This window comes from Arthrobacter sp. AOP36-C1-22, from assembly GCF_052377515.1.
GTDB lineage: Bacteria > Actinomycetota > Actinomycetes > Actinomycetales > Micrococcaceae > Arthrobacter_H.
In genome coordinates this window covers 1-56299 of record NZ_JBQSWW010000013.1, presented here as the reverse complement: position 1 = coordinate 56299, position 56299 = coordinate 1, and the positions used below count along the sequence as shown (strand labels likewise).

Annotated in this window: 54 protein-coding genes, 1 tRNA gene and 2 pseudogenes (1 of these 57 cut by a window edge); 35 read left to right on the top strand and 22 right to left on the bottom strand. The window is 64.4% G+C overall.

Annotated elements, in window-relative coordinates; translation table 11 throughout:
• Together ACT3S6_RS09150 and ACT3S6_RS09145 are read left to right on the top strand one after the other, a co-directional pair.
• A protein-coding gene (locus ACT3S6_RS09150; protein WP_443410343.1) for a 3-oxoacyl-ACP reductase crosses the window boundary here: on the top strand, positions 1-1292 show its 3' portion. Its footprint begins 46 nt before the window's first position; the window shows 1292 of its 1338 coding nt (coding positions 47-1338); the start codon falls outside the window, past its left edge; it ends in the stop codon at positions 1290-1292.
• Positions 1289-2164 carry a MaoC family dehydratase gene (locus tag ACT3S6_RS09145; protein WP_444554680.1) on the top strand — a complete coding sequence of 292 codons (876 nt, stop codon included), beginning with the start codon at positions 1289-1291 and terminating at the stop codon, positions 2162-2164. Before ACT3S6_RS09150 ends, ACT3S6_RS09145 begins: the two co-directional genes overlap by 4 nt.
• On the opposite strand, the gene ACT3S6_RS09140 is transcribed toward ACT3S6_RS09145, so the two are convergent.
• The 6 genes and pseudogenes from ACT3S6_RS09140 to ACT3S6_RS09115 all read right to left on the bottom strand — a co-directional run bounded on the left by ACT3S6_RS09140 (position 2161) and on the right by ACT3S6_RS09115 (position 7437).
• Positions 2161-3153, bottom strand: a complete 993-nt coding sequence (locus ACT3S6_RS09140; protein ID WP_443389983.1) for an IS481 family transposase — start codon at positions 3151-3153, stop codon at positions 2161-2163. The genes ACT3S6_RS09145 and ACT3S6_RS09140 overlap by 4 nt on opposite strands.
• A gap of 247 nt (positions 3154-3400) precedes the next feature.
• A complete protein-coding gene (locus ACT3S6_RS09135) occupies positions 3401-3967 on the bottom strand; it encodes an HdeD family acid-resistance protein (RefSeq protein WP_087001072.1) in 567 nt (188 codons plus the stop codon).
• A 138-nt stretch (positions 3968-4105) separates the two neighbouring features.
• Positions 4106-5383 (bottom strand): glycosyltransferase, encoded by a 1278-nt coding sequence (locus ACT3S6_RS09130; RefSeq protein WP_444554679.1) that lies wholly within the window; start codon positions 5381-5383, stop codon positions 4106-4108.
• A 74-nt stretch (positions 5384-5457) separates the two neighbouring features.
• Positions 5458-6057 (bottom strand): hypothetical protein, encoded by a 600-nt coding sequence (locus ACT3S6_RS09125; RefSeq protein ID WP_444554706.1) that lies wholly within the window; start codon positions 6055-6057, stop codon positions 5458-5460.
• Between the two features lie 300 nt (positions 6058-6357).
• Positions 6358-6855 (bottom strand): annotated as a pseudogene (locus ACT3S6_RS09120) (M23 family metallopeptidase); the annotation flags it as partial.
• A 497-nt stretch (positions 6856-7352) separates the two neighbouring features.
• Positions 7353-7437: transfer RNA gene (locus ACT3S6_RS09115), tRNA-Leu, on the bottom strand.
• 159 nt (positions 7438-7596) lie between these two features.
• Between ACT3S6_RS09115 and ACT3S6_RS09110 the strand changes: the two genes are divergently transcribed.
• Positions 7597-8925: a M20/M25/M40 family metallo-hydrolase gene (locus ACT3S6_RS09110; protein WP_444554678.1), complete on the top strand. Its 1329-nt coding sequence runs from the start codon at positions 7597-7599 to the stop codon at positions 8923-8925.
• A gap of 75 nt (positions 8926-9000) precedes the next feature.
• Here ACT3S6_RS09110 and ACT3S6_RS09105 read toward each other — a convergent pair whose 3' ends face one another.
• The gene (locus tag ACT3S6_RS09105) at positions 9001-9246 is read right to left on the bottom strand and encodes a DUF5703 family protein (protein ID WP_428844172.1); all 246 of its coding nucleotides are present in this window, start codon (positions 9244-9246) and stop codon (positions 9001-9003) included.
• 41 nt (positions 9247-9287) lie between these two features.
• On the opposite strand from ACT3S6_RS09105, the gene ACT3S6_RS09100 reads away from it, so the two are divergent.
• The 3 genes from ACT3S6_RS09100 to mshC all read left to right on the top strand — a co-directional run bounded on the left by ACT3S6_RS09100 (position 9288) and on the right by mshC (position 11782).
• Positions 9288-9584: a hypothetical protein gene (locus tag ACT3S6_RS09100; protein WP_443348479.1), complete on the top strand. Its 297-nt coding sequence runs from the start codon at positions 9288-9290 to the stop codon at positions 9582-9584.
• Between the two features lie 73 nt (positions 9585-9657).
• Positions 9658-10482 carry an undecaprenyl-diphosphate phosphatase gene (locus ACT3S6_RS09095; RefSeq protein ID WP_087001083.1) on the top strand — a complete coding sequence of 275 codons (825 nt, stop codon included), beginning with the start codon at positions 9658-9660 and terminating at the stop codon, positions 10480-10482.
• Positions 10483-10522: 40 nt separating this feature from the next.
• Positions 10523-11782 (top strand): cysteine--1-D-myo-inosityl 2-amino-2-deoxy-alpha-D-glucopyranoside ligase, encoded by a 1260-nt coding sequence (gene mshC / locus ACT3S6_RS09090; protein ID WP_441379978.1) that lies wholly within the window; start codon positions 10523-10525, stop codon positions 11780-11782.
• A gap of 48 nt (positions 11783-11830) precedes the next feature.
• On the opposite strand, the gene ACT3S6_RS09085 is transcribed toward mshC, so the two are convergent.
• Positions 11831-12694 (bottom strand): PAC2 family protein, encoded by an 864-nt coding sequence (locus ACT3S6_RS09085; protein ID WP_241895172.1) that lies wholly within the window; start codon positions 12692-12694, stop codon positions 11831-11833.
• A gap of 99 nt (positions 12695-12793) precedes the next feature.
• Here ACT3S6_RS09085 and ACT3S6_RS09080 point away from each other — a divergent pair, with 99 nt between their 5' ends.
• The 18 genes from ACT3S6_RS09080 to ACT3S6_RS08995 all read left to right on the top strand — a co-directional run bounded on the left by ACT3S6_RS09080 (position 12794) and on the right by ACT3S6_RS08995 (position 33335).
• Positions 12794-13525: an HAD family hydrolase gene (locus ACT3S6_RS09080; RefSeq protein WP_441379979.1), complete on the top strand. Its 732-nt coding sequence runs from the start codon at positions 12794-12796 to the stop codon at positions 13523-13525.
• On the top strand, positions 13522-14700 hold the full coding sequence (locus ACT3S6_RS09075) for a site-2 protease family protein (RefSeq protein ID WP_443348483.1): 1179 nt from the start codon (positions 13522-13524) through the stop codon (positions 14698-14700). Before ACT3S6_RS09080 ends, ACT3S6_RS09075 begins: the two co-directional genes overlap by 4 nt.
• A gap of 29 nt (positions 14701-14729) precedes the next feature.
• Positions 14730-15824, top strand: a complete 1095-nt coding sequence (locus ACT3S6_RS09070) for a tRNA (adenine-N1)-methyltransferase (RefSeq protein WP_443348521.1) — start codon at positions 14730-14732, stop codon at positions 15822-15824.
• Between the two features lie 114 nt (positions 15825-15938).
• On the top strand, positions 15939-17711 hold the full coding sequence (arc, locus tag ACT3S6_RS09065) for a proteasome ATPase (protein ID WP_087001090.1): 1773 nt from the start codon (positions 15939-15941) through the stop codon (positions 17709-17711).
• The gene (gene dop, locus ACT3S6_RS09060; protein WP_443348484.1) at positions 17708-19315 is read left to right on the top strand and encodes a depupylase/deamidase Dop; all 1608 of its coding nucleotides are present in this window, start codon (positions 17708-17710) and stop codon (positions 19313-19315) included. Before arc ends, dop begins: the two co-directional genes overlap by 4 nt.
• Before the next feature lie 101 nt (positions 19316-19416).
• Complete coding sequence (locus tag ACT3S6_RS09055) at positions 19417-19614, top strand: ubiquitin-like protein Pup (protein WP_087001094.1); 198 nt, start codon at positions 19417-19419, stop codon at positions 19612-19614.
• A gap of 2 nt (positions 19615-19616) precedes the next feature.
• Positions 19617-20396: a proteasome subunit beta gene (prcB, locus tag ACT3S6_RS09050; protein WP_444554677.1), complete on the top strand. Its 780-nt coding sequence runs from the start codon at positions 19617-19619 to the stop codon at positions 20394-20396.
• On the top strand, positions 20396-21115 hold the full coding sequence (prcA, locus tag ACT3S6_RS09045) for a proteasome subunit alpha (protein ID WP_443348487.1): 720 nt from the start codon (positions 20396-20398) through the stop codon (positions 21113-21115). The genes prcB and prcA overlap by 1 nt, the downstream gene beginning before the upstream one ends.
• 1 nt (position 21116) lies before the next feature.
• Positions 21117-22490: a Pup--protein ligase gene (gene pafA, locus ACT3S6_RS09040; RefSeq protein ID WP_443348490.1), complete on the top strand. Its 1374-nt coding sequence runs from the start codon at positions 21117-21119 to the stop codon at positions 22488-22490.
• Between the two features lie 114 nt (positions 22491-22604).
• Complete coding sequence (locus tag ACT3S6_RS09035) at positions 22605-23564, top strand: FKBP-type peptidyl-prolyl cis-trans isomerase (protein ID WP_443348492.1); 960 nt, start codon at positions 22605-22607, stop codon at positions 23562-23564.
• Between the two features lie 32 nt (positions 23565-23596).
• Positions 23597-23992: an FKBP-type peptidyl-prolyl cis-trans isomerase gene (locus ACT3S6_RS09030; RefSeq protein WP_087001104.1), complete on the top strand. Its 396-nt coding sequence runs from the start codon at positions 23597-23599 to the stop codon at positions 23990-23992.
• Positions 23993-24066: 74 nt separating this feature from the next.
• Positions 24067-26124: a helix-turn-helix transcriptional regulator gene (locus ACT3S6_RS09025; protein WP_443348495.1), complete on the top strand. Its 2058-nt coding sequence runs from the start codon at positions 24067-24069 to the stop codon at positions 26122-26124.
• Positions 26121-26483 carry a hypothetical protein gene (locus tag ACT3S6_RS09020; RefSeq protein ID WP_087001108.1) on the top strand — a complete coding sequence of 121 codons (363 nt, stop codon included), beginning with the start codon at positions 26121-26123 and terminating at the stop codon, positions 26481-26483. Before ACT3S6_RS09025 ends, ACT3S6_RS09020 begins: the two co-directional genes overlap by 4 nt.
• A 25-nt stretch (positions 26484-26508) precedes the next feature.
• Complete coding sequence (gene tatA, locus ACT3S6_RS09015; RefSeq protein WP_087001110.1) at positions 26509-26754, top strand: Sec-independent protein translocase subunit TatA; 246 nt, start codon at positions 26509-26511, stop codon at positions 26752-26754.
• A gap of 48 nt (positions 26755-26802) precedes the next feature.
• Entirely contained in the window at positions 26803-27564 is a 762-nt protein-coding gene (gene tatC / locus ACT3S6_RS09010) for a twin-arginine translocase subunit TatC (RefSeq protein WP_443348524.1), read from the top strand.
• Positions 27565-27615: 51 nt separating this feature from the next.
• On the top strand, positions 27616-30462 hold the full coding sequence (locus tag ACT3S6_RS09005; protein ID WP_444554676.1) for a DEAD/DEAH box helicase: 2847 nt from the start codon (positions 27616-27618) through the stop codon (positions 30460-30462).
• 92 nt (positions 30463-30554) lie between these two features.
• Positions 30555-32171, top strand: coding sequence for an amidohydrolase (locus ACT3S6_RS09000; RefSeq protein WP_444554675.1), 1617 nt, complete (start codon positions 30555-30557; stop codon positions 32169-32171).
• Between the two features lie 432 nt (positions 32172-32603).
• On the top strand, positions 32604-33335 hold the full coding sequence (locus tag ACT3S6_RS08995) for a polyprenol monophosphomannose synthase (RefSeq protein WP_444554674.1): 732 nt from the start codon (positions 32604-32606) through the stop codon (positions 33333-33335).
• A 107-nt stretch (positions 33336-33442) separates the two neighbouring features.
• Here the strand turns inward: ACT3S6_RS08995 and ACT3S6_RS08990 are convergent, their stop codons facing one another.
• The 4 genes from ACT3S6_RS08990 to ACT3S6_RS08975 all read right to left on the bottom strand — a co-directional run bounded on the left by ACT3S6_RS08990 (position 33443) and on the right by ACT3S6_RS08975 (position 36457).
• The gene (locus ACT3S6_RS08990) at positions 33443-33790 is read right to left on the bottom strand and encodes an RNA polymerase-binding protein RbpA (protein ID WP_444554673.1); all 348 of its coding nucleotides are present in this window, start codon (positions 33788-33790) and stop codon (positions 33443-33445) included.
• Positions 33791-33996: 206 nt separating this feature from the next.
• Entirely contained in the window at positions 33997-34923 is a 927-nt protein-coding gene (locus ACT3S6_RS08985) for an SPFH domain-containing protein (RefSeq protein WP_444554672.1), read from the bottom strand.
• A gap of 86 nt (positions 34924-35009) precedes the next feature.
• Positions 35010-35477 (bottom strand): NfeD family protein, encoded by a 468-nt coding sequence (locus tag ACT3S6_RS08980; protein ID WP_444554671.1) that lies wholly within the window; start codon positions 35475-35477, stop codon positions 35010-35012.
• Between the two features lie 122 nt (positions 35478-35599).
• Positions 35600-36457: a putative RNA methyltransferase gene (locus ACT3S6_RS08975; protein WP_444554670.1), complete on the bottom strand. Its 858-nt coding sequence runs from the start codon at positions 36455-36457 to the stop codon at positions 35600-35602.
• 40 nt (positions 36458-36497) lie between these two features.
• Between ACT3S6_RS08975 and ACT3S6_RS08970 the strand changes: the two genes are divergently transcribed.
• Entirely contained in the window at positions 36498-38603 is a 2106-nt protein-coding gene (locus tag ACT3S6_RS08970) for a prolyl oligopeptidase family serine peptidase (RefSeq protein ID WP_444554669.1), read from the top strand.
• Between the two features lie 20 nt (positions 38604-38623).
• Here the strand turns inward: ACT3S6_RS08970 and ACT3S6_RS08965 are convergent, their stop codons facing one another.
• The 3 genes from ACT3S6_RS08965 to ACT3S6_RS08955 all read right to left on the bottom strand — a co-directional run bounded on the left by ACT3S6_RS08965 (position 38624) and on the right by ACT3S6_RS08955 (position 40707).
• Positions 38624-39310: a peptide deformylase gene (locus ACT3S6_RS08965; RefSeq protein ID WP_444554668.1), complete on the bottom strand. Its 687-nt coding sequence runs from the start codon at positions 39308-39310 to the stop codon at positions 38624-38626.
• A complete protein-coding gene (zapE, locus tag ACT3S6_RS08960; RefSeq protein ID WP_444554667.1) occupies positions 39307-40455 on the bottom strand; it encodes a cell division protein ZapE in 1149 nt (382 codons plus the stop codon). Before zapE ends, ACT3S6_RS08965 begins: the two co-directional genes overlap by 4 nt.
• A 66-nt stretch (positions 40456-40521) precedes the next feature.
• Positions 40522-40707: a hypothetical protein gene (locus ACT3S6_RS08955; protein ID WP_444554666.1), complete on the bottom strand. Its 186-nt coding sequence runs from the start codon at positions 40705-40707 to the stop codon at positions 40522-40524.
• Positions 40708-40756: 49 nt separating this feature from the next.
• Between ACT3S6_RS08955 and ACT3S6_RS08950 the strand changes: the two genes are divergently transcribed.
• From ACT3S6_RS08950 to ACT3S6_RS08940, 3 genes are all read left to right on the top strand, one after another.
• Positions 40757-41248, top strand: coding sequence for a GNAT family N-acetyltransferase (locus ACT3S6_RS08950; RefSeq protein ID WP_444554665.1), 492 nt, complete (start codon positions 40757-40759; stop codon positions 41246-41248).
• A gap of 2518 nt (positions 41249-43766) precedes the next feature.
• Positions 43767-44168: a DUF302 domain-containing protein gene (locus tag ACT3S6_RS08945; protein WP_444554664.1), complete on the top strand. Its 402-nt coding sequence runs from the start codon at positions 43767-43769 to the stop codon at positions 44166-44168.
• Positions 44169-44353: 185 nt separating this feature from the next.
• A complete protein-coding gene (locus ACT3S6_RS08940) occupies positions 44354-45598 on the top strand; it encodes an NAD(P)/FAD-dependent oxidoreductase (RefSeq protein ID WP_444554663.1) in 1245 nt (414 codons plus the stop codon).
• Between the two features lie 169 nt (positions 45599-45767).
• Here ACT3S6_RS08940 and ACT3S6_RS08935 read toward each other — a convergent pair whose 3' ends face one another.
• Complete coding sequence (locus ACT3S6_RS08935) at positions 45768-46121, bottom strand: VOC family protein (RefSeq protein WP_444554662.1); 354 nt, start codon at positions 46119-46121, stop codon at positions 45768-45770.
• Between the two features lie 164 nt (positions 46122-46285).
• On the opposite strand from ACT3S6_RS08935, the gene ACT3S6_RS08930 reads away from it, so the two are divergent.
• Positions 46286-46636, top strand: coding sequence for an SdpI family protein (locus tag ACT3S6_RS08930; RefSeq protein ID WP_444554661.1), 351 nt, complete (start codon positions 46286-46288; stop codon positions 46634-46636).
• Here the strand turns inward: ACT3S6_RS08930 and ACT3S6_RS08925 are convergent.
• Both ACT3S6_RS08925 and ACT3S6_RS08920 read right to left on the bottom strand, forming a co-directional pair.
• The gene (locus tag ACT3S6_RS08925) at positions 46629-47225 is read right to left on the bottom strand and encodes a hypothetical protein (RefSeq protein WP_444554660.1); all 597 of its coding nucleotides are present in this window, start codon (positions 47223-47225) and stop codon (positions 46629-46631) included. The genes ACT3S6_RS08930 and ACT3S6_RS08925 overlap by 8 nt on opposite strands.
• Positions 47226-47228: 3 nt before the next feature.
• A complete protein-coding gene (locus ACT3S6_RS08920) occupies positions 47229-47828 on the bottom strand; it encodes a hypothetical protein (RefSeq protein WP_444554659.1) in 600 nt (199 codons plus the stop codon).
• A 92-nt stretch (positions 47829-47920) separates the two neighbouring features.
• On the opposite strand from ACT3S6_RS08920, the gene ACT3S6_RS08915 reads away from it, so the two are divergent.
• Positions 47921-48310 (top strand): DUF3054 domain-containing protein, encoded by a 390-nt coding sequence (locus tag ACT3S6_RS08915; protein WP_444554658.1) that lies wholly within the window; start codon positions 47921-47923, stop codon positions 48308-48310.
• Positions 48311-48369: 59 nt separating this feature from the next.
• Complete coding sequence (locus ACT3S6_RS08910; RefSeq protein ID WP_444554657.1) at positions 48370-48648, top strand: Lrp/AsnC family transcriptional regulator; 279 nt, start codon at positions 48370-48372, stop codon at positions 48646-48648.
• A 65-nt stretch (positions 48649-48713) separates the two neighbouring features.
• On the opposite strand, the gene trpD is transcribed toward ACT3S6_RS08910, so the two are convergent.
• Entirely contained in the window at positions 48714-49730 is a 1017-nt protein-coding gene (trpD, locus tag ACT3S6_RS08905; protein ID WP_444554656.1) for an anthranilate phosphoribosyltransferase, read from the bottom strand.
• Positions 49731-49922: 192 nt separating this feature from the next.
• On the opposite strand from trpD, the gene ctaE reads away from it, so the two are divergent.
• From ctaE to qcrB, 4 genes are all read left to right on the top strand, one after another.
• Positions 49923-50561, top strand: coding sequence for an aa3-type cytochrome oxidase subunit III (gene ctaE / locus ACT3S6_RS08900; protein WP_444554655.1), 639 nt, complete (start codon positions 49923-49925; stop codon positions 50559-50561).
• Positions 50562-50617: 56 nt separating this feature from the next.
• On the top strand, positions 50618-51406 hold the full coding sequence (gene qcrC / locus ACT3S6_RS08895; protein WP_444554654.1) for a cytochrome bc1 complex diheme cytochrome c subunit: 789 nt from the start codon (positions 50618-50620) through the stop codon (positions 51404-51406).
• Between the two features lie 73 nt (positions 51407-51479).
• On the top strand, positions 51480-52523 hold the full coding sequence (gene qcrA / locus ACT3S6_RS08890) for a cytochrome bc1 complex Rieske iron-sulfur subunit (protein ID WP_444554653.1): 1044 nt from the start codon (positions 51480-51482) through the stop codon (positions 52521-52523).
• 2 nt (positions 52524-52525) lie between these two features.
• Complete coding sequence (gene qcrB / locus ACT3S6_RS08885; protein WP_444554652.1) at positions 52526-54193, top strand: cytochrome bc1 complex cytochrome b subunit; 1668 nt, start codon at positions 52526-52528, stop codon at positions 54191-54193.
• 408 nt (positions 54194-54601) lie between these two features.
• On the opposite strand, the gene ACT3S6_RS08880 is transcribed toward qcrB, so the two are convergent.
• The 3 genes and pseudogenes from ACT3S6_RS08880 to ACT3S6_RS08870 form a co-directional block, all read right to left on the bottom strand.
• On the bottom strand, positions 54602-55375 hold the full coding sequence (locus tag ACT3S6_RS08880) for a GntR family transcriptional regulator (RefSeq protein WP_444554651.1): 774 nt from the start codon (positions 55373-55375) through the stop codon (positions 54602-54604).
• A 141-nt stretch (positions 55376-55516) separates the two neighbouring features.
• Positions 55517-55918 (bottom strand): cytochrome c oxidase subunit 4, encoded by a 402-nt coding sequence (locus ACT3S6_RS08875; protein ID WP_444554650.1) that lies wholly within the window; start codon positions 55916-55918, stop codon positions 55517-55519.
• 2 nt (positions 55919-55920) lie between these two features.
• Positions 55921-56299: pseudogene (locus tag ACT3S6_RS08870) on the bottom strand (cytochrome ubiquinol oxidase subunit I); the annotation flags it as partial.

The following is a 56299-nucleotide window of genomic DNA, read 5'->3' as shown; positions in this document are numbered from 1 at the left end:
AGCTAGCCAAGACGCTGGGGCTTCCACGGCCCTCGATCTTGCGCCGCTATCAGCCCGGAAAGCCGCTGGTCCCCGGTCCGGTCGTCGTCCTGGGCGCCGGCTCTGCCGCTCACGACCTGACGGAGACGCTGCTGGGCTGGGGACTCGATGTCCGCCGCCATGCGGGAGGGCCCGAAAAACTCGGTGCGCTGATTCTGGCCTTGGACGCCGTGGAAGCCCCCGGCGATCTTTCGGCCGTCGCCCTGGAGGCAGGATCCGCGTTGCGTAGCCTGCTGCCCGGTGGGCGGGTGGTCTCCATATCGCGTCCCCCCGTCACCGCCGACGAACCGGCACGTTCGGCAGCGCGGATGGGCGTGACCGGCTTAGTGCGATCCTTGGGCCGTGAAATGCGTGGCGGTGCCACCGCCAACGGCATCCTGTTGGCAGAAGGCGTCGGCGCCGCAGCCCCCTCGGCGGCAGCTGCCCTGCACTTCCTGCTCTCCGGACGCAGTGCCTACGTCGATGGACAGTTCATCGCCGTCGAATCCGAACGCGGTGTCCTGCCGGGGGACTGGGACCAGCCGTTGGCCGGAAAAGTCGCCGTGGTCACCGGTGCCGCCCGAGGCATTGGTGCAGCCATCGCCCGGACCCTGCACCGTGACGGTGCCACGATCGTCGCCGTTGACGTCCCCCAGGCCGGGGAATCGCTGGCGGCCGTGGCGAACGACGTCGGTGGGACGGCCTTGCAGCTCGATATCACCCGGGACGATGCCGCAGCAGTGATCATGGAGCACGCCGTGGGGCGCCATGGACACCTGGACATTGTCATTCACAATGCAGGAATCACCCGCGATAAGCTTCTGGCCAACATGGATCCCTCCCGGTGGGACTCGGTCATCGCGGTGAACATCGAATCGCAACTGCGGATGAACGAAGCGTTCCTGGCCGCCGACCTGCCCGGCCTGCGGATCGTGTCGCTGGCCTCCACCAGCGGCATTGCCGGGAACCGCGGCCAGACCAACTATGCCGCCTCGAAGGCCGGCGTGATGGGCATGGTCGCCTCCACGGCGTCGGCGATGGCCGAACGCGATGGGGGCATCAACGCCGTCGCACCCGGTTTCATCGAGACCGAGATGACCGCGAAGATTCCCGTGGCGACCCGGGCCGTGGGGCGGATGCTGTTGCCCTCGCTGATGCAGGGTGGCCAACCGCTCGACGTGGCCGAAGCCATCGGTTTCCTGGCCTCCGACGCCGCCGGGGGGATCAACGGGCAAACCCTCCGGGTCTGCGGACAGTCACTGGTGGGCGCATGAGCCGCCGCCTCGTCCCACTGGGTGCCGTCCCGGCGCTGCCCAGGCTCTATGCCGAGGCGGTGGCGCATCAGGTCCGCAACCAGCTGAGCCGGTCCAAGACCGAACTGGTGCTGCCCGAGGTAGAACACAGCGTCCACGGCGTGGTCGCCGACCAGTCGCGGTTGGAGGCCTACCAGCAGTTGGTCGGAGATACCGTCCGGCCACATCTGCCGAGCGTTTTCATCCACGGGACGGTCTTCCCGGTGGCCATGTCCGTGTTGGCGGCGCGTGAGTTTCCTTTGCCCCTGCTGGGGATGGTCCACCTGTCCAACCAGGTCGAGCATCTGCGCCCGGTGGGTGTCGATGAGGTCCTGGATGTGCGGGCGTGGACCGAGAAGCTGCGCGACCACCAGGCCGGCACTCAGCTGGACGTGGTGTGCGAGGTCAGCGTCGGAACAGAAATCGTTTGGGTGGGCACTTCCACCTACCTGGCCAAGGGCATCTGGGCCGGTCAGCGTCCAGAACGCCGGAGCCAGCGGCCCGAGTTCGTCCCGCCACGGCAAACAGGCGCCTGGCGTCTGGGGCCGGGAACCGGACGTGAATACGCTGCCGTGCTGGGGGACTACAACCCCATCCACCTCGGGGCCCTGCCGGCCAAGGCGCTGGGCATGAAACGCCAGATTGCCCACGGCATGTTCCTTGCCGGTAAGGCGCTGGCCCAGACGGCTCCGCTCGAGGGCGGATACCACTGGGACATCGTGTTCGAAGCCCCCGTCCTACTGCCGTCCACGGTGAGCTTCGGGGTGGCCACAACCGGGAAGCTGCTGAGCTTCGAGGGCTGGAATGCGAAGAAGGGGCGCCGGCATTTCCAAGGAGCCGTGCGCGCCCTCTAGGTGTACTGATCAGGGACGTTAGTTAAACGATTGATGGGTGGCTGGTTCCCGATAGCGGTATGGGGCCTGTGGTGATTATATTCATGAATCCAGGCCGGCAACGCGTCTCGACGGGTGGCCTCGTCGCCGTAGAACTTGGCGTAGGCCCACCCGTCGCTCAAGGTCCGGTGGAACCGTTCGATCTTGCCATTGGTCTGGGGCCGGTAGGGCCTGGTCCTCTTGGGCTTGATCCCCAGCCCCCCGCAGGCATCGCGCCAGGCATGTGAGCGATAGGCGGAACCGTTATCGGATAGCACCCGCTCCACGGTGACGTCCCTGTCCGCGAACCAGGCCACGGCCCTCCCCAGCACGGCGATGGCCGTGACGGCCTTCTCATCATCGTGGATCTCGGCGTAAGCGATGCGGGAGTGGTCATCGATCACGGTATGTACGAACGCGGTACCCATTTTCGGGTTGTAGGTCGCATTGCGGGGCTTGTCCGGGGTCGCCGCACGGTTTTTGTCCCCTGCCTTTCGGCCTACGTATCGGTGCCCTCCACCGTCGGGGATGTTCCCAAACTTGGTGACGTCCACGTGGATCATGGATCCGGGATAAGGATGTTCATAGCGGCGGATCGGCTCGCCGGTGACCCGGTCGATATAACGCAACCGGTTGATGTGGCAGCGGACCAGCACCGCGTGCACGGTCGAGGCAGGTAGTCCCAGCCGGTAGGCGATCTGGACCGGGCCCAATCGTTTTCGCCAGCGCAGGGCAACGATCTTCTTCACCATGGCCTGCCGGGTGCGTGCCGGGCACGTCCTGGGCCGACTGGTTTTGTCGGCCATTGCTGCCGGGCCGTGGACCCGATAGCGCTCTGCCCAGCGTTTGGCCGTAGGCCAGGAGACCATGAACATCTTCGCCGCGGTGGACACGCTCCAGCGATCGTCGACGATGAGCCTGGCAAGTCTCAGACGTGCTTTCGGGGTCAAGGCTGCATTAGCGTGGGACATGAAGGCCTCCTGTTTGTGAAGCGGTTTCTTAGACAGCTCCACTCCACATCAGGGGGCCTTCTTCATCCCATTAATTCATATCGTGTCGTGGCACGAGTTCAACCAACCTACTTGGGCAGTACATCTAGGGAACTGCCGACCCGGCCGGGGTAACCCTGCCGGCGCGGAGCCCCGGGCTCGGAATTCGGACTCGGGCGTGACGGTGGTTTGTTGTCGGTGGAATCCGGCACCAAACCACCGGCCGGGGCTAGGGGCGTCGGGTCGATCGACGGATCTGGAAACCCGCCAGAACGAAGACGATGCCAAAGACGATCACGTAGGCGCCGACCACACCGAGGAATCCGATGATGCCTACCCCCGGGGCGACCACCAGGAGCAGCCCGAAGAGGATGGCCAGGATTCCGGAGACCAACCCCGCCCACCAGTAGGGCGTCGTCCTGCGGGCAGCGATGGCGACGACCACTTGGGTGATGCCCAGCAACAAGGCCCACGCGCCGACGATCAGAGCCACGGCCAACGCCGTCAAGCCGGGGGCGATCAGTGCAAGCAATCCGGCCAGGATCGAGATAATGGCACCGGCCAGGATCCATCCCGAGTGGCGCCGTGCCGTCGGGCCTCGTCGCGCGCTGAACCATTGGGAGCCGGCAGCCACGCCATCGACGATCGCGTAGATGCCAAAGAGGACCACGAAGAACACGACGGTCACCTGCGGCCAGACCAGCACCATGATGCCGAAGACGATGGACACCACACCACGCCACAACATGGCATTGCCCACGGACTGGGACGGGGAAACGGTCGCGCTCTTGGCCACTTCTACCTCTTTTCAATGAAACCTCAGGGCTCCGGAACGGGGGGAACCGTGCCGACCCATCAGATTATCCCAGCAGGAAAAAGATGACGAGGGACTTCTCTCGGGTGGGGCCGGTAGGGCTCCAACGCGCCCGCAGGGTCAGGTGGCTACCTCGGCCGAATCACTAGCAGCCTTGGCGTAGCTGGCCCGGGTCGCTGTTGCCGTATGTACCCAACTGAATCCATGGGACCGCTCCACGGCCGTCTTGCCCATGTGTGCGATCTCAGCACGGTGGGTCGCCGCATGGGTGATGGCCTCGGCCCAGCTCTCGGCCGAGAGATCGGGGACGAGGACCCCGGTGGAACCATCGGCGACACTATGACGCAAACCACCGACGTCATGAGCCAACACCGGGGTGCCGCAGGCCTGAGCCTCCATGGCCACCAAGCCAAATGACTCGCTATAGGAAGGCACGGCCACCACATCGGCGGCCCGAAACCAGGCAGCGAGCTCATGGGCCGGAGAAGGTGGAAGCAGATGGGCGATCTGATGAAGCTGCTCCTCGTCGATCAGCCGCGCCAAGTCCAGGTCCTTCGAACCACTGCGGGAACCGATGATCGCCAGTTCGACCTCGATATCCGGACGGGTACGGGCCAGCAGCCCGAGGGCCCGCAAAAGGACTTGGGGACCCTTGAGTTTCTGGATACGTCCAGCAAAGACCAGACGCAATGGATCGATGGCTGGACCCGGAGTATGTCCTGCTTCGGCGATCCACATCTGCGGGCCTGCGGGATGGAAGGTCGACAAATTCACGCCCGGAACCACGAGGTCGATACGGGTACGTTCGGCACCGTAGTCGTTGACCAACTCATCAGCCTCGGCCCGGCTATTGGCCGTCAGGCGCGTCGCCTGACGGGCCAAGAGGGTCTCTGCCTCAACCCGGCTGTCCGTTTCCTCGGCATCTTGCTGGAGCCGGCGTTTGACCTTGGCCAAGGTGTGCATGGTGTGCACCAAAGGCACCTCCCAACGCTCCGCCAGTTCCAGCCCGACGAGGCCTGACATCCAATAGTGGCTGTGGATGATGTCGAAGGGGCCATAGTCCCCGTCGGCGATCGACGCGGTGATCTCCGACAGGTAGGCCGGCAGGCCCTCCTTGGCCACCGGCCCATCGGGGCCCGCCGGAATATGGTGGACGGTCACCCGCTCGTTCAAGAAAACCGGTGGGGTGTTCCGGGGGCCCCGGGTGAAGATCTCCACGACCAGCCCGGCGGCTGCCATGGCTTGCGCGACCTCACGGACGTACACGTTCATCCCACCGGCATCACCCGAACCCGGCTGATCCAACGGAGAAGTATGGAGGCAGAGCATGGCCACGCGCAGTGGATGCGATGTCGCGGCTGCCGGTGAAGGGGCGGCCGTGTCGGTGGCGTGCGTCATGGAGGTCCTGGAAGAGAGCAATGGAGAGTGGCCGGGCGTTCCCTTGAAGAGTAGTCCGAACCGTCGGCCGGGCACTACTTTTGGCTGTCGTCGGCGTCCTGGGCACTCTCGATCTTCAGAACTGCTGCCTTCACCAGGGCCTCAATATCAGCCGGTGTCGTGTCTTCATCGATCTTCTGCGGGAACCAATCACCGCAGTGGTCGACCACATCGTGGACTGAAAGAGGCGGTTTCAACTCCTCGGCCTGGGGATTTTCGGCAGCGCTAAGGTGCGCGTCCAAGGCCCCTTGAAGGAAGCCCAGCTCGACGTCGTTCAACAGGCGGGACTTACGAGGCTTCGGATGGCCTTCATGAGCCTCGGTCGCCTCAAGGTCCTCGTTGGTGTAGGCGAGGCAGAGCTGGCTGAGGGTCGGCGGAACCGTGGTTCCAGGATGCGGGGTAGGCGTCGGCTTGTCCGGGGTGGGAGTCGGAGTGGGCGTTGGTTGAGGCGGCAGGGTGTTCGACGGTGTGGGTTTTGTCGTGGGTTTCTGAGTCGGCGCCGGGGACCGGACCGGGCCTGCGGGCGGGGTGGTCTTCGGGGGAGCCGCGGTGCTCGGCGCCGCAGCACTCGGCGTGGTGGGCGTCTGCGCAGGTTTCTTGTCCTTTTGCTGGGGAGGCTCGGGATCCTTCGTCACCTGCGACGGTGTGGGTGCCGTGGATGGCGTGGGCCTGGCCGTTGCCATAGGCTTCGGCGTCCTCGGGGCTTTCGGCGCGGGTCCGGCAGCGGTAGGGGTTTTCGATACGGCAGCGGTGGAGGGCTGGGCATTCTGACGTACGGCGGGTGGTGTGGTGGAGCCTGAAGCTGTCGTGGTCGTTGACGGACGGGGCGAGGGAGCCGGGGAGAGGCGGCTTTGGGCGATCTGGCGCAGTTCCTGTCCGGAAACCGGACGTTTCTGACGCGGCAGCAAGGGGAGATACTGTGCCGGGTCGACCCATTTGCCGTTGAGGTAGACCTCAAAGTGCACGTGACAACCCGTGGAGTTCCCCGTCGTGCCGGAGAGAGCCAAAAGGTCACCCTGCTGCACACGCTCACCCTTGCTGGCCACCAGCAACGAATTATGGCTATAGGCGGTTTCGACGCCGCTTCCGTGATCGACGCGGACTCGTTGACCCGAATGTCCGGCCCACGATGATTGGACGACCCGACCAGCCGCCGCCGCCCTGACCGGGGTGCCGCACGCGACACCGTAGTCCTGACCAATATGGATATAGGATCCGGGGCCTGTGGGATTCAAACGCCAGCCGAAGCCACTGGTGATCCGGGTGCTTTCCACCGGTGCGGAGAGGGCCAGGCCACCGGGCAGCAACCCTGTGGGGCCGGTGGTGACGTGGTCTACGCCGCGGCGTGAAGGAATGCCCTCCCCATCGGCAGGACTGCCGTCGGGGCTGACGCTAGAAGTGATTTCCGGCTGGTAGCCCGGGGACCACTCCATGCCGGCACTGCCGGAACCTGCGGTTGGATCCCGCAACGGGGACGTTCCGGCGACCATCGCGAAAACGGGCTGCACGGAACTGCTGGGTTGAGCGTCCGAAGAAGGGGAACTGCTCGGAGGCAGCGCAGCGTTCGGTGCTGGAAGGCTGCCAGCAGCGGGTGCAGTGCCGAGGAGAAGGGCCCCAGCTGTGGCCAGACCCAGCCATTTAACCAGGGAACGCTTGACGGTAGAACGTGGCGGGGCGTGGTGATGCTCTGGCTGGTGCTCGTGCACCCGTGCACCCATGTTTCCCCCGAGTGGTTGGCCCCGTTGCCCACATCGCGACACCCATCTCTCGCGCGGAGCGTGGTGGACCTTAGGCTACCCCTGCGCGTGGGTTTGGACCAGAGGTCCGAGAAGCCCGAGCAAAAGCCCGGATCTAGGAAGTGGCGGGACGGCGACGTCGAGCACCCTGTTCTGGGCATGAAAAAAGCCCCGGAATTCCGGGGCTTATTTCGTGCGCGGAGGGGGACTTGAACCCCCACCCACTATACGTGGACTAGCACCTCAAGCTAGCGCGTCTGCCTATTCCGCCACCCGCGCAGGTGATGCGATGCGACCGGTTCGGAAGACTCGTTGGACTTCCTGCCCGGCGAAAGCAGCGAGTAAGACTCTAACATGTCGGTGGGGCAGTTCCCAATTCAAACCTCTTTGCGTGGGTGACTAGGCTGGGACCACCCGAACAACCCGGAAGGTCAGGTCATGACTGAGCTAGGAAACCACGGTGCTGCAGGCATCACGGCAGCCGACGAAGTCGAAGAAATTTGCCGGACGTTGATCCGTTTCGACACCAGCAACTTCGGCGGCAACGAGGCCCGCCCCGAACGGCCCGCAGCCGAGTATGCCGCCGAGTTGATGACCGGGGGAGGACTTGACCCGAAAATCTATGAATCCTCCCCGGGCCGGGCGAGCGTCGTGGCACGGATGGAAGGCCAAGATTCCTCACTGCCGGCGCTCGTGGTCCACGGCCACCTCGATGTGGTCCCCGCGCAGGCCGAGGACTGGAGCGTGGATCCCTTTGCTGCCGAGGTCAAGGACGGGCTGATCTGGGGCCGTGGAGCCGTGGACATGAAGGATATGGACGCCATGATCCTGGCCGTGCAGCGACAGATGCACCGTGAAGGGGTGAAACCCAAACGCGATATCATCTTCGCCTATTTCGCCGACGAGGAAGCCGGCGGGACGTACGGGGCCGGATGGATGGTCGAGAACCACCCTGAGGTCTTCGCCGGCGCGGGTGAGGCCATCAGCGAAGTGGGCGGCTTCTCCTCAACCGTCGGTGGGCGACGAGCCTATTTCCTGCAGACGGCAGAAAAGGGGCTGCACTGGCTCACGATGCATGCCGGTGGCCGAGCGGGGCATGGTTCGCAGATCAACGACGAAAACGCGGTGACCCGGCTGGCCGGAGCCATCAGCCGCATCGGTGGATACGAGTGGCCGATCGAATACACCAAGACGACACGGGCGCTGATGGAAGGGGTCTCCGAACTCACCGGCATCGAATTCGAGGAACAGAACCCGGGCCCGTTGCTGGAAGCCCTGGGCAATGTTTCCCGATTCGTTGGCGCCACCTTGCAAAACACCTCGAACCCGACGGCCCTGAAATCCGGGTATAAGCACAACGTCATCCCCGGTGCCGCCGAGGCGTTTCTCGATTGTCGGACCCTGCCCGGACGCGATGAATTGCTGTACGAAACCCTGCGAGAACTAGCAGGTGCCGGCGTGGATTTCTCCACCGAGCATTCCGATACGTCCTTGGAGGTCCCCTTCTCGGGGACGTTGGTGGACAATATGGTCGCTTCGATCTCGGCCGAAGACCCGGGGTCGGTGGTGTTGCCGTATATGCTCTCCGGCGGCACCGATAACAAGTCGCTGTCCCGGCTAGGAATCACCGGCTACGGCTTTGCGCCGCTGCAGCTCCCCGACGACCTGGACTTCACCAGCATGTTCCATGGCGTGGACGAACGAGTTCCGGTGGAGGCCTTGAAGTTCGGAACTCGGGTCCTCTCCCGGCTGCTGCGCACCTACTGAGGCGCACCACAACCCAACAGGTGGCCGGGCTGGGATGGGGGCAGGGAACCCGTCCCGGCCCCACAGCGAAGGGGTTCAGCTGGGGAAGGTGTCCAAGGTGCTGGCCACCCGCATCACTCGGCGACGCATCCAATAGCGACGCATGCCGCCCATATAGATCCGCGTGGTGCGGAGTTCCCATTTACCGTATTCGGCGTGCTCGACGATTTCGCGACGGGCATCGGCGATCGACTGGCCGGGACGAACCGTGAGAACCAGGTATTCGAAGCCCGCCGAGTGGTCGGTGGTCTTCCGGGCTGCAGCTGAGGAGTTTTTCATCATCTTCTCTCCATTCTGCTCGCTCTACGGGTAACGTCTAGACCATGAGCACAGATCCGCGTGTTGCGCTTCAGGCACTGGTTGCCTCGTTTGAAGAACATCTCTCCGCCGTGGCCTCACGTCGGGGCGATGACGACCCCGCGGTGGAGAGCGCCGCCTACCGGATGATGGACGCCTTTGAGGAGTACGAAGACTCCCTCTATGACACCTATGGCGAAGTGACCCCCTTGGATGTCTACGACGACAGCGACGATGACGACCTCGACGACGATGACGATGACGACGATATGGATGACTCCGGCGACGGGGAAGACCCAGCGGAGACGGACGACCGTCCCTGATCCAGCGTTCTTCCATGCGGCACGCGCCACATAAGTGGTCCCGGTGCGCCCGGGGTGAAGTAGTGTTTCACGCGTGAATTGGTTTGAAGCGGCCTTTTTGGGCCTGATCCAGGGACTGACCGAGTTCCTTCCTATTTCCTCCAGCGCCCACCTGCGCATCGTGGGGGAATTCCTGCCCAATGCGGCCGACCCGGGGGCCGCCTTCACCGCGATTACCCAGCTCGGCACGGAAACCGCCGTCGTCATGTTTTTCTGGCGTGACATCGTGCGGATCATCGGCGCCTGGTTCAAAGCCATCGTCGGAAAAATCCCGCATAGCGACCCCGATGCCCGGATGGGCTGGCTCATCATCGTCGGTTCCCTGCCCATTGGTGTGCTGGGGCTGCTCTTCCAAGACGATATCGAGACGACCTTCAGATCACTGTGGCTCGTGGCGACCATGCTCGTGGTCTTCGGCGTCTTCCTGGCCATTGCCGACCACTACGGCAAGCAGAAACGTGAGCTGAAGGAACTGTCCGTCAAACACGGCATCTACTTCGGTCTAGCGCAGGCGCTGGCCCTGATCCCCGGCGTCTCCCGCTCGGGCGGAACCATCACCGGCGGTCTCCTCATGGGCTACACCCGTGAAGCAGCGGCCCGCTACTCCTTCCTGCTGGCCATCCCGGCAGTCTTCGCCTCCGGCTTGTTCCAGGCCTTCAAAAGCTTCGGCGAACCCAGCGTCTACTCCGGCGGGGAAACGATCCTGGCCACCGTCATCGCCTTCGCCGTCGGATTTGTGATCATCGGCTGGTTCCTGAAATACGTTTCCACCCACAGCTACAGTGTCTTCGTGTGGTACCGGATCGCCTTGGGTCTGGTGCTGTTCGTCCTCCTGGGTTTCAACGTCATCAACGCCTGATTCCCCCATCCATACCCCGCTTTCGAAAGGCCGATCCTTCGTGCACGCATGGCCCGCGCCCAGTATTCCCACCCTCCAGGGAACCCCTCCACCGTTGCGGATCTTTGACTCCTCGACACGAGAACTCGTGTCCCCTGACACGAAGAAGCAGGCAGGGATGTACGTCTGCGGGATCACACCCTACGACGCCACCCATATGGGGCACGCCGCCACCTATGTGGCCTTCGACCTGCTCAACCGCTTCTGGCGGGACGCCGGGTTGGAGGTCACCTACGTACAAAACGTCACCGACGTCGACGACCCGCTGCTTGAACGCGCCACCGAAACCGGCGTCGACTGGATGGACTTGGCCGCAGGGCAGACCGACCTGTTCCGCGCCGACATGGAGTCGCTGAACGTCATCCCCCCCGAACACTATGTTGGTGCCGTCGAATCGGTCTCCTGGATCGTGCCGGTCGTGGAGAACCTGCTCACGGCAGGGCTGGCGTACCGGGTGCCCGGTGCCGGGGATGAGCCCGACGGCGATATCTACTTCGACTCCGACGCCGCCGCCTCGGACGTCTGGCGGCTGGGCTCAGTGAGCGGGTACGACCAGGAGACCATGGCCACGTTCTTCGCAGAACGTGGCGGTGATCCCGAACGAGCCGGTAAGAAAAACACGCTGGACCCCCTGCTGTGGCGGATGCGCCGCCCCGACGAACCCTTCTGGGACGGGGCCAGCCTCGGTGAAGGCCGCCCCGGCTGGCATATCGAATGTTCGGTGATCGCCCGGCGTTTCCTGCCGGCCCCGTTCACCGTCCAAGGGGGCGGAACCGACCTGATCTTCCCGCACCACGAATTCTCGGCAGGCCATGCCACGGCCGGGGACGGCAAACCGTTGGCCGAACACTATGTCCATACCGGAATGGTGGGCCTGGACGGCGAAAAAATGAGCAAATCCTTGGGCAATCTGGTGTTGGTCTCCAAATTGCGCGCCGCAGGGGAGAACCCCATGGCCGTTCGCGCCGTCCTGGTGGGCCAGCACTACCGCTCCGATTGGGAGTGGACCGAGGAACTGCTGGACGAAGCGAAGAACCGCCTGGTTGCCTGGCGGGCCCGGGCTGCCGGTACGACGCCGGAACGTGCTGAGGCACTCGTGTCACAGCTGCGTAGCCACCTGGCCGACGACCTGGATTCGCCCTCGGCATTAAAGGCCCTCGACGAGTGGGCGTCCGAAGGCCCCGGAAACGATCCGACAGCCCAGGGAAGCGCCACGGTCCTGGCCGCCTTGGACGCGCTGTTGGGCTTGAAGCTGGCCTAGCAGCAGGCCTGGTGCGCGGGGCTTCGGGCCCTGCGCGCAGATGAAACGCTAGCCGTCAGTGCCGCCGTCGCGCCGTTTCAAATAACGTTCAAATTCCCGGGCTATCGACTCACCGCTGGCTTCGGGCAGCTTGGTCGCGTCCTGTGACTCCTCGAGTTGCTGCACATAGGCGGCAACCTCAGGATCCTCCTCGGAGAGCTCATTCACGCCCCGCTGCCAGGCCTCGGCCTCCTCGGTGAGCAGCGTGAGATCGAAGGAGGTGTGGAGCACTTCCTCGAGCTGGGTTAATAACGCCAACGTCGCCTTGGGCGAAGGGGAGTGGCCCACATAGTGGGGGACCGCAGCCCAGATCGACAGGGTGGGTAGGCCCGCGGAGTCGGAGGTTTCCGCCAAGACCCCCAGGATCCCTGTCGGGCCCTCATAGGTGGTCCGTTCGGCACCGAGGAGCGCACGCAGATGCCCGTCCTCACTGGTGATACTGGCCGGCAGTGGCCGGGTATGGGGGACATCGGCCAAGAGTGCGCCCACCAGCACCACTGCCTTCACGTTCTGCAGTTCTGCCTGGGTCAGCAGCTCGGCGGTGAAGGCCTGCCAACGATAGGTCGGTTCCGTCCCGCGCACCAAGAGCAGGTCGACCCCCGTACCGGGGATCTGCGCGCGAAACATGCGGGTGCTGGGCCAACGGATCGTGCGTTTGCCTGCGGCATTGCGCCGGACCGACGGGCGGGAATATTGGTAATCGTAGTAGTCGTCTTCCGAAAGCTCGGCAACCTTCTTTGCCTCGAAGTGCCGGGCCAGGAAGCGTAAGGAATCGCTGGCGGCCTCACCTGCGTCATTCCAGCCGCCGAAGGCGACCACCATGATGGTGGGCCGCCTGCCGCCGGTTCCCGGACGCGCCTCGGCCGCAATCAGCTCGGTGAGCGAGCCCTGCGATTCATTATTCTCAGCCACGCTCTCACCCTAACGCGAACGGTGGCCATGGCAACGTGCCCGCCCACGTAGAATCGAGGCATGAGTGCCTTCCCCACCCGCGCCCCACGTACCACGAACGTTTTCGACGCCCACGACGGGCTACAAGCCGTGCTCTGGGACATGGACGGGACCATCGTCGATACCGAGCCGTATTGGATTGCTGCCGAGAAGGAACTGGTCCACCGCCACGGTGGCACCTGGAGCGATGAAGAGGCCCAGGCACTGATCGGTCAGGCCCTGCCCACCAGTGCGGCGATCCTCCGTCAGGCCGGCGTCGACCTTGAAATCCGCGAGATCATCGACGAAATGACGGCGAGCGTGGTGCGCGGCCTCAGCGAGAACATGGTCTTCCGTCCAGGAGCCCGGGAGCTGTTGGGCGATCTTCGCGCCCACGGGGTGCCGTGCGCGCTGGTCACCATGTCCGAGGGGCCGATGGCGCAACTCGTCGCCGACTCCCTGCCCTCCGGAACCTTCGAATTCTTGATCACCGGGGATATGGTCCCCGCCGGCAAACCCGATCCGGCACCGTATCTCTTGGCCCTGGAGCGGATGGGACAGCACGTTACCTCGCTGCAACGACACCGGGCGGTCGCGATCGAGGACTCCGATCCCGGAGTGCGTTCGGCGGCGGCCAGCGGGACACCGACCGTTGCGGTCCCCCATTTTTCGACCCTGCCCGAGACCGGAAACTGGACGGTCTGGCCGACGCTTGATGGTGTGACCGCCGGAGACTTGGACTCCTTCGTGGCCCCCGCAGGAGCCGCCGGATGAGCGGTCCCGCGCAGCCAACAGGCCAGCACAACGCCCCGGTCCCCGGCGAGGAGAAAACCCGCCGACCGGGAATCCCGTTGGGGCGCATCGGTGGGATCCCCGTCTACCTGGCCTGGTCATGGTTCCTGATCGCCGCTTTTATCCTGCTGGTCTTCACCCCTGATGTGATGCGGATCCTGCCGGGGATCGGTTGGGGCGCCTACGCCGTCTCCTTCGGCTATGCGGTCCTGCTGGCCGTGTCGATCCTGATCCACGAACTAGCCCACGCGCTCTGTGCCACCGCCTTCGGTTGGCCCAATGCCCATATTGTGCTCACCCTGTGGGGAGGACATACCCAGTTCGGGTCCTTCCATGCCACCCCGGGCAAGTCCCTGCTCGTGGCGCTGGCCGGGCCGGCAGCGAACTTCCTGTTGGCCGGACTGGGCTACCTGGCCATCGTGAACCTGGAGCCGGTGGGGGTGACCGGACTGCTGCTGACCATCCTGGTCTGGGCGAACCTGCTGGTCGCCATCTTCAACATCCTGCCCGGGTTGCCGCTGGACGGCGGCCGGCTGGTGGAATCCGCCGTCTGGGCCGGTACCGGTTCACAAGAGAAGGGCACCGTGGCTGCCGGGTGGGCAGGCCGGATCATCGTGATCGGTCTGGGGATCTACTTCGTGGTCCTCCCCTTGTTCAACCGGGAACCGATCAACCTGCAGGTCACCATCATCGCGGTGCTGCTCTGCGGATTCCTCTGGGTGGGGGCCACCGGGGCCATCAACGATGCCAAAATGCGCTTGCGCCTGCCACGGATCGGTGCCGGTGAGCTGATGGAGCCGGCCACTGCGCTGCCCAGCACAGCCGTCGTCGCCGACATCGACCGCAGATTAGCCCACTATCCGGGCCACCTCCTGTTGTGTTCCTCCGCAGGCCGGCCCGAAGCCGTCGTCGACCGGGCCTCGGTGGCCTCGGTCCCCGAAGCACTGCGCGCCACCACCGGGGCAGGGACCGTGGCCCGGGCCCTGGCACCCGGAGCCGTGGTGGCGGTCAGTCGTTCGGGACGGGACCTGGTCACCTATCTGGCCAGCCTGGATGGCAGCGAATATGCGGTAGTCGACGACAGCGGCAGGATCGTGGGCCTGCTCCTGCAGCGGACCGTCGTCTCAGCCATCACCGGCAAGAAGGCCGGCTCATGAACCATCCCGTCAACGGAACGAGCACCAGCATGAACGAAGCCCCCCAGCAGCCCGCAGCACCGCATGGTGCCGCCCACCGTCGTGGCCCTTTCGCCCCGGGGGACCGGGTCCAGCTCACCGATGAGAAACGACGGATGAACACCGTGACGCTGACTCCCGGCGGCCAGTTCCACACCCATCGCGGGGTACTGGACCACGACGCGTTGATTGGCCAGCCCGAGGGCATCGTGCTGGAAAACTCCGAGGGTCGGCGCTACCAGGCCTTGCGTCCGCTGCTCAAAGACTTCGTGCTCTCCATGCCCCGCGGTGCAGCAGTCGTCTACCCCAAGGACGCCGCCCAGATCGTCACGATGGGCGATATCTATCCGGGAGCCCGCGTCCTGGAAGCCGGTGTCGGTTCCGGGGCCCTGTCGATTTCCCTGTTGCGGGCCGTGGGCGACGGCGGTTACCTGCACAGCATTGAACGCCGTGCCGAATTCGCCGAGATCGCCCGCGGAAACGTGGAAACGATCTTCGGCGGCGAACACCCCGCCTGGAACATCACCATCGGAGACTTCCAGGACCAGGCCACCGCCACGGAGGAAGCCGGTTCCATCGACCGCGTTGTCCTGGACATGCTGGCCCCCTGGGAATGCGTGGACTCCGTGGCCACCGTGCTGGCACCCGGAGGTGTCTGGGTGAACTACGTCGCCACCGTCACCCAGCTCTCCCGCACCGCCGAGGCCATCCGCGCCGACGGCCGCTTCACCGAACCCGAATCCTGGGAATCGATGGTCCGCGGTTGGCACCTGGACGGGTTGGCTGTCCGCCCGGACCACCGCATGGTCGCCCATACCGGCTTCCTGCTCACCGCCCGCCGGCTCGCCGACGGGGCCGCCGGCATCCCGGGTCAGAAACGCATGAAGAACACCGAGTTCGCCGCCGAGGACCTGCACGCCTGGACCAAGGAGCACGACGACGCAGCCTGGGATGCGCCGGGGCTGGGCGAACGCGGGGTGTCGGATAAAAAACTGCGTCGGGCCGCCAAGGATGCCAAATCAATGAAACAACGCGGCGCTTTCCGTGATGCCGACGGCAACGGCCTGGACCCGGCCGACTTCCCTGAACCGACCCCTGAGGTGTGAACCGCTGTCCGGGCGGTGACACTTGCGGTTAACATCGATGCCCCGGACGGCCGTGGGTGGCTACGATGAAGAGGACGGACCCCATCGGGGCAAGGCGCGACGAAGGGTGCTCATATGCCGGAAAACACATCGACCCCAGCCTCTGACGGGGCGCCGGGGGAGGACCGGGCCCAACGCCAACTCGAGATCGCCGAACGCCAGCTGAACATCCTGCGTGATAAATCACGGAACCTGGATCGCCAACTGGGCACGACGACGGCCAATAACGCCCGTCTGACAGCCATGCTCGAACGCACCCGGGAACAGATCATCACGCTCAAATCGGCGTTGGACCGGGACGGGGATACCCCGTTCACGTTCGGCACGATCGTGGGGATCAACGCGCGCAGCCACCCTGCGGCCGGCACCGCCATCGCCTCCACGGGGATCCCCGGCGCCGACATCATTCAAGGTGGGCGGAAACTGCGGGTGGCGATCAGCCCGCTGCTGGAGTTGGAGAGCCTGCAGCTGGGGCAGGAAGTGCTGCTGAACGAGTCGTTGACCATCGTCGCCGGCCTCGGTTTCGAAGCCTCCGGGGAACTGGTGTCCGTCAAGGAGGTCATGGATGACGGACGGGTCCTGGCCGTGGGGCGGGCCGACGACCAAAAGGTCATCCGGCTGGCCGGTCCGCTCCTGCGCGAAAAAGTCAGGGTGGGGGACTCCCTGGCCATCGACCCGCGGACCGGTTTGGCCACCGAACGGGTGCAGCTCTCGGAAATGCAGTCCCTGGTCCTCGAGGAAGTCCCCAATATCTCCTATGCCGATATCGGCGGCCTGGGCCCGCAGATCGAACAGATCCGCGACGCCGTCGAACTGCCGTTCCTGCACCAGGACCTCTACCGCGAACACGGGCTGAAGGCGCCCAAGGGCATTCTGCTCTACGGGCCCCCGGGCTGTGGCAAGACGCTCATTGCCAAGGCCGTCGCCCATTCCTTGGCCGAACGGACCGCGGAGTTGCGGGGCGGGGAGAGCGCACGCAGCTATTTCCTGAACATCAAGGGCCCCGAACTCCTGGATAAGTATGTGGGGGAGACCGAACGCCATATCCGGCTGATCTTCTCCCGCGCCCGGGAAAAGGCTGCCGGCGGCAACCCGGTGGTGGTGTTCTTTGACGAAATGGATTCGCTGTTCCGCACCCGCGGGACCGGGGTCTCCTCCGATGTGGAAACCACGATCGTGCCGCAGCTGCTCAGTGAGATCGACGGCGTGGAGAAACTCGATAACGTCATCATCATCGGTGCCTCCAACCGGGAGGACATGATCGACCCGGCCATCCTGCGGCCCGGACGGCTGGACGTGAAGATCAAGGTGCTGCGCCCCGACGCAGAAGGCTCAGCCGAAATCTTCGCCAAATATCTGACCACCGAGCTGCCGTTGCACGCCGACGACCTGGCCGAACACGGGGGAAACGCCGAAGCCACCGTGCAGGGGATGATCCGCCAAACCGTGGAGGCCATGTACTCCACCGGTCAGGAGAACGAATTCCTCGAGGTGACCTACGCCAACGGCGAAACCGAAACGCTGTACTTCAAGGACTTCAACTCCGGTGCCGTGATCCGCAACGTCGTCGACCGGGCCAAGAAGTCAGCCATCAAGGAACTGTTGACCTCCGGCGAGCGTGGACTGCGGATCGACCACCTCCTGCGTGGTGTGGCCGACGAGTTCCATGAACACGAGGACATGCCCAATACGACCAACCCGGACGACTGGGCCAGGATCTCGGGGAAGAAGGGTGAAAGGATCACCTACATCCGGACGATCGTCGCGGATAAGGCAGGTTCAGGCACCGGACGCAGCCTCGAGCGGGAGCCGGGCCAGGGGTACTCCAATACGGGGCAGTACCTGTGAGTGTTCATCGGGTGATCGGGCTGGAAACAGAGTTCGGTGTGCTGGCCCCCAGCCAGCCCGGGGCCAATTCCACGATCCTCTCCGCCCAGGTCATCAACGCCTACGCCGCGACCGTCCGGCAAGGCTACGGGCAGCTGGCAGGGACCCGGTGGGACTACGCCGATGAGGCGCCGTTGGCCGACGCCCGGGGGTGGAACATGCCCCGGGCTGTGGCCGATGCCTCGCAACTGACCGATACCCCGCGTGAGCTGACCGCCGAGGAAATCGCCTTGGCCGGTGGAGACGTGCGGGCGGGGGAGACCCTCTACACGGAGCAGGACAGCGACGGGCATGTGCTGATGAACATGGTGCTCGGCAATGGGGCCCGGCTCTATGTGGACCATGCCCACCCAGAGTATTCGTCGCCCGAGATCACCGGACCCCACGACGCGGTCCTCTATGACCAGGCGGGGGACCAGGTCGCCCTGGCCGCCCAACGCCGGATCGCCGAGTCACCGGGCTTTGCCGAGGTCCTGCTGTATAAGAACAACACCGATAACAAGGGGGTAAGTTACGGGGCCCACGAGAACTACCTGATGCCGCGTTCCATCCCCTTCGACGACATTTCGGCAGGACTGATCCCGTTTTTCGCCACCCGGCAGATCCTCTGTGGCTCGGGACGGGTGGGGCGGGGCATGACCGGGGCGGAACCCGGTTACCAGATCAGCCAGCGCGCCGACTTCTTCGAAGCCGAGGTCGGACTGGAAACCACCATCAGACGCCCCATCGTGAACACCCGTGATGAGCCCCATGCCACCTGGGAGAAGTACCGGCGGCTGCACGTCATTGCCGGGGACGCGAATCTGGGCCAGGTCTCGACCTTGCTCCGGGTGGGAACCACCTCTCTGGTGCTCTCACTGATCGAGGCCGGGGCCGCCCCGAAGCTTCAACTGCGTGATCCGGTGACGGCCCTGCAGCAGATCAGCCACGACCCCACCCTTCAAAACGTCGTCGAACTCTCCGACGGCCGACGGGCCACCGCCCTGGAGATCCAACAGATCTACCTCGATGCTGCGCGCATCCATTGCCACGACACCGGGGCTGACGATGCGTCGACCACCGATGTGTTGATCCGCTGGCAGGACACCATCGATACGTTGAGCCGGGACGTCTTCGCCGCACGAAAGACCGTCGACTGGGTCGCCAAACTGGATTTGATGAACCGCTACCGTGAGCGCGATGGCATGAGCTGGGAAGACCACCGGCTGGCAATGATGGACCTGCAATGGGCGGACCTGCGTCCCGAAAGAGGTCTCTACCACCGGTTGGCTGGACGCGGCATGATGGAGACCCTCTTCAGCCACGAGCAGATCGCCCGGGCCGTCGTCGAACCCCCGGAGGACACCCGCGCCTACTTCCGTGGCCGCTGCCTGAGCCAGTACCCGCAGGATGTGTTGGGGGCCAGCTGGGATGCAGTGATCTTCAGCATCCCCGGCCGTCCCGGCAGCCACCGGGTGGCCACCCCCGAGCCCCTGCGGGGAACCAAGGAAAGGGTGGGCCGGCTCTTCGATGCAGGCCTGGACGTGGGGGAGTTCGTTGACGAACTGAGCCGAGGCCGCCCCTGAAGCGAGGTGGAACCAGCCCCAGAACCGCATCAGCAGCGGTCACGACCCAATGAGACGATAGAGGGACCGGCGATCCGTCGCCCCGACGTGAGGAGTAGTTCATGGCACAGGAACAGCAGCGGCCGCAGCCGTCCAAGCAGGAACAGGAAGTCGACGAAACCCCAGCGCCGGGGCCGACAGCACCGGCAGCCCAGGAGCAGACCCAGGGTGTGGATGACCTGCTGGAGGATATCGACGGCGTGCTGGAACAAAATGCTGAGGAGTTCGTGCGCGGTTTCGTGCAAAAGGGCGGACAGTAGCCATGCACATTCCCGAGGGGTCCTCCTTTGTGGAACACCTGATGCGCCAACACCCCGACCTGCTGCCGGCGGCCGAGGCGGCGCCCGCCCCCGAAGGGTTGAGACATGCCACCACGATCGTCGCGCTCACCTATGACGGCGGTGTGGTCATGGCCGGTGATCGGCGGGCGACCATCGGCAACGTGATCGCCAGCCGGCATATGCAAAAGGTCTTTGCCACCGACCATTTCTCTGCCGTCGGAATTGCCGGTTCGGCAGGTATCGGGCTGGATCTGGTGCGCCTGTTCCAGGTGGAACTCGAACACTACGAGAAGATCGAAGGGGCCCTGCTCAGCCTCGACGGCAAAGCCAATCGCCTGGCGGCCATGATCCGGTCGAATCTGGGCCGGGCCATGCAGGGCATGTCTGTGGTCCCCTTATTTGCCGGCTACGATCCCCGCCAACAGCTGGGCAGGATTTTCTCCTACGACATCACCGGCGGACGTTTCGAGGAAATCGAACACCACAGCATCGGTTCGGGATCCGTCTACGCGCGCGGCGCCCTCAAGAAACTCTGGCGCCCATCGCTGGACGCCTCGAGCGCCATCCGGGTCGCCATGGAGGCCCTCTACGATGCGGCCGACGATGATTCGGCCACCGGAGGTCCAGATCTGGTCCGCCAACTCATGCCGATCCTGTACCGGGTCGACGCCGACGGCTCGGAACGGGTCCCCGACGACGAACTGCTCCGGCTCGCCCACGATATCGTCGCCGAACGTTCGGCCGCAGCCAGGGAGGCCTGATGAGCGCGCAGTTCTACGTTTCACCCGAACAACTCATGAAGGATCGGGCGGACTTCGCCCGCAAGGGCATCGCCCGGGGCCGGTCGGTCATTGTGGCCAGCTGCCGGGACGGGATCGCCCTCATCGCCGAGAACCCTTCCAGGACGCTGCGCAAGATCGGAGAGATCTACGACAGGATCGGTTTCGCCGCCGTCGGTAAATACAACGAGTTCGAATCCCTGCGTCAGGCAGGGGTCAGATACGCCGATACCCGGGGATACTCCTACGACCGGGAGGACGTCACCGGGCGGGGGCTGGCCAGCGTCTACGCCCAAAGCCTCGGTGCCGTCTTCACCGCCGAGTCCAAACCCTTCGAGGTCGAACTGGCGGTCGCCGAAGTGGGGGAGGACCCCGCCAGCGACGAGTTGTACCGGGTGAATTTCGACGGGTCGATCTCCGATGAGCCCGGACTGGTGGTCATGGGCGGGGACGCCCGTACCCTGGCCGAGGCCATGGAAGCCGCCTGGTCGGGAAGACAGCTGGCCACCGCCGGCTTCGACGAGGTCATCCGCACCGCCGCCGCGGCCCTGCCCGAGGTCCCCGACACCGACGCCGTGGATCTCATGGAAGTCGCCGTGCTCGAACGCACCCCGATCGGCCAGACCCCGCCCCCCAGAACCTTCAAACGGTGGGATAAGGACGAGATCCTGCAGGCCTTGGCCGGAAAGGACGGTGCCTGAGATGGACCGCCGCATTTTTGGAATAGAAACCGAATACGGGATCGCCTACTCCGCTCCCGAGGGACGTCCGCTCACCCCCGAGGAAGTCGCCCGGTACCTGTTCAAACCGGTAGTGGCGTGGGGGCGCAGTTCGAACGTGTTCTTGACCAACGGGTCACGGCTCTACCTGGACGTTGGTTCCCACCCCGAATACGCGACCGCCGAATGCGACGACGTCGCCCAGCTGATCGCCCACGACCGGGCCGGGGAATCGATCCTCAACGAACTGGTCACCAGCGCCGAGGACCTGATGAAAGCCGATGGCCTCCACGGGTCCATCTACCTGTTCAAGAACAACACCGACTCGGCCGGCAACTCCTACGGCTGCCATGAGAACTACCTCATCCCCCGGAAACTGGAATTCGCCCGGCTGGCGGAAATTCTCATCCCCTTCCTGGTGACCCGCCAACTCTTCGCCGGCGCAGGAAAGGTCCTGCCGGTGGACGGAGAACACCGTTTTGCCTTCTCCCAGCGGGCAGACCATGTGTGGGAAGGCGTCTCCTCGGCCACCACCCGGTCCCGGCCCATCATCAACACCCGGGACGAACCGCATGCCGACGCCGAATACTACCGGCGTCTCCACGTCATCGTCGGGGACTCCAATATGTCCGAAACAACCCAACGGGTGAAAATCGGTGCCACTGACTTGATCCTGCGGATGATCGAAGCGGGCACCATCATGGAGGACCTGCGGTTGGAGAATCCGATCCGCAGCATCCGCGATATTTCCCATGACCTCACCGGAAGGCACCAGGTACGCCTGGCCAGTGGACGCGAGCTCAGCGCCCTTGAGCTGCAAGAGATCTTCTTCGAGAAGGTCAGCACCTTCATCCAACGCCACGGAGCCCATAACGAGCATGTGCCCCAGGTGATGGACCTGTGGCGTCGCGCCTTGGACGCCGTTGCCAGCGGTGACGCTTCGGGAATCGATACCGAAATCGATTGGGCCATCAAGCATCGGCTGATTCGTGAGTACCAGGAGAAACACTCCCTTGAACTGTCCTCCCCGCGGATCGCCCAACTGGATCTGACCTATCATGACATCGACCCGCGCCGCGGCCTCTTTGCGCTGCTGCGTCGGGGTGGACGCGCGCAAACGGTCGTCTCCGAGGGGGAGATCATCGCCGCGACGAAGACCCCACCGCAGACCACCCGGGCCAAATTGCGGGGGGACTTCGTCCGTGCCGCGCAGGGAGCCGGACGTGACTTCACCGTCGACTGGGTTCACCTGAAACTCAACGACCATGCGGGTCAGACGGTTCTGTGCAAGGACCCCTTCGCCCAGGTCGACCCCCGGGTGGAGGAACTCATGGCCCTGATCGGGCCACAAGAGTAGGTATCCGGCGCGGCCTCAGCACATTCACAGGCGACGACCTTAAGCTGGACGGGGCCCGGATGTATGTGATTTTGTTCGGTGCCGATCATGGACCATTGATGTACGACGACGAAAGTGGATTTTGTGCGCAAGCTGCTGGCACTGGTTCTCGGGGTTGCGCTGCTCGCGCTGACCGCCTGTGGATCCGGAACCCCGACGACCGTAGGGGCGGCCGAGCCGCTCTCCTCCATCAAACTGACGCCCGGGGAGGACGAGAACTCGGCCCCCAAGGTCGAGTTCGATACCCCGCTGGAGGTGACCGATCCGGGTGCCAAGGTCCTCGAAAAGGGCGACGGGGACAAGGTGAAGGAAGGCCAGGACGTCTCCTATAAGTTGGCTGGATACAACTTGAAGGACGGCAGCGAGGTCGGCAACACGTTCAAGGATGCCGCCATGACCCTGAGCGTCAATGACGAGCTGAAGGAACAGGACCCCGAAATCCACGACATCCTCGTCGGGACCAAGATCGGTTCCTGGGTCGCCTATGTTCATCCCCAGAACGCAGCCCCGCCGGAAGACGGTTCTTCGGCAGATCCTGCGGATCCCTCGCAGATCGATCAGCTGCTGATCCTGAAGGTTGTCGGAGCCAAGGACAAGATCAAGGTCGACTTCCAGAAGGAAAAGGGCGACGCGAAGAAGGACGCCGAAGCCACCGCAAAAATCGCTGACGACGGCAGCGGCACCGTGAAGATCCCCGCAGGCAATAAGCCGCCGGCCGACCTGAAGGTCACCACCTTGAAGGAAGGCGATGGGAAGAAGGTCAAGAAGACCGACACGATCACGGTCGACTATGCCGGAGCCCAGTGGGAAGACGGCGAGCAGTTCGATTCCAGCTACGAGAAGGGAACCCCGGCGACCTTCGGCCTGGACCAGGTCATCAAGGGCTGGACCGAGGGCCTCGAAGGGGTCAAGGAAGGTTCCACCGTCCTGCTGACGATCCCGAGCAAGCTCGCCTACGACGGCCAAGACGGCATGCCACAAGGTACCCTCGTCTTCGTCGTTGACGTGAAGTCGATCGACAAGGCAGCGAAGTAGAACCCCTCAACAGCGACAGGAGAAGGACGAATATGTCTTTTGGAAAACGTGAATACGACCGCACCAAGCCGGAAGTCGACTTCCCCACCGAAGGCGCCCCCACCGAACTGCGCTCGGAGGATCTCATCGTCGGTGACGGCACCGAGGCGAGCCCCGGCGCGACGGTTTCGGCGCACTACGTCGGGGTCGCCTGGTCCACGGGCGAAGAATTCGATGCCTCCTGGAACCGCGGCGAACCGCTACAGTTCCGGGCCGGAACCGGTCAGGTCATCCAGGGCTGGGACGAAGGCATCCTGGGCATGAAGGTCGGCGGACGCCGGCGCCTGGAGATCCCGCCGCATCTGGCCTACGGCGACCGGGGCGCAGGAGCCGCCATCGCCGGCGGCGAATCGTTGATCTTCGTGGTCGATCTGGTGGACGTGCGCTAGCCTTCCCACCACCACGACGGCGTCGCCCCCTCACCGGGGGCGGCGCCGTCGTGCTTTCTAGTAACGTAGGCGGGGTGTCTGCCAAACGTAACCCGGGTGCGCCATCGCGTACGGAAAAACTCGTCAGCCTCACCTATGCCCTGATGTCCCGTCGACGGGGCTATACACGGGCGGAGCTGCGGGGGATCGTGGATGATTACCAGGATCTGTCCGATGAGGCCTTTGAACGAAAATTCGAGCGCGATAAGAGCGATCTGCGGGTCCTGGGCGTCCCGCTGGAATCCCTGACCGGGGACAGCTACTACGGCAACGACCGTCAAGAGACGCACTACCGTGTCCGGCCCGAGGAATACCGACTGCCCCCGGTCTCCTTCGCCCCGGAGGAAGCCATGGCGCTCGGCCTGGCGGCCCGGGTCTGGAAGGACCCGACGATAGCCTCCGCCGCTGACCGGGCCTTCAACCGGCTCTCTCCAGCCGCCGTCGGAAGCCCCGACGCCGCCGGAGCCTCCTTCGAAACCTTCGAACCGCGGCTGCATGCAGCCGATGCCGCCTTCCGTGATGTGCTCAGTGCCGTCTGGGATCGTTCCCCCATTCGTTTCAGCTACCGCTCACCTTCGGGAGAGGCCGCCGTGCGCACCCTCGAACCGTGGGGCATCGGAAGCCGCTTCGGTCACTGGTACCTCGTGGGCTGGGACCGTGACCGTGAGGGCCAACGCATCTTCAGGCTCTCCAGGATCTACTCGGAAATTGCCCGCCGGCCGGGCACGGTACAACGCCCCGATGGTTTTCGGGTTGCCGATGTCTTGGATGGTTTGGACCCCGAAACGGCCCGCCAACGGGCCACCGTGAAGCTGGCCCCGGGCCGGGGACTGGCCCTGCGCAGCCGGGCGATTGAGCCCACCGTGGAAGAGAACCCGGAGGACCTGGGGCCGATGGAGGCATCGGAGGAGAGTGCCGATACCGTCAGCTTCGACTACCAGGACGACGAAGCGCTCAGCGCAGAACTCGCCGAACTCGGTCCTGCCGTTGCCGTGCTGCGGCCCGAAGGCCTGCGCGCCGCCGTCGCGCGTCGCCTGAGGGGAGCCTGGGAAGCGCAGAACGCCCCGGTGCCCGCCTACACCTTCGGGCAGGCCCGCCCAGGTGGGCGTCCTTCCTCCTCCGACGTCGTGGCCCGGGCGCTGGACATCATCGCCTACGTCGTCCGTGAGGGGGCCCCACTGCTCGATGACACGGCAGCCCATTTCGGGTTGAGCCGTCGCCGTCTCATCGAGGATCTGACCATGATCCAGCTCTGCGGGGTTCCCAACGGCCTCCCCGATGAACTGATCGACGTCGATCTGGAAGGGGACCGGGTCTCCATCGTCAACGCCGAGGGTCTCGCGGCACCGATCCGGATGAACCTCCTGGAAGCCTTCTCGTTGTTGGTCGGACTGCAAACGATCCTTGACCTGCCCGGCGATACGGACCGCAGTGCCGCCAGCGGGGCGCTCCGGAAACTGCGTCAGGCGGCCGGCGAATTCGGTGATATCGACCAGATCGCCTCGGCGCGGCTGGCGGCCACCGAGTCCTCGCTCGTCCGCGACACGGTGAGCGCTGCCGTGGCCGCCGACCGGATCCTGCGGCTGCGGTATCATCAGCCCAGCCGCGACGAGATCAGCGAACGAAGCATCGAACCAATCCGCCTCCTCGAAGACGGTGGGCGCACCTACGTCCAGGCCTGGTGCCGGAGCTCCCAGGGGTCACGGAACTTCCGGCTGGATCGAATCCTGTCCGCCGAGGCCACCGGTGAGACGTTCACCCGGGAGGCTGGAAAACATGCGGTGGGGGAGGGCAGCCTCTACACCCCGGCACCCGAGGACGTCGCCGTCGAACTGGGTTTCGCCCCGCGACTGCACCGGCTCGTCGAAGAATTCGCGCCCTACCAAAGCGCCAAAGCCAAGGACGGAACCCTGGTGGCCGAGGTCGGCGTCCCGTCCCCGGAACTCCTACCCGGGTTGGTGGCCCGACACGGTGGTGGGATGCGTGTGATCGCACCGGACGCTGCCGCTGACACCACCCGCGCCTGGTTGCAGGCCGCCCTGAGCGCCCACGAAACGCGCCAACCCCACCCCCTGACCAAGGAGAACGCATGATGCCCTGGTGGTTCTGGACCCTGCTCTGGACCGTTCTGGCCCTGGCTGCCTTGGTGTTCCTGGCGCTGTGCGCCCTGCACCTCTATCGCAAGTTCATGGTCATGTTCGATGACGTGAGCGCGGCGGGCGACGCCCTGGCCTTGCCGCCGGGGGAAGCATTGGAAGAGGACCTCGGGGGCCGGGACCGACCAGCTTCGGGGGCCGACGCCCTCTTCCGTTCCCGTGAGGAAGCCAGGCAAGAATATGACGACGGCAAACAGGCCCGCCGTAGTGCCCGCCGTGAGCGGAGAATCGCCGGAAAACGTGCCCGCGGGCAGGCTCAGCGCGTAGGCGACCTGTACCGGCGTGACGTAGACTGAGAGCCAGACGAAAGGAAGTTCCCCCATGGGTGGTCTACAGGGATGGCACATTGTCATCATCGTTGTGCTGGCACTGGTTCTCTTCGGTGCCCCCAAGCTCCCCGGGCTGGCACGCTCTCTCGGGCAGTCGATGCGTATCTTCAAATCCGAAGTCCGCCAGATGAAGGACGATGACCCGAAGGATCCGCAGGAACCCCAGGACCCGACGGCCACCGAGGAGCCCTATGAGGGCAAAGTCGTGGACCCGGAACACCGCGGCCCCAAGCGCTAGTTTTCGGTGACGGAAAAGACAGGGCGCAAATCCAACCCCGAGGGGAGGATGGCGCTCAAGGCACACCTGATCGAGCTGCGTAACCGGCTCTTCATTTCCCTCGGTGCACTTTTCGTTGCTGCCGTCGGAGGTTTTTTCCTCTACCAGCCGGTGCTCGGCCTGCTCTTCCAGCCGCTCAAGGACGCCGGAGGCACCGCGAACTTCAACACAGCGGTCTCTCCGTTCGACATCATGATCAAGGTGTCGTTGTTCCTGGCCCTGATCATGGCCTCCCCGGTATGGCTCTACCAACTGTGGGCGTTCATCGTCCCGGGGTTGAAGAAGAAGGAAAAGCGGACAGCACTGGCCTTCATCGGTGTCGCGGTCCCGCTGTTCCTGCTGGGCATCTATCTGGGTTACTGGGTGCTGCCGCATGCCCTGCTGTTCTTCCTCGGGCTGACCCCCGATATCGCGGTCAACCTCATCACCGTGCAGGATTATCTCAGCTTCGTGCTGCGCCTACTGATCGCCTTCGGGATCTCGATGATCATCCCGGTGCTGTTGGTGGGGTTGAACATGGTCGGCATCCTGCCCGGCAAACTGATCGTGAAAAACTGGCGGATCACCGTTTTCCTGATCTGTCTGGTGGCGGCCATGGCAGCCCCCGGAGGTGACGCCCTGACGATGTTCGTGCTGGCCGGGCCGCTGCTGGTGCTTTTCGCCGCCGCCACCGTGTTCTGCCTGATCAACGACAAGCGCCGGGCCAAGCGCAGGGTCGAACAGGAAGCCGAAAACGAGAGGTTGATCGCCAACGGCGAATCCGTCGACTAGGCGCCGGTTACGCCCGGGTAGGCTGATTCCGTCCCCTGAGACGACAAACCAATGAAGGGGTGGTCAGGCATGGGCTCTCCAGCAGAGCAGTACGCCGCGTGGCGTGAACGCGCGGCCGAGGAAAAAACCCACTTTGGCGCGTTCCGCCGGAGCCTGGAATTCGAACTCGACGACTTCCAGATCCAGTCCTGCCGGGCCGTGGAAGAAGGCCGCGGAGTCTTGGTCGCTGCACCGACCGGGGCCGGCAAGACCGTGGTGGGCGAATTTGCCATCCACTGTGCACTGCAACGGGGCATGAAGGCCTTCTACACCACGCCGATCAAGGCGCTGAGCAACCAGAAATATAACGAACTTGCCGCCACGTATGGCCACGACCGGGTGGGTCTGCTCACCGGGGACACCTCCATCAACAGTGAAGCCGACGTCGTCGTGATGACCACCGAGGTCCTGCGCAACATGCTCTACGCCGACTCCGATACGTTGACCGGTCTGGCCTACGTGGTGATGGACGAGGTCCACTACCTGGCGGATAAGTTCCGCGGCGCCGTCTGGGAAGAAGTCATCATCCACCTGCCGCAAAGCGTGCAGGTCATTTCGCTCAGCGCCACGGTATCCAACGCCGAGGAATTCGGCGGCTGGCTCGATACGGTCCGCGGGGACACGGCGATCGTGGTCACCGAACACCGTCCCGTCCCCCTCTGGCAGCATGTCATGGTCGGGGGGCGACTCCTGGACCTCTTCGCCGGGAATCTCGCCTTCGACCAGGCTGCAGCCTTGGAGGATCAGGACGGTGAAGGCAGCCTTGCCGTGAACCCCGAGCTGACCCGCCTGGCCCAACGCGAGGAACGACATCAATTCCGTGGCGGTGCCGGTCGTGCCCAACGACGGGGACGAGGCCACGCCGGGCCACGCAACACCTCGGGACCTCCCCAGAAGCATCGGGTATCCCGCCCCGAAATGGTGCTCTCCCTGGACCAGTCGGGTTTGCTGCCGGCCATCTTCTTCATCTTCTCCCGTAAGGGCTGCGATGCCGCCGTCGCCCAATGCGTGCGCACCGGTTTCTTCCTCACCACCGAGGCCGAATCGCGGATCATCGAAGAAGAGATTGACGCCGTCGCCCGGGAGATTCCGGCGGGTGATCTGGAAGTCATCGGCTTCTGGTCGTGGCGTGAAGGCCTCCTGCGAGGATTCGCCGCCCACCATGCCGGGCTGCTGCCGATCTTCAAGGAAGTCGTCGAGAAGCTCTTCGCCCGCGGGGTGGTCAAGGCGGTCTTCGCCACCGAGACCCTGGCCCTGGGGGTGAACATGCCGGCACGGTCGGTCGTGTTGGAGAAGCTCGAGAAATTCAACGGGGAATCGCATGTCTCGATCACCGCCGGCGAATACACCCAGCTCACGGGTCGGGCCGGTCGGCGCGGCATCGACGTCGAGGGCCATGCCGTCGTGCTCTGGCAGCCGGGCACCGATCCGGCGGCGGTGGCAGGTCTCGCCTCCAAACGGACATACCCGCTGAACTCGAGCTTCCGCCCCACCTACAACATGTCGCTGAACCTCTCGGCACAGTTCGGGATGGGGCGGGCACGCACCATCCTGGAATCTTCCTTCGCCCAGTTCCAAGCCGACCGTTCGGTGGTCGGGTTGGCCCGGCAGGTCCGCAGCCGCCAGGAATCGATGGCCGGCTACGAGGAATCGATGGCCTGCCATCTGGGGGACTTCCAGGAATATGCTTGGATCCGTCAGGAACTCGGGCAGGCCGAAAAGGATGCGTCGCGCACCGCCCACCGGATGCGTCGGTCGGCGGCCGAGGAATCCCTGGAACAGGTCGTCCCGGGCGACGTCATCGACGTGGCCGGCCCGCGCCGGCTGGGACGCTGCGTGATCATCGCCGTCTCCGATTCGCTGCGTGATCCCCGTCCGACGGTGCTGACCGAGGACCGCCAGGTCCGCCGGGTCGGGGTCCAGGACCTGGACGGCCCGATCGAGGTCATTTCACGGATCCGCATCCCGAAGTCCTTCACCGGCCGCACGCCGAAGGAACGCAAGGACCTGGCCGCCTCGCTGCGCAATGCGCTGCAGGAACAGCGGCCACCTCGTCGGGGGGCCAGCGGCTTCGACTTCCCGGGCACCGACCGGCAGGAAGCCCGCATCACCGAGTTGCGTCGGCAAATGCGTCGGCATCCCTGCCACGGCTGTTCCGAACGGGAGGACCACGCCCGTTGGGCCGAACGCTGGTGGAAGCTCAAGGCGGAAACCGACAGGCTCTCGGGCCAGATCTCCGGGCGGACCAATACCATTGCCAAGACCTTCGACCGCGTGTGCACGATCCTGGAACACTACGGCTACCTGGCCCTTCCCGAGGGAGGTTCCCCGGACGGGGAACTGGTGACGACGGCCTCGGGGAACCGGTTGCGACGCATCTACGGCGAACGCGACCTGTTGACGTCCCTGGTGCTCGAATCGGGTTGCATGGATCAGCTGGGGGCCGCCGAGCTGGCGGGGTTCGTCACCACGCTGGTCTACCAGGCCAAACGCGAGTCCTCCGCCGGGCATCCCAAGATGCCCAGCCGGCAGGTCGAGGAAGCCTGGACGGTTGCGGTACGCAACTGGTCCGAACTGACCGACCTGGAGGAAGCCAACCGGCTCCCGGAGACGGGCGAGCCGGATTCCGGCCTCGTCTGGCCCATGTACCTGTGGGCGCGAGGGAAGGACCTGAAGGACTGCCTGCGCGGCACCGACCTGGCGGCCGGGGACTTCGTGCGCTGGGCCAAACAGGTCATCGACACCCTGGACCAGTTGGCCAAGGTCCCGGACCTGTCCCCGGTGCTGGCCGGGAGGTGCCGGGCAGCGGTGGACGCCGTGCGTCGCGGTGTGGTGGCCTACTCCAGCGTCGCCGACTAGGCACGCTTCCGGCAGGCCAACCACCACCGGGCATCAAGAACCACTTTGGGGGCGAGCCGTCGGGCCGCCCTCCTGCAGGGAAGGAAGTACACATGCCCGCACTGGTCATGTACCGCAACGGAGCCATCTACAGCGCCGCGGATCCATTCGCCACGGCAATGCTCATCGATGGAGGCTCCGTGGCCTGGGTCGGCCAGGAGGCGGCCGCGGACGCGCTGATCGACGAGAGGATGGAGATCGTCGACCTGGACGGGGCACTGGTGGCTCCGGCCTTCGTCGACTCCCACGCCCACCTGACCGAGACCGGCGTCGCTCTGGCCTCGCTGGACCTGTCGGGCTGTACCTCGGTGGACGGATTCCTCGCCGCGGTCTCCGAACGGGCCGCCACCCGGCCCGGCCCGGTCATCGGGGCCGGGTGGGATGAGAGCACCTGGCCCGAGGCCCGGACCCCCACGGTGGAGGAGCTGGACACGGCGGCTCCGGGCCGGGAGGTGTATCTGACCCGTGTCGACGTTCATTCGGGCCTGGTCAGCAGTGCATTGGCTGCTGCTGCCGGAATCCACGGTCTCGACGGCTGGGACGGCGGCCCCGTGGCCGTGCGTGAAGCCCATACCCGGGTGAGGGAGCACATTCTCTCCTTTGACGCCGGATCCCGCGCCGACCACCAGCGCCGGGCCCTGCAGCATCTGGCCTCCCACGGCTACGCGGCCGTCGCCGAAATGGCGGCCCCGCATATCGGGACCCGCGCGGATGTCTCGGCATTGAACGACCTGCTCGACGCCGAGGGCGAGGACCTGCCGGCGGTGCGGATCTATTGGGCCGAAACCGTCGACACGGCACAGCAGGCCCGCAGCCTGTTCGATGACTTCGATAGTCCACGGATGGCCGGGCTCGGCGGGGACCTGAACATCGACGGTTCGCTGGGCTCCCGGACCGCCTCCCTGCGCGAACCCTATGCCGACGCCCCCTCCACCAGCGGCTGTCTCTATCTGGACGCGGAAACGATCGCCACCCATGTCCAGGCCTGCACCGAAGCCGGTATCCAGGCCGCGTTCCACGTCATTGGCGATGCCGGCATGGATGAGGCGGTGGCCGGGTTCCGGCTGGCCGCCGACCGGCTGGGGATCGCGGCCATCCAGCGGGGTCGCCACCGGATCGAACATGCCGAGATGCTGGACGAGACCGCGATCGACACCTGGCTAGAACTCGGGGTCACGGTCTCCATGCAACCGCTTTTCGATGCCCTCTGGGGCGGCCCCCATGGCCAATACGAACAACGCCTGGGGGGTGAACGTTCGGCGCGGATGAATGAAGTCGGCCGTCTGCTGACCAGAGGGGTGCCGGTCTGCCTGGGCTCCGACAGCCCGGTCACGGAGATGAGCCCCTGGGCCACCGTCAAGGCGTGTCTTGAACACCACACCGAATCGTCCCGGATCTCGGCACGGGCCGCCTTCGTCGCCCATACGCGGGCCGGCTACCGGGGCTTCGGGGATCCGGACCCGTTGGCCGGTCAGCTCGTCCCGGGCTCGGAGGCGACCTTCGCAATCTGGGCGGCCTCCGAACTGGCGGTCCAGACCCCCGACGCCCGGGTGTCCTCCTGGAGCACCGACGCCCGGGCCGGGACCCCGATGCTTCCCGTGCTCGAGGACTCCCTGCCGACCTGCCTGGGCACGGTACGTCGGGGACGGAGCATCTTCCGTCGTGCGTGAGCGACGCCCCGGCGATTTCCGATGCGCGGAAAGGGTGTCGCGACGCTCCGGGCCTGACTAGGTGGTACGCCTGAAAATGCTAGTCAGACTTCAGTTGACAGGGCGATCTGAGCCGATAGGGTGGATTCTCAACGGCGATGGTAGGGAGTCCTACAACGTCGAGTCGGCATCACGGCAAATAAACAAAGGTCTGGCCCCGGGAGCAGTAGAAAACAAATTGCTTGTGCTTGAATGCACTCTTTTTGGTCCGAAGTTCCCGGGGTCTTTCCGTGCCCTCAGGTCGGTGAACGGTATACTTGGTCATTGGCTTTTCCCCACCCGGTCCACCGGCGGGGGAGTGGACCGTTGGTCCGCAGTCGTGTCCGAAGGTCCCGAGGGATCGCATCGAGGCCCCTGGGGGGCCGCCGAGACAGTTCAGAAGGGTAAAACCGCGTGCGGGTAATCACCATCATTCCGACCTATAACGAGATCGAGTCCCTCCCCATCACGATCAAGCGTCTGCGCGAATCCGTCCCGGAGTCGGATGTCCTGGTGGTCGATGACAACAGCCCCGATGGCACCGGTGAGTTCGCCCGGAACCTGGGAACCACGGACCCGCAGGTCCATGTGCTGCACCGCAAGGGCAAGGAAGGCCTCGGGGCCGCCTACCTGGCAGGATTCACCTGGGGCCTGGAACAGGGCTATGACGTGCTCGTCGAACTCGATGCGGACGGATCCCACCAGCCCGAACAGCTTCCTCGCCTCCTCGAGGCGCTGAACACCCAGGGGGCCGACCTGGTCATCGGGTCCCGGTGGGTCCGTGGGGGCAGCGTCGTGAACTGGCCGCCCTACCGCAAGCTCATTTCCCTGGCCGGCAGCACCTACTCCCGACTGATGTTGGGGCTGGGCATCCGGGATATCACCGCGGGCTTTCGTGCCTTCCGCCGGGAGACCCTCGAAGCGCTGGATTTCAACGACATCGAATCCGTGGGCTATGGCTTCCAGGTGGACATGACCTTCCGGGTGGCACTGATGGGCAAGAAGATCGTCGAAGTCCCGATCACCTTCGTGGAACGCGAACTCGGGGTATCGAAGATGAGTGGGAACATCGTGGTCGAGGCCATGCTCAATGTCACCCGCTGGGGGCTGGGTGCCCGCTGGAGGAAGCTGACCGGAAAGCTGTGAGATCGTCCCACCGTGCCGTGGAATGAGAAGAGGCCGGTTCCCGCACCCCACAGGTGCGGAAACCGGCCTCTTTATTCTTTGTGCGTCCGGTCGAGCTCGACGAGCGGTTAGGCTTCGATCTTCTCGCCGCGGCCGGCGCGGAGCTTATTCAACCGATCCTTGAGGGTCTGTTCGAGCTCGTCGATGGAACGGCGCTCCAGCAGCATGTCCCAGTGGGTACGGACCGGCTTGTCCTTGGAGGTGTCCGGCAGTTCGCCGTCGACCAGGAGTGCTTCCTTGCCGGTCTTGGAGACCCAGGAGAGGGGAATCTCGGCCTCGGTGGAGAACATCACGAAAACCTGCTCCCCATCGGCGCAACGGTACTCCACGCGCTGACGCGGTGCCGGCTCCACCCCGGCTTCGGTCTCCATGCTCTGTGCGCCCAAACGCATTCCACGCAGACTGCGATCGCTCATGTTTTCTCCCTACTACGTTCTGCTGCTCTTCGGCATCATCCACTGTTTACAACGCCTGGGGTGGGGTAATCATTCCCCTGAGCCCTTGGCGGAAGCCACAAAGACACCAGTATACGCGTTGCCAGCCCACGTTGTCGTTTAACGAGGTGGGGCACGAAGGGTGTTCCCTCCGTGCCCCACCATCTGGTGTTATCAGCCGTGGAAACCTAGGGCTGCTTCGGGGCGCCCGGTGCCGTGGCGGCGCCGGCCGAATCGTCACCGTCCGTGAAGTTGCCCAAGGCCCCACCAATGCCCTTGAGGGCTTCGCCGACCTCGCTGGGGATGATCCACAGTTTGTTCGAGGAGCCCTCGGCCAGCTTCGGAAGGGTCTGCAGGTACTGGTAGGCCAGCAACTTCTGGTCCGGGTTTCCGGCGTGGATGGCGTCGAAGACCTTCTCGATCGCCTGGGCTTCACCATCGGCGCGCAGGATGGCGGCCTTGGCGTCACCTTCGGCCGCGAGGATGGCAGCCTGACGCTGGCCCTCGGCGGTGAGGATCTGGGACTGCTTGGTGCCTTCGGCGGTCAGAATGGCGGCACGGCGGTCACGCTCGGCGCGCATCTGCTTCTCCATCGAGTCCTGGATGGACAGCGGCGGGTCGATGGCCTTGAGCTCCACCCGGGAAACGCGGATGCCCCACTTGCCGGTCGCCTCGTCCAGGACGCCGCGCAACTGGCCGTTGATCTGGTCACGGCTGGTCAGCGCCTCTTCGAGGTTCAGGCCGCCGACGACGTTACGCAGCGTGGTGGTGGTCAGCTGTTCGACCGCCTGGATGTAGTTGGCGATCTCGTAGGTGGCCGCCCGCGGTTCGGTGATCTGGAAGTACACGACGGTGTCGATGGAGACCACGAGGTTGTCCTCGGTGATCACCGGCTGCGGCGGGAAGCTGACGACGTTTTCACGCAGATCCAACAGCGGCAGCAGGCGGTCCACGAATGGGATCAGCAGCGTCAGGCCCGGTCCGAGCGTGCGCTGGTATTTACCCAGCCGCTCCACGATGCCTGCCCGCGCCTGCGGGACGATGCGTACCGATCGCAGGAGCACGATGATCACGAAGACCGCGAGTACTGCCAGGACTATGCCTAGGCCTGTCATTGATGGTTCCTCTTTTCCTTATGGCCCTTCGCAGGGCATTGGACTGACCAGATCCGGATGTTTCCTTCTCCGGCCGTGTCGAAGTACTAGTTCTCGTGTGGTTCCGCGGCGCGCATCGTGATGTACGCCGTGGCTCCATCGATGCTCACGACGGTTCCGTACATCCCGGGAGCCAACGCGGCGTCGTCCTGGCTTCTGACGCTCCAGGTCTCTCCGCCGATCTTGGCGCGGCCACCGAGTTTCGTGGTGGGTTCGAGCACGAGGGCGTCCTGGCCGACCAGGCGATCGACATTGGTCAGCCGGTCGGCGGGGCCCTTATGCAATTGCCGGAGGGCGATCGGTCTGATGAAGAGGATCATGGCCAGGGAAACGAGGCAGAAGGCCAGGGCCTGAAGCCAGAATTCTCCGCCGGCGAGGGCCACGACGACCCCACCGAGTGCGCCGGCACTGAGCATGATGAAGTACAGGTCCAGCGACATCATTTCGATGATCGCCAGGATCAGGAACAGTGCGAGCCAGAAGACCCAACTGTTCTCGAGGACCCATTCGAACATTTCGTCACCCGCATGCGTTGGGAGGGCGCTTGCCACCCTCGGTCCTACCATCTTGCATGATGAGTGCCGGTGGGATCGTCACCCTTGGGAGGTATGTTCGAGTCCTTCCGCTGGTCCGCGCGCTATCGACGGCGAAACACCTGCAGGCGGAAGGCGGCGGTGACCCGGGCCGGCATCGGGTGGGTCTGCAACCGGGAGCGGGTCGACGCGTCATCGTGGTGGTGGCCCGCCGGGCCCATCGTGGCCAACCGGACGGCGTCGTCCGTGGAAAGCTCCAGCGAGGAACGGATTTCCCGGGTGTGGACGGCCTCGAATTCCGGGCCCACCGCCGCGGCCACGGACTCGTCCTTCCCTGCCGCGATGCCGAGCAGCCCCAGGGGCACCGTGGCTTCTGCCAGATGTCCGGGCAGGGGAGTGGCCACCAGGGCCAGCCCGCCCGGGGCGATGACGCGGGCAAATTCCTTGCCGTTGCGAGGGGCAAAGACGTTCAACAGGAGATCGACGCCGGCGTCGGCAACCGGAAGCGGACGCCAGAGATCCCAGACCAGCGCCCGGGTCCGGGGAAGCCTGGCGGCACGCCGCATGGCGTACCGGGAGATGTCCAGCGCAAGGGCGGGCGGCCTCTGGCCGCGGGATCCGGCCAGGGCCGAGGCCACCGCGTCGAGGTAGTACCCCGTTCCGGCGCCGGCATCGAGAAGTCGCGGGACCCGGTCCGGAAATCCCGTCAGGGCCTCCTGGGCGAGGGCGTCGGCCAAAGGTTCGTAGTGTCCGGCAGCCAGGAAGGAGGCCCTGGCCTGGACCATGGCGGCCGTATCTTCCCGAAAGGAGGTGCCCCGGCCGGTCAGGAGATTGAAGTAGCCCTGCTTGGCGGCATCGTAGCGATGCCCTGTGGGGCAGGTGAGCGTGCGCTCCCCGGAGGAAGCCGCTGCCAGGGTCCCGGCGCAGAGCGGGCAGCGCAGGGGGACCAGATCATCGCTCATGGCTATTTCCTTCAATAAGTCTTTCAGATACGCTCACGGGGTGAAACCAGATCAGTTAGAGCTCCTGACCACTGTATCCGCCCCCGCTTTGGACCCGGCCGGTCGCCGGGTGGTGTTCGCGGCGACCAGGCCCAGCTTCGACGCCGATTCCGGGGTGGGGCAGCTCTGGCTGATCGAGCTTGATGAATACGGCAGCGCCGCGGGCCCCGCGCGGAGGATCACCCGCGGGACCTCGGATGCCCAGCCCAGGTTCTCGCCCGACGGGCGGTTGATCGCCTTCCTGCGCCCCAATGGCGAGGGCGTCCCGCAGTTGGCCATCGTCGACGCCCGCGGCGGTGAACCCCGGGTGATCACCAACCGCCATCTGGGGGTGTCGGAGTTCGTCTTCTCCCCTGATGGCCGCCGGGTGGCCTTCGGCAGCCGTACCCCCGAGGAAGGACGCTACGGCACCGTGGAGGGGGTGGGCGCCGGGGCCGAGGCCCCACGCCGGATCACCGGATATAAGTACCGGTTCAACGGGCTCGGATTCGGCAACGACCGCCGGAACGGGATCCACCTCATTGAGGTCCCGGCCCCCGACGCCGAACCCTTCATCAAGCCCGTGGGCCGGGCAGCTAAGACCGTCCAGAAAGCCGCCGCGGCCCGCGAAAACGTAGAGGGGGACAGCCACACCTGCCAGGCACCGGCCGAGGGCTTCCCGGTGACGCGCCTGCTCACCCCCGCCGATGCCGATTGCAACAGTCCGGAGTTCGGGCCCGATGGCAAGCACCTGTATTTCACCGCGGCATTGCATCACGGAGCCGATGCGGATCTGCGCTCGATGATCCACCGGGTCCCGGTGGAGGACGTGGACACCTCGGCAGCGGGAGAACCCGACGTCGAATTGGTGGCCGGCTCACCGTCGGGCGATACTGTTTACGACGCAGCGACCTTCAGCCGCGACGGGGAGAAGCTGTTTCTGCTGGGTAGCAAGGTGGGGGAGTCGGGCACCGACTTCGTGGCTCATAGTGCCGCCGTCCATGTCCTGCCCACCGAAAAGATCGGGGCGGCGGAACCCACCCTCCTGACCGATCCGCAGATACTCGACTACAGCGAAAGCGGAGGCCTCTTCCCCGTGGGCTCCGGTGAGGTCGCCGCCTTGGCCCGGGTGCGGGGCAGTAGCGAACTCCATGTCATCGACGCTTCCGGTGCGACCCGGATCCTGGTTTCGGGCCCGCTGGAGGTGACCGGGGTTTCGGAGGCCGCGGACATCGTCGTCGTGTCCTATACCGACCCGGCCACCCCCGGGGAGATCGCCCTGGTGCAGGACGGCGGAGTGGTTGCCTTGACGGATTTCGCCGCTCCGTTGCGCGAGCAGACCCGCATCAGCGCACCACATGAACTGACCGTGCCTTCGGCCGACGGCTATCCGGTCCATGGCTGGCTCTATCTGCCCGAAGGCGAGGGCCCCCACCCGGTGCTGCTGAACATCCATGGTGGCCCCTACGCCCAATATGGTTGGGGTTATTTCGACGAGGCTCAGGTCTATGCACGGGCCGGATACGCGGTACTGCAGTGCAACCCACGGGGCAGCGCCAGCTACGGCCGTGCCCACGGCCTGGCCATCAAGGAGGCCATGGGCACCGTCGATCTGCAGGACGTATTGGCCTTCCTGGATGGTGCGGTCGCCGCCGAGCCGTCGCTGGATGGGAACCGGGTCGGGGTGTTGGGCGGTTCCTACGGCGGATACCTCACGGCCTGGACCATCGCCCACGACCACCGTTTCGCCGCAGCGATCGTGGAGCGTGGATTCCTGGATCCGATCTCCTTCGTCGGTTCGAGCGACATCGGCTGGTTCTTCGGTGACGAGTACACCGGGCGGGATGTGGCCGCAACGCTGGAACAAAGTCCGATGGCGAAGGTCGGGCAGGTGCGGACCCCCACCCTGGTGATGCATTCGGAAGAGGATTACCGGTGCCCCTTGGAACAGGCCCAGCGCTACTACGTGGAGTTGCTGCGGCAGGGGGTCGAGACCGAATTCCTGCTCTTCCCCGGGGAGAACCACGAACTCTCCCGCGCCGGGACGCCGTGGCACCGTCGCCAACGCTTCGAGGCGATCCTGGACTGGTGGGATCGGTACCTTCCGGTGAACCCGGCCCGCGACTGATCGTTGGTGGGCCCGGGGAGCTAGAAGCCCAGCCCCGCCCGGGCGGCAGCAATATCGGCGCCGGCCCAGCGGCTGGCGTATTCCTCGGCGCCCACCAGGCTGCGGGTCATCGCCCGATCGATGTAGACCGTTCCGTCCAGATGGTCGGTCTCATGGGCGAGGATCCGTGCCTGCCATCCATGGAATTTGCGCTGGATGGTTTCCCCGGTGGGAGTCGTATAGGTGGCTGCCAGATCGGCTGGACGCTCGACGACCGCCTGGAAGCCGCTGAAGGACAGGCACCCCTCGTAGAAGGAAGCCGTCCGCGTGCCCACGGCCTGATAGTGGGGATTAATGATCGCGAAGTACTCAAGCGATTCCCGTTCACGCACCCTGGCGATCTCGGCATCGGTGGCGAAGGTGTCCTCCAACACGGCCAGTCGCAGGGGAAGTCCGATCTGCGGGGCGGCCAAACCAACCCCGGGGGCGGCATGCATGGTGGCCCGCATGATCTCCAGCAAGGCCTCCAACACTTCCGGTTCCAGCTGACCGGTGTACTCCTGTGCTTCCATCCGCAGCACGGGATGGCCGAGTTGGACGATGGACGGCAGTGTTTCGGGCAGCAAGGTGCCGTGGTTTCCCCGGGTGGCGCGTTCGAGCATGGTCCCCACCAGATCCGCCAGCCGGCCGGGGGAGTAGGCGGCAGTTACAGATCGGTCCAGGGTCATCGAAGCGGGCTTTCCTGTTGGGAGGGGGCGGGATCGTGGAGGGAATCTTCATCGGAGGTCCCGGGAACCAGCGGTCGCAACGCCATGAGCCGGCTGCCCAGCCGGGCGGCATCGACGGGATGACCTTCCACCGCATCGGGGTCGGGCGGATCCACGCAAATCAGATCGGTGCGCACATCGCGGTCGTACAGGACGTCGATGAGGTTGGCCAGGCGCTTCCAGGCGCTGGTCGTGGCCCGGTCCGGTGCGGGGATGCCATCGATGATGACATGGTGGAAATTCCGGGCCAGGTGCAGGTAATCGGAGGCTGCCGAGGGGCGGTCGCACAGGTCGCGGAAATCGAACCAGGCCTGCCCATGGGCGGCACGTTGGGCCGTGAAGCTGTGCGTCGTGGGCTTGAGGTCGGTGATTTCGTTGTGGTGGGGGACCGCGAGTCCTGCCTGGGCCAGTTGTTCCGCCGTGCCGGGGACGATGATGTGCCCTGCCGCATAGCCGGAGAGGCGGTCTGCTTCGGTGATCCGGGCCCGGTAGTCGGTTCCGCCGTCGAGCATGACCACTTTCATACGTGACTTGATCAGTTCGATGGTCGGTTCGAAGAGGTGGTGGAAGTAGTCATTGGGCAGCAGATCGTCCGGGGCATAGTTCGAGGTCGCGATCAGCAGGATTCCCCGGGCAAAAACTGCCTTGAGTGCGCGGGCAAAGAACATCGCATCGCCGGGGTCGTGCACGTGGAGTTCGTCGAAGCACAGCACCCGTACGTCCCCTAGCAACTCGTCCAGTGCCACCTCGACGGCGGTATCACCGGCGGACTCAGCCAGTTCGGAACTATGCGCCGAGGCATGGAGATCGCGGAAGAAATCGTGGAAGTGCAGCCGGCGGGTGGCCTCGCTCTGTAGTGCCTCATGCACCAGCCCCATGAGCCATGACTTGCCGCGCCCGGGAGGGCCGTAGATGTAGAAGTTCTCCACCGACGCCGTTTTGGAGCGTCGTGAAAGCGCCCGGGCAGCGGCCGTGGAGAGGTCTCTGACCAGGGACTGCTGCTGGGGATCGAGTTCCACACCTGCTGCGTCAACGGAGGCCTGGACCCGGGCGATGATCTTCCGCACTGAATTACGCGGGCCGAACGGCAGGGGAGAGGGCCTCATCGGGCCGACTCCCGTGCTTGCGAAGTCTTCATGGGTGCATTCTACAAAGGTTGCTGCACCATTGGGTCATACGTCCTGGGCCACGCCGCCTGCGACCCCTTCCGCATTGACACGAGCCTGCTGATCCTTGTCCTGCTGGGCATCGCGGATGCCCCTTCTGACCGCTGAACGGATAGTGGTGTGAAGGAGATAGAAAAACACCCCGAGGCCGAGCGCGCAAAGGACGATGGAGTTGAGTATCGAGGCATCCATATACTGGAGTGTACTTCGTGATGACGTCCTATTGGAAACGGTTGGAAGATTGTCAAAACATACGCTCATCAGGGCCGCGACGCTGACTGACTCACCATCGATAGCCGATAAAAGCCACGACGGTGGCGCGAGCAGCAGTGCCGTGCCTGGCTATGTGGGTGCCATGAAGGACCCGGATCGTCTGGTGTTGGTGGCAGAAGCCGGCGGACAGGTGGTCGGCTGGGCAAAAACCCATGTCTGGGACCATGCCGACGGCCCTGCGTTGGCCGGACATTATCTAGGTGGCGTCACCGTCGACCCCAGGTGGAGGCGGCAGGGGATTGCAGCTCGCCTCACGCAAGAGCGGCTGGCCTGGATCTGGACCCGTAACCACGAGGCATGGTGCGTGGTGAACGCTGAAAATATTGCCTCGATCGAGCTACACCGCGCGTGGGGATTCGTTCAGGTTGCCGCGGCGGCACGGTTTCACACGACCATATTTGCTGGGGGACGAGGGCTGCTCCTTCGAGCCGAACGCCCCATTGAGAGCCCCAATCACTAGAGTTATGCAGGGGAGAGGTGGTGAGGCCAAGCAGGAATGGTCGTGGGTGTCTCGGAGCTGTGGGCCCACGGAAGGGCTTGGATTCTCCTCCGGCGTCAACCAGGAAGAACGCATCAGCCGAACGGGATGGGCATGGCGGGGTGCGGGTGGAGTCAATGGCCGTGTCGATATCTCGGGGCTCCAGATCGACCGGCGGAGTCGGAACGCGAACGATGGCGTGTGAACGCAATCTGTGACGGTGCCGGAGAACACTCCGTGAGTGAGGCCGATGCACTTGATCTCTTATCAGACCGCGGGCCGGACGCTTTATGGCGGGCGGGATGGCGCTGGCATCAAGAGGCGTCGTCCAGCAGCACATAACCCAGTGGGCACGAATGCATTTCGCCGAAGTACCTGATCAGGGCAGTCCGACCTTCACGATTTGATAAAGCGCCGATAATCTACATTATGTCAAGTAATGCTTTGCTCGGGGTTCTTCCTGTCCTTTGCCTACCCGAGTGAAACAGGCAGTCCTGCTGTCCTGTCTCACTACAGTTAGGGCAACTGTCCGCCTGTCTTGCCCAAGGTGGGCCTGCAATAGGTTTCGTCGGCCTAGAGTCGAAGCGTGGGACGTGCACTCACGGCGTCCGATGTTCGCACCGAACGAGAACCGATTCCGGGCACCCTGACGTTCAGGGAACAACACTCCCCTGCGCCCATCAATGGCCACCTCTCTGCATGCTGGTCGACGCCCTGAGAAGACGTCGTTCCCGTTGAACTTGGATGTCGCACCAAGAACCGTGGAAATCTCTTCGTAGCCATTCCGCGTCAGGTACCTTGCAGCACTTCCCTAGCATTCGCGCGTGCCCGAGCATTTGGCCCGACTACCGCGACGGCACGGGTCTCGTGATTTCTGTAGGACTCCGGCGCCATCATGAAATCAGACGACTCGCGGCACAAACCTGCGACGACAGATGTGCACACACAGCTTCGTCATCCGAGGGTCCAACCCTGCCCATCGGGGCATCGAGATCTGTGCTGAGTTCATTCCTTGTCCGACAGTCGGCTGCATAAGTCACAGCAGGGTCCTGTTGCCTGCTTGCGGGACACCAACTATTCACGGGTGAAAAGTGGCAGAAGGCCCCTGAACTTTTACCTGCGCGCGGCCACGAGGAGAGGCAGTGTGATAGCTGTTGCGATCATCCCGATGGCTACAGTCCATCCGAATGCTGAGCGAAAGTCTTCGGCAAACAGCCCGACGACCAGACCGAGCGCCAGACTCGCCAGGAACGAGATCCCTATTAGAGTGAAGGCGCTCGCCACGGGACGGTCTGCGGGGAAGATTCGGGCGAATGAACTAAACACAAGTCGATGGTAATTGCCGTATGACCTACTCGTGCTCCCCCGTCGTTGCCCAAAAGGGCTACCCGTGGACTTCAACGTCGCCCGCACAACGATTTCTTCCCCTTTTGTGTGGCGTTCTACGGGCATCCTGTCATTATTTGGCAGGGATGTGGTCTAGTCGGTCAATTCACGAGGCCACGTCACCCGTAAGCGTTCGAACACTATCCTGTCTTGCTCGGATCCAAACATCGTCGCGGGCGACGCAGTCACGTTCCCTATACCTGCGGTGCCCGCTATTCCAGCTCTCAAGGGATCCAACCCCTGGCAAGTCATCGCCGTGTTCCCTGATCTCGGAAACGAGCTCCGATGTTGCCGGTTTTGCCCCGTGCAGGACCTTGCCTAGGGGTTCGTCGGCGAGGCGAGAGGAATCACCGAAGTGCTCAACGGTGGATTCCGGGCAGGTACTTACGGCCGCCGGATGAGCGAGAGCGGATTCGGCCCAGCGGGTTTACACAGCGGTGACGTTAGGGGCATTGGCGCCGAGCGAGTGTTCCTCCATGCGCTCATTCTCCCGGCACGAGACGCATCTCTCTGGCATTACTCTGTGTTGGTGACTTGTTCGGACCTTCTGATTTCTCGGCTGCAGTCCTTGCCCTAGCCCTGACGTCAACGGGTATGCATATCCGTGAAAGCGCTCGAGGAGACGACGTGGCGAGATCCCCGTAGGCCGCCCTGACCGAGGATGAACGTGGGCCGTCCGTGACCTGATCGCATGTTGGATTTGATGGTTTGGTTCGACTGCCGAGAGATACCTGGAGCAAGCCCGTTTGAAGTCAGTTGAGTCACGCGAATAGTTTCCTGGCTATTCGTGGTCCACCCCAAGTGAGACGGGAAGACTCCACCGCCAGCACCGACTCTGGATGAAGACCGCGTTCCCTACGGGTGTCGGGCGCCGGCGCGGGGAGATCCATTCGACCTTCCAACTGCCGGTCTCCAGGCTGATTCGTGGTTTTGCCGCAACTCGGATATTCCACACCGAAACCATCAGAGTGATTGACGGTTGGAGAAACCCGCTTCGGCGGGCTGCAATGGTATGAAGGTATTCCCACGAACGGTCGTCGCGCCGCGGCCCGGTTGCGCTTCCCCGCGCCTGGAAGTGTTGGCTGTTCGGTCAATTGAGCAGGTGGAGGCTGAAATGAGCAATGCTGAAGAGCGAGGGTTGGTGGTTCGCCCCAGCCGATTTGGCCACGGGGAAACCCTCAGGTTGTTGACCGCTGCGATTGCCCATCACGGGGCCACGTTGTTTGCGGTCATTGATCACGCTGCCAACGCAGCCGAAGTTGATTTGGAGCTCCCCCCGACCGCCGTGGTGATCTTCGGCAATCCCGCGGTCGGCACACCGCTGATGCGCGGAGAGCCGGACCTGGCCCTGGACCTGCCCAGCCGAGTACTCGTCCGGGAGGACGCGACCGGCATGGTGGAGGTTGTCTACCTCGATCCAGCCCGTCTCGCTGAACGGCATGGGTTGGAGAGCAATCAGGTCAAGGGGCTCGTCGGGCTGACTGCGATCGTCGATGAAGCCCTGGGGTCCCGCTAACGCCGTTGCTTAAACCGTCTGGAGGGGCGGAGGGGCCGTGATGACGGAGCGTCCGTGCAGGGTCCTGGTCCGCGGACCCCCGGATTCTGGGGCGTGGTAACCTCCAGATTCGTCTACTATGACGGGCGTTTCTCCGGTCAGCTCATACGAATGGTGGCCCAAAACGCCCCTCGAAGGAGCAGGAAATGCCTACTGGACAAACTTTCGTCGTTGTCGGTGCCGGGCAAGCCGGCGGGACTGCTATTCAGAAGTTGCGTGCAGAAGGCTTTGACGGGCGGATCGTGCTCGTCGGCGCCGAATCCCACCTTCCCTATGAGCGGCCACCGCTGTCGAAGTCCTATCTGAAAAATGAAGGATGGCTCTCGCATAAGTCATTGCTGGGCCAACAGTGGTACGACAAACAAGAGGTCGAGGTCCGTCTCGGGACTCGAGCTGTAGCGCTGCGGAGCGACGATCACCAAGTGGTTCTCGACGACGATACGACGCTGGACTACGACAAGATCCTGATCGCAACCGGATCAAGTGCCCGACGATTGAAAGCGCCCGGTGCCGAACTTGCCGGTGTGCACTACCTGAGAACCCTTGAAGACTCCGAAGCGTTGGGTGCCGCCTTGGACAACGCGCCGAACGTCGTGATCGTCGGTGCGAGCTGGATCGGACTGGAAACTGCCGATGCCGCTCTGCAGAAGGGATGCCGGGTCACCGTGATCGGTCCGGGCGAAGCCCCGCTCGAGGCATCCATGGGAACGCTCCTGGGCGGGTATTTTGCTGACGTGCATCGAAGCCATGGCGTCGAATTCGAACTGGGGCGTCGTGTGGTCGGGCTGGAAGGCGCTGAAAGCGTCGAATCCGTCGTCGTCGACGACGGCACAAAATTTCCTGCCGACGTGGTGATCGTGGGGGTCGGGGCCGTTCCTGAGTCTGGATTTCTCGAGGAGCGGTTGCTTGCCGAAGACGGCGGCATCCGTGTCGACTCACGGATGCAGGCCGAGGCGCCCGATGTCTTCGCCGCTGGCGACATCGCTAGCGTGGCCAACCCCCTCTATGGCCGGCAAATGCGGGTCGAGCACTGGAATAATGCACTAATGGAGGGAAAAATTGCCGCACATTCAATGCTCGGACAGTCCTCCGATTTCGACCCGGCACCCTTCTTCTTCACCGACCAGTACGACCTTGCCTTGGAGTACGCCGGACGAGTGGATGCCAGGAGGGCCGATGATCCGGTGATCCGCGGGGATCTTGCTGCCGATCGGTTCCACGCTTTCTGGCTTGTTGACGACGTGGTTGTCGCTGGTCTGCATGTCAACGCGTGGGATGAGGGCATCGAACCGGTCCAGGAGTTGATTCGTTCCCAAGCCCGGGTGGATCCAGCTGAACTAGCCAATCCAGCAGTGCCTCTGACGCAATTGGTGCAGGCGTCCCGACCCTAGGTATTTTCCGCCCATGACCCGGGGCCGGCGCGCCGCCCGGTTCCGGGGGAACAAGTCAGTGGGGTTCAGCGGCTCAGGCCGGTTCCACGCGGAGCCCGGTCGAAGACGGGGGGATGATTCTTCGGCGGGGGCACTGCTGGCGACGGCGCCATCAGGTTGTCGCAGAGCGTCAGGGGCGGTGTTGCACGATGTTGACGACGGTGCCGTCGGGCGCACGGACCAGGAATCTGCGGACTCCCCAGGACTCGGTGTTCAAGGGATGCACGATGTCGTACCCCAGTTCCAGGGCCTCCGAGTAGGCCGCGTCGACGTCGTCCGTGTGGATCGACATCTTTGAATCGACCGGGGAGGTCTCGTCCCGGGTGACGAGTTGAACATTGGCTCCACTCAGCGGTGAGGTGAACCGGGCCACCCAACCCAGATTGAATTCCTCATCGGCCAGACCCAGGAATCCGGTGTAGAACGCCTTCGCGGCCTCTATGTCCTCCACCGGCACATTGGGGGTGATCTTGAGCGAATGCATGGGAACCTCCACGTGGATCGTTACCGTCGATCCTCCACCGAAGGCCGGCCCCTGTCGAGGGGCGTCGGCCTACCTCTTCTTCCTCAGCCGGTTCTCCGCTGGGTGTACGCTTTCACGGTCCTCGGCCCCACGGCCGGGACCACACCGACCCTCGGGGGGAAATAATGGAAGATGCCATCGCGACCGGAATCATCATGGCGGTGATCGGCATGCTCATCGCCGTGCTGGGTGGGCTCGGGCGCGCCCGCCGGCTACCGGCCAGCGCGATGATCGGGATCCGGTTGCCGGCCACGAGGGCCTCCGACGACGCCTGGGAAGAAACCCATGTTGTCGCCGGCCCATGGCTGATGCTGGCCGGGCTGGTCCCCTTCCTTACCGGAATCCTCATCCTGATCCCGGGCGCAAGCATGCCGGAGTGGACCGTCCTGGGCGCTTATGCGGCGATGGTCGTCTTCGTCATCGTTGGTGCGGTGCTCGGTGTTCGGGCTGCCAATGCGGTGAACAGCCCTAGCTAGTGGCGAGCACGGCGATGCCCGTGCAGGCGCAGGCCCACAGAACACTGGCAAAGGTGCCCAGGATGAACCGTTCGGCGGCGCCGTCCTTGCCGAGTTCGGCATAGCGTCCAAGCCCCTTGACCGCGAGCACGATCGCCAGACCCTCCGGCCATCCGCACCAGAGCGTCACGGAGATCGCCGTCCGCTCGAGCACGCCGATCCACGCGCCTCCCTGCAGCACGACTTCGCCGTGGAAATCTGCCGGACCGGTGGCGGAGGCCTCAGGCGGAGGTGGCAAATACGAGCGGTCCCCCGAAGCCCGGGTTCCTTCAGCGCGCAGATCGGCAGCGACGGAGCGTTCCGACAGGCGCAGGATGCTCATGGTCACCGGTCCCCCGCCGACGGCTGCCGCGACGACGGCGAACGAGGCGGCCGCTCCCCACGCGATGCCACCCGTGCCTGCCGCGGCCAGGAGGGCCGCCGCGGCCAACAGGGCCAGCTGGACCGACGCCGTGAGGTAGAGCCAGCGGTTCGTGCTTCCGCGAAGACGACGGAAATACTGCGGGAGCCCACACGCTCCGGCCAGGATCAACAAGACCAAAACAGGCATCCGCTACTCCCCTTCCCCGAATTGTGTGTTGTACCGGGCCAGGGCCACCCCGGCCTGCTCGGCCAGTTGGCGGCACGGGAGCCATAGTCCGGTGGCGAGACGGCTGGAAACCGCTTGCTGGGTGATCCCCAGGCGCAGGGCGGCTTCATGCTGCGAGAGGCCCTGGTCGATGAGCAGGCCCGCAGCCCAGGAGGCTTCGGTGCGTCGGCCATTGACCTCGGCGACCAGCTGGAGTTCGGCTTCGAGGCGTTCCGCCTCTCCCCCGCGCCCCGAGACCGCAACGGAGGCCGGGGCGTGCTTGGCGCGTTCGACGGCGTCGCGGGCTGCTTCAAAGGCCTCGCCGGAGCCGGCGCGCGTCTGTTGGGGTAGCGGGGATTTCACGCTCCCCACCCCCAGGCCCACGCTCCACCGAGCGCTCCGGGCCACCTCCAGGAGTAGGCGCACGGCTGCTACGCCGTCATCCATGACGCCCTGCAGCTCGTCCCCCGCGGTACGCTCGAAGGCTCGGAGCACCGGGAAGTCGGCATTCAACCGGGCCACCAGAACTTCGACCCGGTCGGGGTTGTGTCGTGAATCCCGTTGGTCGATGGTCAAGACGATCATGCCAACAAGGATAAAGCTTTGTAGTTACATATACAAGACTGATGGCTTGTCTGAAGAAGTCGGCGGCTTTTGATCTCGATAGACTGTCAGCCATGCGCAATGTTCGACAATGGATTCCACTACTCGTCATCGATCTGCTGCTGGTGATCATCTTCGCCGTGCTGGGCCGTCGCTCGCATGCCGAGGGGTTGGACCTCGCCGGAATCCTCGGGACGGCCGGCCCGTTCCTGATTTCCTTGCTGGTCTTTTCAGGCATCACCGCTCTCTGGCGGGAGCCTCATCGGATCTGGCCGCATGGGGTGATCACCTGGGTGGGAACCGTCGCATTGGGGCTGATACTCCGGATACTCTTCGGGGCAACCGCCGCGGTGCCGTTCATCATCGTGGCAACCGTCGTGCTCGGGGCGTTCCTCCTCGGCCGCAGACTGGTTTCGGGTCTTTTGGTCCGTCGCAAGGTGCACTCCGCTGGTGCTGTGAACTAGGGTCGAAGCACGAAACAAGTACCGGACGCCGCCGGTACCGGAAGGTGGAGGGACACGAGATGATCACCGCGTTTGTCATGATCCAGACCGCAGCGGACCGCATCCCGGAATGCGCGCAGGAAATCTCCGAACTGGAGGGGATCAGTGAAGTCTATTCCGTGGCCGGTGACTCGGATTTGATTGCCATTGCCCGGGTCCGCAACCACGAGGATCTGGCTGAGGTCATCGCCAACAGGCTCTCCAAGGTCGACGGCGTCGTCGAAACCACCACGCATATTGCCTTCAGGTCATATTCCCAACACGACCTCGACGCGGCGTTCTCGCTCGGGCTCGAATAGACCACGGGGGTCGATCCCCCAAGCGGGACCCGGTGCGGCGTCGGTCGCACCGGGTTCTTCCGCGACTACCCCCCGACGGCCGTGGAGGCGATCCAGCGGCTGAGAACCTGATGAGCGGCACCGGAGTCGATGGCCTCCTCCGCGCGCCTGGCAGCGGCCTCCAGACGCTCTGTCAGACTGCCTGTGGCCAAAAGGTCGAAGGCGACCAGGCCGGCCGCCGCATTCAGGACCACCGCGTCGCGGACCGGCCCCCTGGCACCGTCGAGGACTTCGTGGACGACGGCGGCGTTGTGTCGGGCATCCCCGCCGCGCAGATCGTGCAGCGTGGCCCGTTCCAGGCCGAGATCCCTGGCATCCAGGACCGAGGCAGCCACCGAGCCGTCACGGACCTCCCAGACGTGGTTCGCCGTGGTCGTGGTCATCTCATCCAGACCGTCATCGCCCCTGAAGACCAGGGCCCGGGAGCCCCGGGAAGCCAGGACGCCCGCCATCAGCGGGGCCATGCGTTCATCGGCGCAGCCGATCGCAGACGCGGTAGGACGTGAAGGATTCGTCAACGGGCCCATGAAGTTGAACGCCGTCGCGACCCCCAACCCCGAGCGGGCCGCTGCGGCAAAGCGCATCGAGGGATGGAACATCTGGGCGAAGCAGAAGGTGATGCCGGCTTCATCGAGGATCGTGCCCAACCGTTCGGCCGGGGCGTTCAACCGAACCCCGAGGGCCTCGAGGACATCGGCGGAACCGGAGGAAGAGGAAGCGGCTCGGTTTCCGTGCTTGACCAACCGCGCCCCGGCCCCCGCGCACACCAACGCGGCCATCGTGGAGATGTTCACGGTGTTGTGACGATCGCCACCGGTGCCGACGATATCGAGCTTCTCGCCCGGAATTTCCAGCGGCCGGGCATTGGCGATCATGCCTTCGACGAGTCCTGCCAGCTCCTCCACCGATTCACCCTTGGCTCGAAGAGCAACCAGAAAACCAGCGATATGGATGTCGGAGGCATTTCCGCCCATGATCTCACCCATCGCCCACGTCGCATCCGCGGTCGAAAGATCGTCTCCGCGGATGAGGGAGGTGAGCATAGTTGGCCAATTCGGGAACTCTGATGGCGTAGAAATCGTTGACACGCACCTAGGTTATCTACGTTTTGTAGAAAGTGCGGAATTGTTTCTCCCTTGATATTCCGCGGAACTTAGGCCTGACCCGGCCAAAAAGAAGCGACTCGGCCTCGAATGCATTGGTGTCAGGAGCACTTTTGTAGCCATAATGGCTCTGTGACAACTGCGACTCATAACCTCAATGCCCAGGCGCACCCTGCGCCTAACCGTCCCAACATGGTGTCGGTCGGAACCGTCGTCTGGCTTTCCAGCGAGCTGATGTTCTTCGCCGCGCTATTCGCCATGTACTTCACACTCCGTGCTGCCTCGCCGGAGTTGTGGGCGAACGAGACCTCCAAGCTGAACGTCCCGTTCGCACTTATCAACACGCTCATCCTGGTTTCCAGTTCCTTCTCTTGCCAGCTCGGTGTCTTCCGCGCCGAGGATCTCCAGCCGCGTCGCCTCGGCGGCCTGCTGAACTTCCGCAAGTGGGGAATGGTCGAGTGGTTCATCCTCACCTTCATCCTCGGGGCGATCTTCGTCTCGGTGCAGGCGTTTGAATACACCGAGCTGGTCCACCATGGCGTGTCACTGAGCTCCAACGCCTATGGCTCCGCCTTCTACATCACGACAGGCTTCCACGGCCTGCACGTGGCCGGCGGACTGATCGCCTTCGTCCTGATCATCGGGCGAGCGTACGTGGCCAAGAAGTTTGGTCACTTCGAGGCAACTTCCGCCATCGTCGTGTCGTACTACTGGCACTTCGTCGACGTTGTGTGGATTGCTCTGTTCGCGATCATCTACTTCCTGAAGTAGCACCGGCCTCCCAGGCACCCAAGCATCACCAACCAAATCAAGTGAGGAACCAGCAAGTGAAGGCTCTTTCGCAAAGGCGCCGCCATCCGCTCGCCGCCGTAGCGCTGCTTTTGATGGGCCTGCTCATCACCGGCGGCCTGTACGCCGCGGCGGGCAGCGTCAATGAGGCCAAGGCCGCTACGACCTATAGCGCCAGTGACGTCGATGAAGGCAATAAGCTCTTCGTCGCCAACTGCGCCACCTGCCACGGCATGAATGCCGAAGGCACGACCGATGGCCCCTCGCTTGTAGGTGTCGGCGCCGCAGCCGTCGACTTCCAGGTTGGCACCGGACGCATGCCAATGCAGATGCAGGGGCCCCAGGCCCAGGCCAAGCCGAAGCAGTTCGGCGACGAGGAAACACAGAAGCTCGCAGCGTACGTCGCATCCCTCGGCGCCGGTCCCGCAGTGCCGGACGACGAGGCAGTCGACACGACCGAGGGCAACTCGGCCGCTGGTGGCACGGTCTTCCGCGTCAACTGTGCCATGTGCCACAACGCCGGTGCCGCCGGCGGCGCACTGACCCGTGGCAAGTTCGCTCCCGGGATCTCCGATGTCAGCAGCAAGCACATCTACGAGGCCATGGCGACCGGCCCGCAGAACATGCCTGTCTTCAACGACTCGAACATCACCCCCGAGGAAAAGCGTGACGTCATCACGTTCCTCCAGGAAATCGATGCACAGGGCTCCGCCGGCGGTGCCAGCCTCGGCTCCCTCGGCCCGGTCTCCGAAGGCCTCCTCATCTGGACCGGCGGCCTGGCCATCGTCATCGCCTTCACGATCTGGCTGACCTCCCGGCCGTCCTGATCCGGCGCTGCGGGCCACGGCCCGCACACCACACTTCGTACCAAGGAATTTTGAGAAAAGGATGAGAGAGAACATGGGCGACCATAGTCACGGCAGTCCGAACGATCCGGGCACCGTTGCTAAGGCCGGTCAGGGCTCCGTGGAAAGTTTCCAGGACCCGGGCCTGCCCCCGCATCGGCCGCGTCTCGCCGACGTTGACCCGCGCGCCGCTAAACGGGCTGAACGCCAGGTAACCCTGCTGTTCGTGGTGTCCATCCTGGGCACCGCACTGTTTTTCGTCGCCTACTTCGTCGTGGGACGCACGAGTACATTCAGCGGCATCCGGCTGCAGAACACCCTGCTGGGTCTGGGCACCGCATTCGCGATGATGGGCATCGGCGTGGGGATCGTGCACTGGGCCAAGACCCTGATGCCGGACCACGAAATCACCGAAATGCGCCATGAGATCCGCCCCGAGGCTGAACGCCAGGAAGCGGAAGCCATGATCGGCGACATCCTCGACGAGACGGGCATCAAGCGCCGTCCGCTGATCCGCAACTCGCTGATCGCCGCCGTGGCATTGGCTCCGATTCCGGCCATCTTCATGTTCCGCGACCTGGACCGCACCGGCGCCACCGCCAATGAGATCGTCGACCGGTTGCGTTACACGATGTGGGACAAGGACACCAAGCTCGTCCGGGACCCCTCGGGCACCCCGATCAAGGCCTCGGATGTCCAGATCGGTTCGGCATTCCACGTGATCCCCGAAGGTCTAGACGACACCGAGGATCCGCTGAACGAGAAGGCCAAGGCAGTTGTCCTGCTCATGCGTCTTGATCCGCGGGAGATGGAAATCTCCCCGGAGCGCGAGACCTGGCACCACGACGGCATCGTGGCCTACTCCAAGATCTGCACCCACGTGGGTTGCCCCGTTGCCCTGTATGAGCAGCAGACGCACCACCTGCTGTGCCCGTGCCACCAGTCCACCTTCGACCTCACGCAGGAATGCAAGGTCATTTTCGGTCCGGCCGGTCACGCACTTCCGCAACTTCCGATTACTGTCGATTCGGAGGGCTACCTGGTCGCCCAGAGCGACTTCCATGAGCCCGTCGGTCCGAGCTACTGGGAGCGTGGCTAATCATGTCCTCAACTACTGAGTACCGTCCCAAGACCTCGACCGGCAAGATTGCGAACTTCGTTGACACCCGTGTCGGCGGTTCGGCCATGGTCAAGGAATTCGGTCGCAAGATCTTCCCCGACCACTGGTCGTTCATGTTCGGCGAGGTGGCGTTGTACACCTTCGTCATCCTGCTGATCTCCGGAACGTTCCTGACGTTCTTCTTCGATCCCTCGATGGCCCACACCGTCTACGAAGGCAGCTACAACCCGCTCAAGGGCGTCCACATGTCGGTGGCCATGGCCTCGACGATGGATATCTCCTTCGACGTTCGTGGCGGGCTCTTCATGCGCCAGGTCCACCACTGGTCCGCGCTGCTGTTCGTGGCAGCCGTATCGGTGCACATGCTCCGGGTGTTCTTCACCGGGGCCTTCCGCAAGCCGCGCGAGCTGAACTGGGTCGTCGGAGGCACCTTGCTGATCCTCGCGATGGCAGCCGGTTTCACCGGCTACTCGCTGCCGGACGACCTGCTCTCGGGCAACGGCCTGCGCATCATCGACGGTGTCATCAAGGCACTGCCGGTCGTTGGTACCTTCATCTCGGCCTTCCTGTTCGGCGGGGAATTCCCCGGAACAGCGATCATCGGGCGCCTGTACATGATGCACATCATGTTGGTTCCCGCGTTGATCCTGTTGATGATCGGCATCCACCTGTTCATGGTCGTCGTGCACAAGCACACGCAGTACCGCGGCCCCGGCCGGACCAACGACAACGTCGTCGGCTTCCCGGTTGGCCCGGTCTACGCCGCGAAGGCCGGTGGGTTCTTCTTCATCGTCTTCGGCATCGTTGCGCTGATCTCGGGCTTCTTCCAGATCAACCCGATCTGGAACTACGGACCCTACGACCCCTCCCCCGTCTCGGCCGGTACCCAGCCCGACTGGTACATCGGTTGGGTTGATGGCGCCCTGCGTTTGATGCCTGGTTATCTGGGCAACTTCAGCTTGGAATGGATCATCCCGTTCCCGTGGGGCGGAAACAACCTCATCCTGAACGTGCTGATCCCGATGATTCCTGCAGCAATCCTCATCGGCGCCATGTTCGCGTGGCCGTGGATCGAACGATGGGTCACCAAGGACGACCGCGAACACCACCTGCTGGACCGTCCGCGCAACGCCCCGTTCCGCACCGGTGTCGGCGTGGCCGGCGTCATCTGGTACTGCGTGATGTGGTGCGCGGCCTCCTCGGACCTCATCGCCACGCACTTCCACGTGTCACTGAACGACGTGACGTACTGGTTGCGGGTGCTGTTCTTCCTGGGACCGATCCTCGGGTTCATCGTGGCCCGCCGCATCGCCCTGGCGTTGCAGCGCAAGGACCGCGAGATCGTGCTGCACGGCCGTGAGGCCGGCGTCATCCAGATGTCGCCCGAGGGCGGCTTCTCGGAGCAGCACGCCGAGCTGGACGTCTACAAGCGCTATAAACTGGTTGCCTTCGAATCCCACGAGGTCATGCCGGCGGAAGCCGACAGCACGGGTCATGTCAGCCGCGGTGAGAAGGCGCGTGGTGCGGTCTCGAAGTTCTTCTTCGAAGATCGTGTCGCACCGGTGACCCCGTCCGAGCTGGAGGCCGCCCATGGCCACCACGCCCCGGCCATCGAGGAGTCGTCGGAAGACGCATCGATCGATCGCTAGACACTAGCGGCTTCGGCACCACGAGGGACCCCGACCTTTGAGGTCGGGGTCCCTTGTGTTGCATCCACCTCCCGTGCCGAACGCCTCGTCCCCGTGGATCCCTGGCACTGAATCGAAGAACGGGGTTCCGCTCTGTACCGGGTGCATAGCCGGTCGGGGTCGAGGTCAGCCCCGATGGCGGTGGGGATGTTGGGGTGCCGCGCGATCGCTTCCGGACGCCTCGGGGAGGGATGAAGGCGGCACTCCCCCGCTAGCAGTCCTCAGATTAAGCCGGCCGGGCGGGAGCCCGTGCGGTCGTGACGTTGGCCCGGTGCATCGGATGCCGCCGGTTCCGAAGGGGCGCCGTCACCGTACCGTATCCCCGCACGGTCCCAGGGGGCTCCTGTGGGCCCGGGGCCGGTCAGTGCGTCAGAGGGAGCGGGGCTGGCGTGTCCCGGGCCTCTGGAGCGGCACGAAGAGCTTATAGCGGTCCGCGCGGTAGAGCGAGACGGAATAGTCCACGAGCTCGCGTTTGACGTAGGCATGGCGTTGGATCTTCAACAGCGGGGTACCCGCATCGACCCCCAGATGCTTTGCGTCGTGATGGGTCGCCGCCGTCGCCTCGACCTGGTCCTCGCCCCACTGCATGACCAGCCCGTACCTCTCGTTCAATGAGGCGTATAGCTGTCTGGGTGCCGGATCATCAAGGAACCCCGGAACCCGGTGGGAGGGCAGGTAGTTCTCGTCCAAGTTCATGGGCAGGCCGTCGGCCAACAGCAGGCGACGCAGACGGACCACGGGGGTACCGTCATCCAATTCCATTTCGCGGGCCAGTTGACCGGTGGCGGGGACCTCGTCGAAACGGAGGACCCTCCCCGTGGGGACCATCCCGCGGCGGACCATCTCCTCGCTGTAGGAGGTCAGCTTGACTTGGAGATCGACCTTCGGGAAGGCGGCGAACGTCCCGACACCGACGATGCGTTCGAGCACGCCGTCGTCGACCAGTGCATCGATGGCATTCCTGATGGTCATCCTGGCGACCCCGAACTGTTCGGTCAGCTCGCGCTCGGAAGGAATGGCCCGGCCCGGGTCGCAGACCGCCGTGGCATGGTGGCGCAGGATTTGTTTCACCTGCTCATGCTTCTTCAGCGGCGATGAGGCATCCAGGGTTCCGGCAACCGGAACGGGCGGTCTATGCGACATGCGGTACCCACCATTCATCAATGTGCTTCTTGGTGACCATCCTACCGTTGCCGCCGCAGGACCCTGCGGGGCCGTGGGCGCACAAAAAGGGCGGTTCCCTCCTGGAGGAAGGAACCGCCCCTGATGACGTTGGACCGTTGCCTAGTGGGCGTGGTCTCCGCGGCTGAATTCGTAGACCCAGCCGACCAGCGCGATCACACACAGGCCTGCGCCGATGTAGGTGACCCAGAACCCAACGGCGATGCCGAGGAATCCGGTGGCGGCGGCGGTGCCCAGGACGAGCGGCCACCAGCTCCACGGAGCAAAGGTTCCGATGACACCGGCGTTCTCGTGGATTTCGCCGTCGACGCGATCCTCGGGCCGGTCTCCGACGCGCTTGGCGGTCGAGTACAGGTAGAAGCCGACCATCAGGCCGAGTCCTGCGCACAGTCCCAGGGCCAGGATGCCGACCCATTCATTCCAATCGGTCATGATGCCGTAGAAGACCATCACCGGGACGAAGAACAGGAACAGGACGAGGAAGAGTCCGGTTTCAACTTTCATGGCTACACGTCCTTCTGGTCTGCGGGGCCGAACACCGAGGCTGCCATGGCCGTGGGCGTCACCCGGGCCGAAAGCTCCGGATGGTGCAGGTCCAGGGCAGGACGTTCGGAGCGGATCCGCGGGATCGAGTGGAAGTTGTGCCGCGGCGGCGGGCAGGAGGTCGCCCATTCCAGCGAAGCACCGAAGCCCCATGGATCATCGACCTCGACGCGCTTGGCCGATCGGGCGGTGATCCAGACGTTCCAGAAGAACGGGATCATCGACAGGCCCAGGATGAAGGCGAACACCGTGGAGAACTGGTTCATGGTGGTGAAGCCGTCCTCGGGCAGGTAGTCCGCATACCGGCGCGGCATGCCGATCACACCGAGCCAGTGCTGGATC

Coding starts and splice junctions, on each gene's coding strand:
- ACT3S6_RS09145 (WP_444554680.1), top strand. CDS start 1,289: ATGAGCCGCCGCCTCGTCCCACTGGGTGCCGTCCCGGCGCTGCCCAGG.
- ACT3S6_RS09140 (WP_443389983.1), bottom strand. CDS start 3,153: ATGTCCCACGCTAATGCAGCCTTGACCCCGAAAGCACGTCTGAGACTT.
- ACT3S6_RS09130 (WP_444554679.1), bottom strand. CDS start 5,383: ATGACGCACGCCACCGACACGGCCGCCCCTTCACCGGCAGCCGCGACA.
- ACT3S6_RS09110 (WP_444554678.1), top strand. CDS start 7,597: ATGACTGAGCTAGGAAACCACGGTGCTGCAGGCATCACGGCAGCCGAC.
- ACT3S6_RS09105 (WP_428844172.1), bottom strand. CDS start 9,246: ATGATGAAAAACTCCTCAGCTGCAGCCCGGAAGACCACCGACCACTCG.
- ACT3S6_RS09100 (WP_443348479.1), top strand. CDS start 9,288: ATGAGCACAGATCCGCGTGTTGCGCTTCAGGCACTGGTTGCCTCGTTT.
- ACT3S6_RS09080 (WP_441379979.1), top strand. CDS start 12,794: ATGAGTGCCTTCCCCACCCGCGCCCCACGTACCACGAACGTTTTCGAC.
- ACT3S6_RS09075 (WP_443348483.1), top strand. CDS start 13,522: ATGAGCGGTCCCGCGCAGCCAACAGGCCAGCACAACGCCCCGGTCCCC.
- ACT3S6_RS09070 (WP_443348521.1), top strand. CDS start 14,730: ATGAACGAAGCCCCCCAGCAGCCCGCAGCACCGCATGGTGCCGCCCAC.
- arc (WP_087001090.1), top strand. CDS start 15,939: ATGCCGGAAAACACATCGACCCCAGCCTCTGACGGGGCGCCGGGGGAG.
- ACT3S6_RS09055 (WP_087001094.1), top strand. CDS start 19,417: ATGGCACAGGAACAGCAGCGGCCGCAGCCGTCCAAGCAGGAACAGGAA.
- prcB (WP_444554677.1), top strand. CDS start 19,617: ATGCACATTCCCGAGGGGTCCTCCTTTGTGGAACACCTGATGCGCCAA.
- prcA (WP_443348487.1), top strand. CDS start 20,396: ATGAGCGCGCAGTTCTACGTTTCACCCGAACAACTCATGAAGGATCGG.
- pafA (WP_443348490.1), top strand. CDS start 21,117: ATGGACCGCCGCATTTTTGGAATAGAAACCGAATACGGGATCGCCTAC.
- ACT3S6_RS09030 (WP_087001104.1), top strand. CDS start 23,597: ATGTCTTTTGGAAAACGTGAATACGACCGCACCAAGCCGGAAGTCGAC.
- ACT3S6_RS09020 (WP_087001108.1), top strand. CDS start 26,121: ATGATGCCCTGGTGGTTCTGGACCCTGCTCTGGACCGTTCTGGCCCTG.
- tatA (WP_087001110.1), top strand. CDS start 26,509: ATGGGTGGTCTACAGGGATGGCACATTGTCATCATCGTTGTGCTGGCA.
- tatC (WP_443348524.1), top strand. CDS start 26,803: ATGGCGCTCAAGGCACACCTGATCGAGCTGCGTAACCGGCTCTTCATT.
- ACT3S6_RS09005 (WP_444554676.1), top strand. CDS start 27,616: ATGAAGGGGTGGTCAGGCATGGGCTCTCCAGCAGAGCAGTACGCCGCG.
- ACT3S6_RS09000 (WP_444554675.1), top strand. CDS start 30,555: ATGCCCGCACTGGTCATGTACCGCAACGGAGCCATCTACAGCGCCGCG.
- ACT3S6_RS08990 (WP_444554673.1), bottom strand. CDS start 33,790: ATGAGCGATCGCAGTCTGCGTGGAATGCGTTTGGGCGCACAGAGCATG.
- ACT3S6_RS08985 (WP_444554672.1), bottom strand. CDS start 34,923: ATGACAGGCCTAGGCATAGTCCTGGCAGTACTCGCGGTCTTCGTGATC.
- ACT3S6_RS08980 (WP_444554671.1), bottom strand. CDS start 35,477: ATGTTCGAATGGGTCCTCGAGAACAGTTGGGTCTTCTGGCTCGCACTG.
- ACT3S6_RS08975 (WP_444554670.1), bottom strand. CDS start 36,457: ATGAGCGATGATCTGGTCCCCCTGCGCTGCCCGCTCTGCGCCGGGACC.
- ACT3S6_RS08965 (WP_444554668.1), bottom strand. CDS start 39,310: ATGACCCTGGACCGATCTGTAACTGCCGCCTACTCCCCCGGCCGGCTG.
- zapE (WP_444554667.1), bottom strand. CDS start 40,455: ATGAGGCCCTCTCCCCTGCCGTTCGGCCCGCGTAATTCAGTGCGGAAG.
- ACT3S6_RS08955 (WP_444554666.1), bottom strand. CDS start 40,707: ATGGATGCCTCGATACTCAACTCCATCGTCCTTTGCGCGCTCGGCCTC.
- ACT3S6_RS08945 (WP_444554664.1), top strand. CDS start 43,767: ATGAGCAATGCTGAAGAGCGAGGGTTGGTGGTTCGCCCCAGCCGATTT.
- ACT3S6_RS08940 (WP_444554663.1), top strand. CDS start 44,354: ATGCCTACTGGACAAACTTTCGTCGTTGTCGGTGCCGGGCAAGCCGGC.
- ACT3S6_RS08935 (WP_444554662.1), bottom strand. CDS start 46,121: ATGCATTCGCTCAAGATCACCCCCAATGTGCCGGTGGAGGACATAGAG.
- ACT3S6_RS08930 (WP_444554661.1), top strand. CDS start 46,286: ATGGAAGATGCCATCGCGACCGGAATCATCATGGCGGTGATCGGCATG.
- ACT3S6_RS08925 (WP_444554660.1), bottom strand. CDS start 47,225: ATGCCTGTTTTGGTCTTGTTGATCCTGGCCGGAGCGTGTGGGCTCCCG.
- ACT3S6_RS08920 (WP_444554659.1), bottom strand. CDS start 47,828: ATGATCGTCTTGACCATCGACCAACGGGATTCACGACACAACCCCGAC.
- ACT3S6_RS08915 (WP_444554658.1), top strand. CDS start 47,921: ATGCGCAATGTTCGACAATGGATTCCACTACTCGTCATCGATCTGCTG.
- ACT3S6_RS08910 (WP_444554657.1), top strand. CDS start 48,370: ATGATCACCGCGTTTGTCATGATCCAGACCGCAGCGGACCGCATCCCG.
- trpD (WP_444554656.1), bottom strand. CDS start 49,730: ATGCTCACCTCCCTCATCCGCGGAGACGATCTTTCGACCGCGGATGCG.
- qcrA (WP_444554653.1), top strand. CDS start 51,480: ATGGGCGACCATAGTCACGGCAGTCCGAACGATCCGGGCACCGTTGCT.
- qcrB (WP_444554652.1), top strand. CDS start 52,526: ATGTCCTCAACTACTGAGTACCGTCCCAAGACCTCGACCGGCAAGATT.
- ACT3S6_RS08880 (WP_444554651.1), bottom strand. CDS start 55,375: ATGTCGCATAGACCGCCCGTTCCGGTTGCCGGAACCCTGGATGCCTCA.
- ACT3S6_RS08875 (WP_444554650.1), bottom strand. CDS start 55,918: ATGAAAGTTGAAACCGGACTCTTCCTCGTCCTGTTCCTGTTCTTCGTC.